The sequence below is a fragment of the Paenibacillus sp. Y568 genome, assembly GCF_059445545.1.
The window spans coordinates 115,344-173,014 of the sequence record NZ_JCAIUM010000011.1 but is presented as its reverse complement, the minus strand read 5'-3'; the positions used below and the strand labels follow the sequence as shown (position 1 = coordinate 173,014).

At 41.2% G+C, this 57,671-nt stretch carries 45 protein-coding genes (2 of these 45 cut by a window edge); 37 read left to right on the top strand and 8 right to left on the bottom strand.

Annotated features, from left to right (window positions below; all coding sequences use genetic code 11):
- The 5 genes from AC1D7X_RS16755 to AC1D7X_RS16735 all read left to right on the top strand — a co-directional run.
- On the top strand, window positions 1-946 hold the 3' portion of the coding sequence (locus AC1D7X_RS16755; RefSeq protein WP_495456665.1) for an NADP-dependent oxidoreductase. 77 nt of this gene lie to the left of the window's left edge; only the last 946 of its 1,023 coding nucleotides appear in the window; its start codon lies beyond the left edge, outside the window; it ends in the stop codon at window positions 944-946.
- Between the two features lie 26 nt (window positions 947-972).
- Complete coding sequence (locus AC1D7X_RS16750; protein ID WP_495475690.1) at window positions 973-2,277, top strand: aldehyde dehydrogenase; 1,305 nt, start codon at window positions 973-975, stop codon at window positions 2,275-2,277.
- A 231-nt stretch (window positions 2,278-2,508) separates the two neighbouring features.
- Window positions 2,509-2,991, top strand: a complete 483-nt coding sequence (locus AC1D7X_RS16745; protein WP_495456667.1) for an Rrf2 family transcriptional regulator — start codon at window positions 2,509-2,511, stop codon at window positions 2,989-2,991.
- Window positions 2,992-3,018: 27 nt separating this feature from the next.
- Window positions 3,019-4,011, top strand: coding sequence for an LLM class flavin-dependent oxidoreductase (locus tag AC1D7X_RS16740; protein ID WP_495456668.1), 993 nt, complete (start codon window positions 3,019-3,021; stop codon window positions 4,009-4,011).
- A gap of 40 nt (window positions 4,012-4,051) precedes the next feature.
- Window positions 4,052-4,294: a DUF896 domain-containing protein gene (locus AC1D7X_RS16735; protein ID WP_495456887.1), complete on the top strand. Its 243-nt coding sequence runs from the start codon at window positions 4,052-4,054 to the stop codon at window positions 4,292-4,294.
- Window positions 4,295-4,487: 193 nt separating this feature from the next.
- Here AC1D7X_RS16735 and AC1D7X_RS16730 read toward each other — a convergent pair whose 3' ends face one another.
- Window positions 4,488-6,104 (bottom strand): DHA2 family efflux MFS transporter permease subunit, encoded by a 1,617-nt coding sequence (locus tag AC1D7X_RS16730; protein ID WP_495456669.1) that lies wholly within the window; start codon window positions 6,102-6,104, stop codon window positions 4,488-4,490.
- 28 nt (window positions 6,105-6,132) lie between these two features.
- Window positions 6,133-6,561 carry a MarR family winged helix-turn-helix transcriptional regulator gene (locus AC1D7X_RS16725; protein ID WP_495456670.1) on the bottom strand — a complete coding sequence of 143 codons (429 nt, stop codon included), beginning with the start codon at window positions 6,559-6,561 and terminating at the stop codon, window positions 6,133-6,135.
- 221 nt (window positions 6,562-6,782) lie between these two features.
- Between AC1D7X_RS16725 and AC1D7X_RS16720 the strand changes: the two genes are divergently transcribed.
- From AC1D7X_RS16720 to AC1D7X_RS16710, 3 genes are read left to right on the top strand one after another with little or no spacing between them, the layout of a single operon-like run.
- Window positions 6,783-7,223, top strand: coding sequence for a MarR family winged helix-turn-helix transcriptional regulator (locus tag AC1D7X_RS16720; RefSeq protein WP_495456671.1), 441 nt, complete (start codon window positions 6,783-6,785; stop codon window positions 7,221-7,223).
- Between the two features lie 53 nt (window positions 7,224-7,276).
- Window positions 7,277-8,218: a ring-cleaving dioxygenase gene (locus AC1D7X_RS16715; RefSeq protein WP_495475689.1), complete on the top strand. Its 942-nt coding sequence runs from the start codon at window positions 7,277-7,279 to the stop codon at window positions 8,216-8,218.
- A gap of 24 nt (window positions 8,219-8,242) precedes the next feature.
- Window positions 8,243-9,301 carry an LLM class flavin-dependent oxidoreductase gene (locus AC1D7X_RS16710; protein ID WP_495475688.1) on the top strand — a complete coding sequence of 353 codons (1,059 nt, stop codon included), beginning with the start codon at window positions 8,243-8,245 and terminating at the stop codon, window positions 9,299-9,301.
- Between the two features lie 276 nt (window positions 9,302-9,577).
- On the opposite strand, the gene AC1D7X_RS16705 is transcribed toward AC1D7X_RS16710, so the two are convergent.
- A complete protein-coding gene (locus tag AC1D7X_RS16705; protein ID WP_495475687.1) occupies window positions 9,578-10,117 on the bottom strand; it encodes an NADPH-dependent FMN reductase in 540 nt (179 codons plus the stop codon).
- Between the two features lie 227 nt (window positions 10,118-10,344).
- Here AC1D7X_RS16705 and AC1D7X_RS16700 point away from each other — a divergent pair, with 227 nt between their 5' ends.
- Window positions 10,345-11,406 carry an AAA family ATPase gene (locus tag AC1D7X_RS16700; RefSeq protein WP_495475686.1) on the top strand — a complete coding sequence of 354 codons (1,062 nt, stop codon included), beginning with the start codon at window positions 10,345-10,347 and terminating at the stop codon, window positions 11,404-11,406.
- A gap of 2 nt (window positions 11,407-11,408) precedes the next feature.
- Complete coding sequence (locus tag AC1D7X_RS16695; RefSeq protein WP_495475685.1) at window positions 11,409-13,217, top strand: DUF2201 family putative metallopeptidase; 1,809 nt, start codon at window positions 11,409-11,411, stop codon at window positions 13,215-13,217.
- A gap of 49 nt (window positions 13,218-13,266) precedes the next feature.
- Here AC1D7X_RS16695 and AC1D7X_RS16690 read toward each other — a convergent pair whose 3' ends face one another.
- Window positions 13,267-13,920: a transmembrane-type terpene cyclase gene (locus AC1D7X_RS16690; RefSeq protein ID WP_495456677.1), complete on the bottom strand. Its 654-nt coding sequence runs from the start codon at window positions 13,918-13,920 to the stop codon at window positions 13,267-13,269.
- A gap of 158 nt (window positions 13,921-14,078) precedes the next feature.
- Here AC1D7X_RS16690 and AC1D7X_RS16685 point away from each other — a divergent pair, with 158 nt between their 5' ends.
- The 15 genes from AC1D7X_RS16685 to AC1D7X_RS16615 all read left to right on the top strand — a co-directional run bounded on the left by AC1D7X_RS16685 (window position 14,079) and on the right by AC1D7X_RS16615 (window position 33,108).
- Complete coding sequence (locus AC1D7X_RS16685) at window positions 14,079-15,635, top strand: ABC-F family ATP-binding cassette domain-containing protein (RefSeq protein ID WP_495456678.1); 1,557 nt, start codon at window positions 14,079-14,081, stop codon at window positions 15,633-15,635.
- Between the two features lie 109 nt (window positions 15,636-15,744).
- Window positions 15,745-15,888, top strand: coding sequence for a lmo0937 family membrane protein (locus AC1D7X_RS16680; protein ID WP_495475684.1), 144 nt, complete (start codon window positions 15,745-15,747; stop codon window positions 15,886-15,888).
- Between the two features lie 147 nt (window positions 15,889-16,035).
- On the top strand, window positions 16,036-16,215 hold the full coding sequence (locus tag AC1D7X_RS16675; RefSeq protein ID WP_495456679.1) for a hypothetical protein: 180 nt from the start codon (window positions 16,036-16,038) through the stop codon (window positions 16,213-16,215).
- A 367-nt stretch (window positions 16,216-16,582) separates the two neighbouring features.
- Window positions 16,583-17,320 carry a hypothetical protein gene (locus tag AC1D7X_RS16670; RefSeq protein WP_495475683.1) on the top strand — a complete coding sequence of 246 codons (738 nt, stop codon included), beginning with the start codon at window positions 16,583-16,585 and terminating at the stop codon, window positions 17,318-17,320.
- Between the two features lie 10 nt (window positions 17,321-17,330).
- Window positions 17,331-19,019 carry a vWA domain-containing protein gene (locus AC1D7X_RS16665; RefSeq protein ID WP_495456681.1) on the top strand — a complete coding sequence of 563 codons (1,689 nt, stop codon included), beginning with the start codon at window positions 17,331-17,333 and terminating at the stop codon, window positions 19,017-19,019.
- A 21-nt stretch (window positions 19,020-19,040) separates the two neighbouring features.
- On the top strand, window positions 19,041-20,180 hold the full coding sequence (locus tag AC1D7X_RS16660; protein ID WP_495456682.1) for a toxic anion resistance protein: 1,140 nt from the start codon (window positions 19,041-19,043) through the stop codon (window positions 20,178-20,180).
- A gap of 610 nt (window positions 20,181-20,790) precedes the next feature.
- Complete coding sequence (metE, locus tag AC1D7X_RS16655; protein WP_495475721.1) at window positions 20,791-23,079, top strand: 5-methyltetrahydropteroyltriglutamate--homocysteine S-methyltransferase; 2,289 nt, start codon at window positions 20,791-20,793, stop codon at window positions 23,077-23,079.
- Window positions 23,080-23,325: 246 nt separating this feature from the next.
- A complete protein-coding gene (locus AC1D7X_RS16650) occupies window positions 23,326-24,924 on the top strand; it encodes a peptide ABC transporter substrate-binding protein (RefSeq protein WP_495475682.1) in 1,599 nt (532 codons plus the stop codon).
- 240 nt (window positions 24,925-25,164) lie between these two features.
- Window positions 25,165-25,938 (top strand): stalk domain-containing protein, encoded by a 774-nt coding sequence (locus AC1D7X_RS16645; RefSeq protein WP_495456684.1) that lies wholly within the window; start codon window positions 25,165-25,167, stop codon window positions 25,936-25,938.
- A 3-nt stretch (window positions 25,939-25,941) separates the two neighbouring features.
- A complete protein-coding gene (locus AC1D7X_RS16640; RefSeq protein WP_495475681.1) occupies window positions 25,942-26,643 on the top strand; it encodes an N-acetylmuramoyl-L-alanine amidase family protein in 702 nt (233 codons plus the stop codon).
- 21 nt (window positions 26,644-26,664) lie between these two features.
- Window positions 26,665-27,150 carry a stalk domain-containing protein gene (locus AC1D7X_RS16635; RefSeq protein WP_495475680.1) on the top strand — a complete coding sequence of 162 codons (486 nt, stop codon included), beginning with the start codon at window positions 26,665-26,667 and terminating at the stop codon, window positions 27,148-27,150.
- A gap of 169 nt (window positions 27,151-27,319) precedes the next feature.
- A complete protein-coding gene (locus AC1D7X_RS16630; RefSeq protein ID WP_495456688.1) occupies window positions 27,320-27,874 on the top strand; it encodes a CueP family metal-binding protein in 555 nt (184 codons plus the stop codon).
- A 220-nt stretch (window positions 27,875-28,094) separates the two neighbouring features.
- A complete protein-coding gene (locus AC1D7X_RS16625) occupies window positions 28,095-30,884 on the top strand; it encodes a glycoside hydrolase family 3 C-terminal domain-containing protein (protein WP_495475679.1) in 2,790 nt (929 codons plus the stop codon).
- A gap of 238 nt (window positions 30,885-31,122) precedes the next feature.
- Window positions 31,123-31,617, top strand: a complete 495-nt coding sequence (locus tag AC1D7X_RS16620) for a sigma-70 family RNA polymerase sigma factor (RefSeq protein WP_495475678.1) — start codon at window positions 31,123-31,125, stop codon at window positions 31,615-31,617.
- A 21-nt stretch (window positions 31,618-31,638) separates the two neighbouring features.
- Window positions 31,639-33,108 (top strand): hypothetical protein, encoded by a 1,470-nt coding sequence (locus AC1D7X_RS16615; RefSeq protein ID WP_495475677.1) that lies wholly within the window; start codon window positions 31,639-31,641, stop codon window positions 33,106-33,108.
- Between the two features lie 113 nt (window positions 33,109-33,221).
- On the opposite strand, the gene AC1D7X_RS16610 is transcribed toward AC1D7X_RS16615, so the two are convergent.
- Window positions 33,222-33,845 (bottom strand): polysaccharide deacetylase family protein, encoded by a 624-nt coding sequence (locus tag AC1D7X_RS16610; RefSeq protein WP_495475676.1) that lies wholly within the window; start codon window positions 33,843-33,845, stop codon window positions 33,222-33,224.
- Between the two features lie 244 nt (window positions 33,846-34,089).
- Here AC1D7X_RS16610 and AC1D7X_RS16605 point away from each other — a divergent pair, with 244 nt between their 5' ends.
- Entirely contained in the window at window positions 34,090-35,427 is a 1,338-nt protein-coding gene (locus tag AC1D7X_RS16605) for a DUF2254 domain-containing protein (RefSeq protein ID WP_495475720.1), read from the top strand.
- 100 nt (window positions 35,428-35,527) lie between these two features.
- On the opposite strand, the gene AC1D7X_RS16600 is transcribed toward AC1D7X_RS16605, so the two are convergent.
- On the bottom strand, window positions 35,528-36,403 hold the full coding sequence (locus tag AC1D7X_RS16600; RefSeq protein WP_495475675.1) for a LysR family transcriptional regulator: 876 nt from the start codon (window positions 36,401-36,403) through the stop codon (window positions 35,528-35,530).
- A gap of 122 nt (window positions 36,404-36,525) precedes the next feature.
- Between AC1D7X_RS16600 and zwf the strand changes: the two genes are divergently transcribed.
- The 8 genes from zwf (at window position 36,526) to abc-f (ending at window position 47,919) form a co-directional block, all read left to right on the top strand.
- Window positions 36,526-38,052, top strand: a complete 1,527-nt coding sequence (gene zwf, locus AC1D7X_RS16595) for a glucose-6-phosphate dehydrogenase (protein ID WP_495475674.1) — start codon at window positions 36,526-36,528, stop codon at window positions 38,050-38,052.
- A 29-nt stretch (window positions 38,053-38,081) separates the two neighbouring features.
- Window positions 38,082-38,750, top strand: a complete 669-nt coding sequence (gene fsa / locus AC1D7X_RS16590; protein ID WP_495456695.1) for a fructose-6-phosphate aldolase — start codon at window positions 38,082-38,084, stop codon at window positions 38,748-38,750.
- Window positions 38,751-38,842: 92 nt separating this feature from the next.
- On the top strand, window positions 38,843-40,261 hold the full coding sequence (gnd, locus tag AC1D7X_RS16585; protein ID WP_495475673.1) for an NADP-dependent phosphogluconate dehydrogenase: 1,419 nt from the start codon (window positions 38,843-38,845) through the stop codon (window positions 40,259-40,261).
- 184 nt (window positions 40,262-40,445) lie between these two features.
- Entirely contained in the window at window positions 40,446-41,978 is a 1,533-nt protein-coding gene (locus AC1D7X_RS16580) for a malate:quinone oxidoreductase (protein ID WP_495456697.1), read from the top strand.
- A gap of 182 nt (window positions 41,979-42,160) precedes the next feature.
- Complete coding sequence (locus AC1D7X_RS16575) at window positions 42,161-42,472, top strand: ArsR/SmtB family transcription factor (RefSeq protein WP_495475672.1); 312 nt, start codon at window positions 42,161-42,163, stop codon at window positions 42,470-42,472.
- Window positions 42,473-42,576: 104 nt separating this feature from the next.
- A complete protein-coding gene (locus tag AC1D7X_RS16570; protein WP_495475671.1) occupies window positions 42,577-43,920 on the top strand; it encodes an MATE family efflux transporter in 1,344 nt (447 codons plus the stop codon).
- A 16-nt stretch (window positions 43,921-43,936) separates the two neighbouring features.
- Window positions 43,937-46,285 (top strand): bifunctional glutamate--cysteine ligase GshA/glutathione synthetase GshB, encoded by a 2,349-nt coding sequence (gene gshAB / locus AC1D7X_RS16565; RefSeq protein WP_495475670.1) that lies wholly within the window; start codon window positions 43,937-43,939, stop codon window positions 46,283-46,285.
- A 278-nt stretch (window positions 46,286-46,563) separates the two neighbouring features.
- Window positions 46,564-47,919 (top strand): ribosomal protection-like ABC-F family protein, encoded by a 1,356-nt coding sequence (gene abc-f / locus AC1D7X_RS16560; protein WP_495475669.1) that lies wholly within the window; start codon window positions 46,564-46,566, stop codon window positions 47,917-47,919.
- Window positions 47,920-48,062: 143 nt separating this feature from the next.
- Here the strand turns inward: abc-f and AC1D7X_RS16555 are convergent, their stop codons facing one another.
- Window positions 48,063-48,866 carry a cytochrome P450 gene (locus AC1D7X_RS16555; RefSeq protein ID WP_495475668.1) on the bottom strand — a complete coding sequence of 268 codons (804 nt, stop codon included), beginning with the start codon at window positions 48,864-48,866 and terminating at the stop codon, window positions 48,063-48,065.
- Window positions 48,854-49,321 carry a hypothetical protein gene (locus tag AC1D7X_RS16550; RefSeq protein WP_495475667.1) on the bottom strand — a complete coding sequence of 156 codons (468 nt, stop codon included), beginning with the start codon at window positions 49,319-49,321 and terminating at the stop codon, window positions 48,854-48,856. The genes AC1D7X_RS16555 and AC1D7X_RS16550 overlap by 13 nt, the downstream gene beginning before the upstream one ends.
- 418 nt (window positions 49,322-49,739) lie before the next feature.
- On the opposite strand from AC1D7X_RS16550, the gene AC1D7X_RS16545 reads away from it, so the two are divergent.
- The 3 genes from AC1D7X_RS16545 to AC1D7X_RS16535 form a co-directional block, all read left to right on the top strand.
- Window positions 49,740-53,192, top strand: coding sequence for a beta strand repeat-containing protein (locus AC1D7X_RS16545; protein WP_495475666.1), 3,453 nt, complete (start codon window positions 49,740-49,742; stop codon window positions 53,190-53,192).
- A gap of 413 nt (window positions 53,193-53,605) precedes the next feature.
- Window positions 53,606-56,413 (top strand): DUF8487 domain-containing protein, encoded by a 2,808-nt coding sequence (locus tag AC1D7X_RS16540; protein ID WP_495475665.1) that lies wholly within the window; start codon window positions 53,606-53,608, stop codon window positions 56,411-56,413.
- 266 nt (window positions 56,414-56,679) lie between these two features.
- A protein-coding gene (locus AC1D7X_RS16535) for an NAD(P)/FAD-dependent oxidoreductase (RefSeq protein ID WP_495475719.1) crosses the window boundary here: on the top strand, window positions 56,680-57,671 show its 5' portion. 133 nt of this gene lie beyond the right edge of the window; 992 of the gene's 1,125 nt are visible here — the first part of the coding sequence; it begins with the start codon at window positions 56,680-56,682; its stop codon lies beyond the right edge, outside the window.

The following is a 57,671-nucleotide window of genomic DNA, read 5'->3' as shown; positions in this document are numbered from 1 at the left end:
ATTCAAAGAAGTACCTGTGATGGATGCACAAGAGGGACAAGTCGTGGTAAGTACGTTGTACTTATCGGTTGACCCCTACATGCGTGGAAGAATGAGTGATGCTAAATCATATATTGCGCCATTTAACCTTAATGAAGTTATTGGTGGAGGAATTGTAGGAGAAGTAGTAGAGTCGAAGTCGGAGTTGTTCCAAGTGGGGGACAAAGTGATCGGCATGCTAGGTTGGCAGCTATATAATACCGTAGACGCTAAGACTGTACGCAAAATTGATGAGTCTATTGCTCCTGTATCAGCATACTTAAGTGTTCTAGGATTGACAGGTCTTACCGCTTACTTCGGTCTACTAGATATCGGTAATCCTAAAGAAGGAGAAACAGTTGTCGTATCGGGGGCTGCTGGTGCTGTTGGCATGTTGGTTGGACAGATTGCCAAGATCAAAGGAGCTCATGTTGTTGGTATCGCAGGTACCGATGAGAAATGCGATTATTTGAAGAATGAACTTGGTTTTGATGCAGCGCTTAATTATAAATCAGACAATCTAGAACAGAATTTGGAGAAGGCTTGCCCGAACGGGGTTGACGTTTATTTTGATAATGTAGGTGGACCGATATCCGATGCTGTAATGAATTTACTTAATGATCATGCACGTATTCCACTATGTGGTGCTATTTCTTCATACAACAGCACGGACAGGAACTTAGGTCCACGCATTCAATCCAAATTGATTAAGACACGTTCACTAATTCAAGGTTTCGTACTCAGCGACTATGCAGATCGTCAATCGGAAGGACTTGAGGAACTTGGTAAATGGCTGTCCGAAGGTAAACTGAAGTATGAAGAGACTATTGTGGACGGCTTCGATAATGTAGTAGAGGCATTCTTACAATTATTCCAAGGTGCTAATCTGGGTAAAATGCTTGTTAAAGTGAGCGATTCTGAGTCATAAGATAATCCATAAAGGAGAGAATGGGCATGGAGAACTACGAGAATTTAGTTAAACAGCAGCGCACATTCTTCCGAACTGGAAAGACGAAGGATATACAGTTTCGGGTGGATTCGCTAAATACATTACAGAATGCTATTAATCAACATGAAGAAGAGTTGCTTGCTGCATTACGAAAGGATTTGAATAAATCCGAAGCAGAAGGGTACTCCACGGAAATTAAGCTCGTACTTGAAGAAATTAGATTTTCTCTAGAAAATTTGGCGTCTTGGGTACAACCTAAGATTGTAGATACGCCTGCTTTTATTGCGGGTGCTTCTAGCGTCATCTATCCTGAACCGTACGGTGTTGCGCTGATTATTGCACCTTGGAATTATCCGTTCCAGTTGGCGATTGCACCCTTAATTGGAGCAATGGTAGCAGGTAATTGCGCGGTGTTGAAGCCATCTGAATTCACGCCTACTACATCTAAAGTGCTTGCTAAACTCGTCAAAGAGAACTTCCCAGAACATTATATTGCCGTAATTGAAGGGGAAGTCGAGACCAGTACTGCGCTCTTAAAAGAAAAGTTCGACTATATTTTCTTTACAGGTAGTACAGCGGTAGGTAAAGTGGTGATGGAAGCGGCGGCTAAGCATTTGACTCCTCTAACGTTAGAACTTGGTGGCAAAAGCCCGTGTATCGTACACAGTGATGCAGACCTTAAGTCTGCTGCTAAGAGAATCGCTAGAGGGAAGTTCCTAAATGCGGGACAGACCTGTGTGGCACCAGATTATATTTTGATTCAGCGTAAGGTAAAGGATCAGTTTCTGAGCGAATTAAAAGATGCTATTCACGCCTTATATGGTGAAGATATTTCTCAGAACCCAGACTTTCCTAAAGTGGTCAATGAGAAGCAATTCAATCGCTTAAGTTCTTTCTTGAACGATGGAACATTATATTTCGGCGGTAGAAGTGATGCTTCTCGACTGTTTATTGAACCAACCGTGCTTGATCAGATCACATGGGCGGATCCTGTAATGAAGGATGAGATATTTGGGCCCATCCTTCCGATCATTCTGTATGACGAATTAATAGATATTATCGATGAGATTACGCAACGTCCGAAACCACTTGCACTGTATATATTTTCTGAAAGCACCGAAATACAGGACCAGATGCTCAATAGTATTTCATTCGGTGGGGGATGTATTAATGAAATATTGGCACATCTAACATCACCTTATCTACCTTTTGGAGGTGTGGGTGAGAGTGGTATGGGTTCTTACCATGGTCAAGGTAGCTTCGATACATTCTCGCATCACAAAAGTGTCTTAAAACGTAAAGCGGAATAACCACCACAGGTGATCTCCGCTCTAAGTATAAAAAGAAGCCCTATCATCTATATGATGGGGCTTCTTCTGTTATATTTCGTATTCTTACGAGAGTGTGATCTAGTATGAGTTTACTTTTAGCTAAAACTAATATATTATGTTCTAACGTAGATAATGATTATCCACGTTAGAGTGCCATGAGTAATCATCAAACGATTCACAGTATTGCTAATGCTAATAGAGGTGATTCTAATGCATATGAAAACAGGCGTAGAGCAATCGGTGTATGCCATTATTTTACTAAATATGCTACCAGACAGAGCCGTTTTACCCGGGGATGCGATAAGTCAACAATTAGGAACTTCAGCAACCTATTCTCAGAAGTTGTTAAGACGATTAGTGTGTGCCGACTTAATTACGTCTGTTTCTGGAATAAAGGGTGGGTTTAAGTTGAAAAAGAAACCTGAAGATATTCAGGTCTACGATATTTACCTTGCTATAGAAGGTCAACAAACGTTGTATTCATCTAATGGTATTCTTGATGACATGCTTGCCTTGGAGAAGGATGAGAGTTGTTGCTTGTTAACGGAGTTAATGGAAGAAGCCGAAGAATCCTGGAAATCTGTTCTGAAGCGCGAGACCATAGCTTCATTAGCCGTGGAAATGAATACGGAACGTTTTCAAACGAAGATGAAATCTTTACAAGGTTGGATTAGAGAAACAATGGTGTTGTAAAAAAGACAGAGAAGGGAAGTTAGAACGATGAAATTAAGCGTTTTGGATCAAGCTCCCGTTACCTTTGGAAATACAGCAGAGAGTGCTTTGAAAAAGGCTGAGGAACTAGCGATTTATGCAGATCAACTGGGTTACACTCGGATGTGGATGGCAGAACACCATAGCGCAAATTCATTTGCTAGTTCTGCGCCTGAAGTAACAGCAGCTCATTTGGCAGCCAAAACCCACAACATGCGAATCGGTACTGGGGGAGTAATGATGATGCATTATTCCCCATTGAAACTTGCTGAAGTGTTTAAAACACTTAGTGCTTTTTCACCAGGTCGAATTGACTTCGGCGTAGGTCGTGCTCCAGGAGGAGATACCCAAGCGATGTACGCATTAGCTGAAGGACGTCAACTCATGTTGAATAACATGTATACTAAATTTGATACCGCGTTGAAATTGATCAATGATGAAGTACCACAAGATGACTTGTACAATAAAACAAGTGCGATACCATCACACATTGTTTTGCCGGAAGCTTGGCTTCTGGGTTCAAGTGGAAACAGTGCGCTGAAAGCAGCTGAGATGGGCGTTGGGTATTCTTTTGCACAGTTCTTCAACGGAGCTATGTCCAATGAAATTCTAGATACCTATAGAAGTAACTTTAAAGCGTCGGCATTCATGGATAAACCTGAGATTACAGTTACTTACATGGTGACTACAGCCGAGACGAAAGAAGAAGCGGAGTTCGAAGCATTGCCGCAGGATATTTTCCGTCTAATGATGATGAAGGGCCAGTTTAGACAAGTATTAACGCCCGAAGAAGCACAGAATATTCCACTTACCGAAATGGATCGTATGATGATTAAAGAAAATCGCAAAATACATCTAGTAGGTGCTGTTAAAGATATAGCGACGATGCTTCAAGAGGAACAGGAGCAATATGGTTTTGATGAAGCGATGATCTGTAGTATTCCACATTCACAAGAGAAACGTTTGGAAGTTTATCGCTTATTGGCACGGGAATTATTTTAATATACACACTAAAATTTATAAAGAATGAGGGATTACGATGATGATTACAAGCATACAGCGTATAAATGAATTAGCGAGAAAGCAAAAGGCAGAAGGATTGACCTTAGCTGAAAAAGTGGAGCAACAATCATTGCGTGAAGATTATTTGCGTGAAATTCGAGGACAGGTTCTGAATACCTTCTCTGGATTAACAGTTATCGATCCACTTGGAAATGATGTCACACCAGATAAGATTCGTGTAGAGAAAGAAAAGACACTAGATAAGAACGAACCCAGTGAATAACTTCTGAATCATAACCTAGCAATTTAATGAACCAATACCTAAAGGGACGGCAGTTGTGGACTAGAAATAATGTCCAGAACTGCTGTTCCTTTAGGTTAATTCTGCTGTTGATAATGACTATATATGTAGGCAAAGAGGGACCCGAACAGATATCCTGTTCGGGTCCCTTTTTCTCAACAATTTTTTCGTTGTTTTAAGCTTTATCTACTGCAAGCTCTTTATCTAATTCAGGTTCCTTCGGAGTAGTATCGTTTGATGTTCTAAGCGGAAGCTCCTTCAGGAAGAAGACAAGAACAAACGCAACACAAAGCACGATCGTTCCTGTTAAGAACACGGATGACAACGTCTGACCCAATGCGTCACGAATACCGTCAATCATCTGTATGAATACAGGTTGAACATCAGCAGGAAGATTAGCTTGAGTCTGTTCAAGCATTGGTTTGTTCATCAGTGCTTGAGGATTAGCGAAAGTAAGCATTTGCTCTGTCAATTTCGGATCGATCTTACTGAAATCTGGTGCCGAGGAAGATTGCAAAGCAACCTTCAAGTTATGCGTTAGTTTATTCGACATAACCGTACCCATAACCGCGATACCGATCGTACCACCAAGATTACGGAATAACTGAGAAGAGGCTGTCGCTACACCTAACTCTTTGTGGGTAACTGCATTTTGTGTAGCCAATGAGAACACAGGCATACCAAGACCCAATCCAAGACCAAAAACAGCCATACTTAGAACTGCCATCGGTACATTATTCATGAATACCATAATAGTCATACCCACGATCATAATTGGAATTCCAATTAAGGCATAAATCTTATATTTTCCTCTTTTAGCCATCTTCTGTCCAGTAATGGCACTAGCCACAACCATGACGATTGACATCGGCATCGTTACATATCCAGCATAAGTTGCGGAAATACCTAGTACACCCTGTACGAAGAAGGAAAGATAGATCATAGCACCCATCATACCAAAGTTCATAATAAATCCAATAATATTGGAGATCGTGACTACGCTATTTTTAAATAGATGTAGTGGCAAAATAGGGTTGCTCGCTTTCGTTTCAACAAATAGGAAGATCAGAGCTGAAACTACAGTTCCTGCAAACAGACTAAGGATTTCCGGAGATCCCCATGGATATGTTGTGCCTGCCCAAGTGAAAGCAAGAAGCAGTGGCACGATCGTTGTTGTCATAAATAGTGATCCTAGATAATCAATACTTGAGGATTCCCCACGTCTCCCCCCCTTAGGGAACAAGGTGAGAATCATCACGAAGGCTACGACACCAAGCGGAAGGAAGATCCAGAACAACCAATGCCAATCTAGATTGTCGATCAAATATCCTCCAAGAGAGGGTCCAAGAACACTGGAAAAACCGAACACGGCCATCATGAGACCCATCCATTTACCACGTTCACGAGGAGGGAATAAGTCTCCTACGGCAGTAAATGCAGTGGACTGGATAATACCAGCACCAATACCTTGAATACCACGGTAAATAATGAATTGATATACGTCTGTAGAGGTACCTGTTAGAAAGGCACCAATCATAAATAGTAAAATACCTGCTAACAAAAAGGGTTTGCGTCCGAACATATCGGATAGCTTACCAACAAGGACTGTTGCAATTGTTGATGTCAGTAAGTAAATGTTGATAGTCCAAGTATAATAATCCATACCATCTAGAATTGAAATAATACGAGGCATAGCTGTACTTGTAATGGTCTGATTAATCGCTGAGAATAACATAGCAGCCATAATAGCAATCATAATACTAAGTTTTCGTTTACTTGATAAATGTTCCATGTAGTTCTTCTCCACCACTATTCTATGATTATCGTTTGTCTATTTCTTTAATTAACACGCCAAATATTCTTCTCAAATGCTCACGATCTTCTTCGGGTAATAATTTGAAGTAAGACCCTATAACTTCTTGTTGGCTTTCCTTCAACTTACTGATCATTTCTTCTCCTTTCTTAGTTATCGTAATATTAACAACTCTTCGGTCACATTCTGCGCGCTCTTTATTAACGTAACCTTCGGCAAACAAATGATCTGTTATGCCTGTGATGGCAGCAGACGTAAAGTTGAGAGAATCGGCTAACTGGGATACCTTTTGTGGACCATCCTTGGATAACGACAATAGTGTCTTGAAGTGTGTCATGCTTAATTCGTGTCCTTGTCTGTTCCAGTCCTTGGTAATTCCTTTTAAAAAAGTTTTGAACATCGATGAGATTTCATATAAATCTTCATTTTTATCCAAAATTAAACCTCCTATATAAATTAGGCGGGAATCTGTAAGATCCTTAAATTTATAGTTAATTACTTAATAATTAACTACTAAACTAATAAGCCGAGAGTTAATGTATCATTTATTTTTATTTTCGTCAATAAAAAGGTGGAAAAATATTGTATTGTACACTTGCTATTTTATCACTTGAGTAGTAAAGTGATATTAAGGTTAACGATGGGAGGGTAAACGATATGCAAAATAACACGCTGGGTTCGTTGATCTGGTTACGTTTACTGCGGTTTACAAATCAAAGTAATCATATGTCGAATGATTTTTTAAAGCGTTTCGATTTAACGGTGGCTCAATTCGATGTACTTGTGCAAATACGTATATATCAGCCACTTACACAAATGGAATTAGCTGAAAGAGCAACAGTGACACAAGGTGGTATTTCACGTATGCTCGTCCGCCTTGAGAAAGATGGTTATATTGTTCGTAAGCAAGATTGGAAAACCAAAACAATCTGTCTTACAGCGAAAGCTGAAGATATCTTAGAGAAGGCTATGCCAGAACAACTTGCATTTCAGTCGTCGTTTTTTGACGATGTATTAAATGAAGAAGAACGAAAAACACTATATTCATTCATGACACGTATCCATAAACATAGCCAAAATAAAGATATACCTAAGTAATTTTTTTTGCATTATCAGTTGATTAGTCAAGTTATAAAAGAGGAGGAACTACCATGTATACCATTTCTGGACATCACCACATTTCGATGATTACGAAAGAGGCACAAATAAATAATTATTTCTATCAGCATGTATTAGGACTACGCCGTGTGAAAAAAACTGTCAATCAGGATGACCCTAGCATGTATCACTTATTCTACGGAGATTTAACAGGTAGTCCGGGAACAGAGTTATCGTTCTTTGAGATACCGAATGTAGGTAGAACCGTTCGTGGTACAAACGCTATCACACAAATAGGCTTGCTTGTGCCATCTTTTGCAAGTTTGGAATTCTGGAAACACCGTTTTGAATTGTTCAATGTGACTCATGGCGAAATTACAACTTATGCTGGCCGAGATGCTTTGCATTTTGAAGATGCAGAAGGCTTACGGATGATTTTGTTAAATAATGAAGGCAAAGAGATTCCTGAGAACTGGTCAACATGGGAGAATTCCACTATTGAGCAACAGCATCGCATTCTGGGAATGGGTACTACCGAAATAACGGTGCGTCACTTAGATCGCTTAGCGCAAACATTAACGAACTTGCTAGGGTATGTCGAAGTATCTCGAACAGATCATGAAGGGATTTATCAGTCCGTTGCAGGGCAGTCATTTGGTGAGATCTTCATTAAACAGCTAGATGGACCTAGTGAAAAGCCTGGAAAGGGAAGTATTCATCATTTGGCTATCCGTGGTAAGAACGAAGACGAGTTACGCTATTGGGAAAAGGTCATTAAGGAACGAGGATTCCATTCCTCTGGCGTCGTGGATCGGTTTTACTTCCAAAGCTTATATTTCCGCGAATCCAATGGCATTCTCTTTGAACTTGCAACAGACGGTCCGGGCTTCACAACCGATTCAACAATTGAGTCACTTGGTGTCGAATTAGATTTACCCCCATTCTTAGAAGAACGTCGTGCTGAGATAGAAGCAAATTTAGTCCCAATTGATTAAGTCACGATAAGGGAGAGAATACAAATGGAGAAATATCGCATAGATACAAATAAAGGACTGGAATTCGGTCTATATTCCATTGGAGATCATCTATCTAATCCACATACAGGTTCAATGATAAGTGCTGAACAACGTATTCATGAATTAATAGAGGCAAGTAAGTTAGCAGATGAGGCAGGACTCGATGTGTTCGCTGTTGGCGAAAGTCATCAGACGCATTTTACAACACAAGCACATACGGTCATTCTAGGAGCCATTGCTCAAGCAACGACAAACATCAAAATTGCGAGTTCAGCAACGGTGCTAAGCACATCGGACCCTGTTCGTGTATATGAGGATTTCGCCACAATTGATCTGATCTCACGCGGTAGAGCTGAAATTGTCGCAGGACGTGGTTCTCGAGTTGGAGCCTACAGTTTGCTAGGATATGATGTTAATGATTATGAAGAATTATTTGAGGAAAAATTAGAACTATTAATAAAGTTAAATAACGAGCAGAGGGTAACGTGGGAAGGTCAATTCCGTGCACCGTTGAACAATGCTTCCATTCTCCCACAACCTCAGAATGGCCATATGCCGATTTGGCGTGCAGTAGGTGGACCGCCTGCTAGTGCGATTAAAGCTGGCTCTGCGGGTATACCGATGATGCTGACTACACTAGGAGGGCCTGCTATCCATTTCAAAGCATCTGTTGATGCGTATCGTGAGACTGCAGTAGAATGCGGATATGATCCAGCAACGTTACCCATTGCAACAACAAGCTTATTCTACACAGTAGCCACTTCACAAGATGCTATCCGCGAGTACTATCCTCATATAGATAAGGGCATGCAGGCATTACGAGGTGGTGGGTATCCTAGACAACAATTCGAACAAGCCACAGATTATCGTGATGCGTTAATGATCGGTAGTCCGCAACAGATTATCGAGAAAATGCTCTATCAGCATGAATTATATGGACAACAACGCTTTATCGCACAAATCGATTTCGGTGGGGTGCCATTCGATAAGATTGCAAAGAATATAGAGTTGATTGCTACAGAAATTATGCCTGCGATTAAGAAACATACGGCTAAGAAATAAGCTATGGGATAAAGGTAGCGAATAAGAGTAGGCTTCGATTGGATGCAATCCTAGGCAGAGTTTTTAACCCAAATGGTATCTAGTTCCTGTTTCTCAGGTTCTAGATACCACGTTTGGGTTTTTTACTATATATGGAGACCAACAGCGATTGGAGAAACGGACCGTTCATGGAGCTTACTCTCAGAACACAGTAACCTTATCCTACAAAAAAACAAAAAGGGTGCCCCTAGCCATTTTCATGACTTATGGGACAACCCCTAGAAGTTTATATTCCTATTAACGCAACGTTTTCAATGCACCGCTCCATGCAATCACTTGATCAAGCATTCCGTTAACATTGGTTAGGTGAAGATCTGCTGGTTTGAATACAGCTCCGTTCTCGAAATCAGTGAATAGTGATAATGCTGGGTGTACACGAACGTCCGCTACGGACAATTCTCCCAAGATTCCACGAAGATGTTCAGCAGCACGAGCGCCACCTACAGAACCATAACTTACGATACCTGCAGCTTTATCGTTCCATGCTTCACGCGCATAATCTAGTGCATTTTTCAATGATGCTGAAATACTGTGATTGTATTCTTGAACGATAAATACGAAGCCATCCAGGCTAGCAAGCTTAGTATTCCAAGCTGTCGCTTGTTCTGTCGCATCAGCTTCGCCTAGAAGTGGAAGTTTGAAGTCTGCGATATCTACGATTTCATAATTGGCATCCCCACGTTGATCAGCGACGCTTTTTACCCATTCACCTACTTGTGGGCTTAGACGACCTTGACGAGTACTTCCTAAAATAATTCCGATATTTAATGTAGACATAATTTGTTCCTCCTCATTATTTGTATAAGTTTCTCGAGTGCTTTAGATATTAATTAATATTATTACAGTATATATATTATGTCAAGATACTTTAATTAAGTAAGTTAATTAATCAGATTAAATGAATACAGTCCCTAATCATTCATTTTTTGATATAATTTGTATGTCATAAATTATGCGTAAATGGTGCGTAAATGATGGATTCCATATAAAAAAGGAGCATTTATTTGAACTTAGCAACTCCTGTTACTCAAACACAACTTATGCAAGTCTTACTCAACGTCTCCGTTGTTCGTCCTGTTTTTATCTGGGGAGCGCCTGGGATCGGGAAATCTTCTTTGGTTGAAGCTTTTGCTGATCAGATTGGGCTACCCTGTGTATCTCTTTTAGGATCTCAGTTGGCACCAGAAGATATTATCGGCGTTCCTCAAATCGTGAATGGGAAAAGTCAATTTTGCCCTCCGAAAATGATTGCCCGTGATGAACCCTATTGTTTGTTCTTAGACGAACTTAACGCTTGCTCTCAAGAAGTTCAAAAAGCGTTCTATAGCCTGATCCATGAACGACGCATCGGGGATTATGAGCTTCCAGAAGGTTCCATTGTCATTGGCGCGGGGAATCGTGCACAGGATAGTGCCATAGTAAAGCCTATGTCCTCTGCACTTATTAACCGAATGTTTCATGTACAGTTAAATGTGTCTTTCCATAATTGGATTACTTGGGCATACGAGAATGCTATTCACCCGATGGTTATTGAATATCTAGAGTTAAGACCTGATCATTTGTGGAGTGCACCTCCCAAAACAGAAGAACCTTTCTCAACTCCACGTTCTTGGCATATGCTTAGTGATGCACTGCATGAATTCGGAGAAGATATAAATGCAGACACTGTAGGTATTTTAGCAAGTGGTTCTCTGACACCTTCTCACGCGACGCAATTTAAAGCATTTTATAAGAATCTAAGTGGCAAATATGAACTGAATCAAATTATAGAAGGAAAAGCATCATTCCCATCTTCACCCGAAGATCGAGATTTGCTATATTTTCTTGCTCAATCTTTTCGTGCTCAGATTATTAAAGAGCTACCTGCAGCTAAAGACAATATTCGTGACAGTCATCGTCAATTCGCACATACCGCGAAAAAGTTGATCAAAGATATATCCTTAATTAGTTTTGAAATTGCGCAACTGGTAGTGGCAAAGCAGGATCAAAGCGAGAACATTCCAGATTGGCTTATGGTAGAAATTGTCCGTGACTTACCACGTCTAGCTCTAAAGGATAGAGGATAAGTATGGCTAAAGGGAAGAAATCTACTCCGGATAATCCAGCATTACGAAATTTTAATGCGGCATGTTCCTTTATTTCTACACATCCCATATTCGCTCCGCTGTTAGTTCGTGCTTCAATTGTTCACCGGGATCATAGCTGGAATTATGAAGACGGGTGGGCAAACGTAACCAAAGATGGGTACATCTATACGCATCCTACACGACGCGGCGAAGTTAGTGAATGGGTATATGTTCTAGCACACTGTCTTTTACATTTAGGCCTAGGGCATTTCAAGGTTAAAGAAAATGCATTAGCATGGAATGTCGCTTGTGATGTGTACATAGCAAAGTTTTTAAGTGATTTGAAGCTGGGAACTTTACCAACGGGTATGGAGTCCCATATTGATTACGTTGTGAAGGATGAAGAACAGCTTTATGATCAATTTGTATTAAAAGGTATACCAAGTTCATCAAAGTATTCAGGAACGGCTGGCGTGTCCAGAATGGATATGAATTTTCGTGAGACGAACACTTACTATAATTGGGGGAAGCCACCTGATTGGGAATCCTATTTCGCCATTGGCTTATCTAATGCAGTAACAAGCGCAGTTAGTATTGCTGGTGGATATGCCCATTCACTTAGTGATCCAACGCTATCTTTGACGGGACCACAACGCGCCAAACGATGGTTCATGGATCGTTACCCGCTGCTAGGTGCACTTGCAGTAGGGTTTGAGATTATAGAAGAGACGAATATCTGTCATCGATTAGATATATCTATAGCAGCTATTGACGTGATCGATCGAATCATTTATATCAATCCGGCTGCAGGTCTTAACGAGGAAGAATGTATATTTGTTATGGCCCATGAGCTCTTACACGCAGGTCTACAACATCATGAGCGATGTCTTGGACGAGATCATTACCTATGGAATGTGGCGTGTGACTACGTGATTAATTTATGGTTGGTAGAAATGAGAGTGGGCGAATACCCTCGTATTGGACTTCTGTTAGATCCTGAGCTTAAAGGAATATCTGCTGAGACTATATATGACCGTATGGTCGGAGATATACGTACATATAAGAAACTAGCGACTCTTAGAGGAAATGGACTTGGAGATATGTTAGACAAAGGTTCAGCTAGCTTCTGGGATGTACGTGAAGGACAATCTTTAGATGACTTTTGTAAGAATGCTATGCAACAAGGCCTAATGTACCATGAAGAACAAAGTCGTGGCTTATTGCCGTCGGGAATGGTTGAAGAGATTCGAGCGCTTGGTCAACCACCTATTAAATGGGATGTGGAGCTTGCACGTTGGTTCGATCAATATTTCTCTCCATTGGAGAAAACACGGTCTTATTCACGTATAAGCAGACGGCAATCGTCCACACCAGACATTCCAAGACCACAGTGGGTTCATAATGGCTCCGCAGAGGATGGTCGTACATTCGGAGTTATCCTAGATACTTCTGGATCCATGGATAAAAAGTTACTTGCAAAAGCACTTGGAGCGATTGCCAGTTATGCTCAAGCTCGGGATGTCCCTTTTGCACGGATTATCTTTTGTGATGCTGTTGCTTACGATGCTGGTTATATGCCACCTGAGGCGATTGCAGATCGAGTACAAGTGAAAGGCAGGGGCGGAACCGTGTTACAACCTGCAGTTGATTTGCTTCAACATGCCGAGGACTTCCCTAAAAAAGGACCCCTTCTAATTATTACAGATGGTGAATGCGATAAACTGACCATTAAGCGTGATCATGCTTATATTTTGCCAAAGGGTCGTGAATTACCTTTTCCCCCGAGAGGACCTGTATTTAGAATTAATTAATATCCTATACAGTTATTGATGTTAATTAATATATTTCATAAAGAAATTCTCACATGTGGATCGTCGATTTATGAATGACTTTGATAGATTGGTAATAGATCAACAGTACGTACACCAGATCCATTATTAAAATCAGAATATACATTAGCGTTAATAATACGGATTGTGGGAATAGGGAATAGCAGAGGATGGATGCACATAAAGTTCCGATCAATTTACAGTAAGCGATCGATAAGGACTGACCTTGCAGTTCGTTCGTCATGAGCATTTTAATAAATAAAATAGACATCATCAGGTTGATCCCAAAGGCTGAGTAAAGCGCCATGGTGTCATCAAATTCGATTGACATAGCGTACTGTAGCAGAAAAGCGATGATAATTAAGGAGAAGACAGACCCATAGAGTGTTCGTTTGGAATATGGCCTTTTTACATTTTTTGAATAATAGAGATACTGGAGTAGAATGATGCAGTCTAATAGAAACCATATTAAGGTTACGATTTGTTGAAGTGGATGAAATGGGATTATAAACGTTAATAGAAACTCCCAAGCAATATTAGCACAAATAGCGGCTATAGGCATTCCACAGGTCTGATCCTTAAACCCTTTATAAATAATGAGGATATAGGTAAGAATCCAAAATACAGATATCCCAATCATAAGTAGAAATGCTACTTTTTGCGGTAATAAATGTTCCATTATCATGGTAACCACATCCTTTAGAATTAATCAGTCATTCTACGATTGAAACCAGCTTGTCTATATATATGAATGATGTTGAGGAATATTCGGCTCTCCATTGAGTTTTGAGTTAATCCTGCTTATAATATAACGAGAAAATATAGGGAAAAGGTGTCTAATTCATGAGTATATTAAACGTTGAAAATTTAAGTCATGGCTTTGGAGATCGTGCGATCTTCAAGGATGTTTCATTTCGCCTGCTTAAAGGGGAGCACATTGGATTAATCGGCGCGAACGGCGAAGGTAAATCTACTTTTATGAACATTGTTACAGATAAGTTGCAACCAGATGAAGGTAAAGTTGAGTGGTCTAAACGTGTACGCGTAGGTTACCTTGATCAACATGCTGTTCTAACAAAAGGTTTAACTATTCAAGATGTATTACGTAGTGCTTTCCAATACTTGTTCGATCTTGAGCAGGAAATGAACGATATGTATGGCAGAATGGGCGATGTTTCACCAGAAGAGTTGGAGAAGATGCTTGAGGAAGTCGGTACCATTCAAGATACGCTAACGAACCAAGATTTCTACATGATCGATGCGAAGGTACAAGAGACAGCACGTGGTTTAGGAATCACTGACATTGGGCTTGAGCGTGATGTGAATGACCTGAGTGGCGGGCAACGTACGAAAATTCTACTTGCGAAGCTATTGCTAGAGAAACCAGATATTCTTCTCCTCGATGAGCCTACGAACTATCTGGATGAACAGCATATTGAATGGTTGAGACGTTATCTTCAAGAGTATGAGAATGCATTTATTCTAATCTCCCATGATATTCCGTTCCTTAACAGTGTTATCAACCTAATCTATCATATGGAAAATCAAAAGCTAACTCGTTATGTTGGTGATTATGATCAATTCCAACAGGTCTACGAAATGAGAAAACAGCAGCTTGAATCTGCTTATAATCGTCAACAACAAGAGATTTCGGAGTTAAAAGACTTCGTTGCTCGTAATAAAGCCAGTGTAGCAACTCGCAATATGGCCATGTCCAGACAAAAGAAACTCGACAAGATGGACGTCATCGAACTTTCGAAAGACAAGCCGAAACCACAGTTTAACTTCAAGGAAGGTAAAACAGCGGGGAAGGTTATTTTTGAAGCGAAAGGCCTTGTTATTGGATATGATAGTCCGTTGTCGCGTCCATTGGATCTTGTGATGGAACGTGGGCAAAAGATAGCTCTAGTAGGTGCGAATGGGATTGGGAAGACGACTTTGTTACGTAGCATTCTTGGAGAAATCCCTGCTCTGTCTGGTTCTATCGAGCTTGGTTACAACCAAGAGGTTGGTTACTTTGAGCAAGAGATGAAGGAAGGCAACTATAACACATGTATTGAGGAAATATGGGAGACGTTCCCGTCCCTCTCACAATATGAAGTTCGTGCTGCACTTGCGAAATGCGGGTTAACGACGAAACATATTGAGAGTAAGATCGCTGTCTTGAGCGGTGGAGAAAAAGCTAAAGTGCGTCTATGCAAGCTTATTAATCGTGAGTCGAATATCCTCGTGTTAGATGAACCGACGAACCACTTAGATGTGGATGCGAAGGAAGAACTGAAGCGTGCGTTAAAATCTTACAAAGGAAGCATTATACTCATCTCTCATGAACCTGAATTTTATCGCGACATTGCAACAGATATTTGGAATTGCGAGTCCTGGACGACGAAAGTTTTTTAATAGAGGACTTATAACTCTGTCGATTATATAGTGAAGGTAGAAGATCTTGCATTAAATTTATTAAAAGGGGGAAACTTATACAGTAAATATCTTGAATGAGGATGTGTTTATGATGTGGGCTGTATTTATTATCCTGTTGATCCTTTGGATACTAGGTTTTTCTTTTCACATTGCCGGAGGTTTAGTACATATTCTTTTGGTGATTGCTGTAATTATTCTGATATTCAATCTCGTGCGCGGACGAAGAGGTTAACTGAATGATTAAGGTTTCCTCCAGAAATTAGGGATATCCCTTAAGTCAAAAATGGGTAAGATGTTCTGAAATACGCCCCGCGAACAGACCGTTATCGCTTTTACGAAATCGTTCCGTCCTCTGCGCTACAACATCAACGAGCGTGGAATGGCTGTCGTTGAGTTCTTCAACTATCAACCTAACGAAGAAGACAAAATGAAACGTAACACGGGTGCTCGTGCAATTGTTAAGTATGATGCGAGTACGCAAAAGGACTTAATTAGTAAATATACACCTGCAGAAGGTGCCACAATATTGGAAATCGTTAAAATTATCCCATTGGGCTAATTTAGATCTAGGTATTCTGCTGGAAACTGGGAAATCATATACAAGAGAGTTGCCGATGTAAGATATCGGTAGCTCTCTTTTTAATTCTTGTGTTATCACAAGACTATAAATAAGTGAACTTGGAGGGGATATTTTTAATGGATCATACTCATTATTTCTTGGGTAATCGCAGGATAACGTTGTTTTCGACATGATATAAGATTCTAGATGAGTTGTTTTTGATGCTAAACAACCCACAGATGAGCATACACTACTAGTATGTATCCAGATAACAAGGAGAAATCACAACATACCCTGATAAGATATATATTTTCCCGGCTATAAAAGATCAGGATTTTTCCTAATGGAGGTAGAGGAGGTCCAAGTGTTGATTAATACAAAATACATAAAGCTCTTAGGATTGATATTGGGTGTAGCCGTTCTAAATATTCTAGTACTATCTCCAGGGTTGTTAGGGGTAAAGATAGGTGGTAGTGCACTCTCAACAGCCTTTGGAGTAACGATACTGTTCGCAAGTGCGCTTGTGTTATTTTACGGGAGTTATGTCCTGTTATTTAAATTTTCTGTCGTTATCCCTATTAAAGAAATTAAAATCCATGATGACTACGTAGAGGCTTTATTTCACTATAAACGCATAAAAGGGTTAGGTAATGACATTACGCTTGGTTTAGAGCAGTTGGACCGAATGAAAAAGAAGAAGGATACCCTAATAAATGTCCTAAATCAGCGATTTGAACCGACAGAGCTAAGTTACAAGAAGTTCGCTTCCGTCACGATCGAGGTAGAAAAACTATTCTATCTTAATATCAGGAGTATGTTGAACAGACTGACTATTTTTGATGAGGTGGAGTTCGAAAAAGCAATGAATCATAAGTCGTCAATGTTATCTCAGAAGCTTCAACAAGAAAAGATTAACATAGTTAACGATCACATATCCTTTATGAAAAGTTCTCTAAGTAGTAACGAGGAAATTTTGTTGAAATTAGATAAAATGCTGTTAGAGATATCCCGCTTGGATTGTTTTGAGCTAGGAGATATTGAAAACATGCCCTGCATGCAGGAAATAGACTTGTTAATTAAGCAAATTAAATATTATAAACAGTGAGGTGCATCGCATGACAAAGACGAGTAAATTTCTCCTGCTGTCAGGAATCCTTGTGATCTTCGTTTTCGCCATCGTATATTTCGGAGTGAATCTAACCTCGAATTTGGGGAAATCCAAGACACAGGTTACTTCGGAAGATGCAGGAAAACAATTAAGTAAGCTATACTCCGAAATCGCGGTAACGACGGAAGCGCCAGTAAAAGGCCAGATCGATCTTAATCCTGCTGATGTTGGTGAATCATTACCGGATATCTCTAAGTTTCCTATAACTGTAGACAATGTAACAGATCATTATGTTGAAATATTCTCTTCTACTGAGAAGTCAGGTACGGGTGTCGATGGCTGGTTAACTGAGGTTGCTACCGAGTTCAACAAAGCGAATATCTCCGTAAATGGTCAAGTTGCATCTGTTAAGATTCGGAATATCGCTTCGGGTACAGCTACAGATTATATTAAATCAGGTAAATATGTTCCTACGGCCTTTACTCCTTCTAACGAATTATGGGGTGAAATGGTCAAGGCAAGTGGGATTAAGACTGAAGTTGTATCTAAGCGCATTGTAGGGAATGTCCCTGGTATTGTGATTGCAAAAGCCAAATATGATGCACTAATCGATAAATACGGGTCAGTGAATGTCAAAACAATTACCGAAGCGATAGCCAATAACGAATTCTCAATGGGATATACAGATCCATTCGCTAGCTCTACGGGATTGAACTTTCTTGTCACAGCCCTCAATACTTTCGATAATGCTGATATGTTAGGCGAAAAGGCCGTTCAGGGATTTGAAAAGTTTCAAGCCAATGTGCCTTTCATCGCATCAACTACGATACAAATGCGGGATGCAGCGAAGTCTGGGATGCTGGATGGGTTTGTCTTAGAGTACCAAACTTTTGTGAATGCCACAGATCTAAAGGATAGTTATGTTTTCACCCCTTTCGGAGTAAGACATGATAGTCCGTTGTACGCCTTAGGTGATGTTCCTCAAGAGAAGTTAGATATTATCCATAAGTTTGCTGAGTTTGTCGAGCAAGACCAATATCAGAAGCTGGCGAAAGAAAAAGGGTTCAATAATCTCGATGATTACAAATCAGAAGTGGGAGAAGTTGAGGGTAGTCTCCTATCTGCAGCGCAGAAGTTATGGAAGGAAAAGAAGAATGGAAGTAAGCCGATTGCGGCTGTGTTCGTAACCGATGTGTCCGGTAGTATGGCTGGTGAACCCATCAATCGACTGAAAGAATCCCTATTGAAGGGTCAGAAATATCTCGGAAAAGATAACAGTATCGGCCTTGTCTCCTATTCAAGTGGTGTAACCATTCATCTCCCTATTGGAAAGTATGACACCAACCAACAGTCCATGTTTGTGGGTTCAGTGAATAGCCTTCAGGCTAATGGGGGTACAGCTACTTTTGATGGGATCGTTGTGGCTTTGAAAATGCTTCAAGAGGAGTTAGTTCTTAACCCTAATAGTAAGCCAATCATCTTTGTCTTAAGTGATGGTGAGACGAATGAGGGTTACTCGCTCAAGGACATCAAGGGTCTCATTGAGACATACAAAGTTCCTATATATACGATCGGATATAATGCCAATATTAAGGCGCTTCAAAGTATTTCGAGTATTAATGAAGCCGCAAGTATCAATGCAGATACTGATGACGTGGTCTATAAGATTGGAAATTTGTTTAATGTTCAAATGTAACTTATACCAGGGAGGGTTACGATGTCATTTACAATGGAAATACCCAGTCAAGAAGAGATCAAGGTAGCTATCGAAGAAGAGGTTAAACCCGTTCCTGAAGAAGTCGCTAAGCTGAAAGAGATAGCTGATGCGAACGTAGCCACGATCATGACACTCGATTTCGAATCGCTTGAGAAACGAAAAGAAATACTACAATCGATTGATACGTTCGGTATACATTCCATGAAATCATCCTCAGATAAAAATGCGTTGCTACAAGTCTCTGTTGGGAACCTATCCAAAACGGGAGATGAAGGTGGTCAAGTTGCGAAGGGGCTAACTGAACTGCATACGCAATTAAAGGATTTAGACCCGAGTGGGATCGACTTTGCAAAGAGGGGATTCCTTGGCAAGCTGTTCAATCCCTTACGTGCGTACTTTCTAAAATACCAAAAAGCCGATGTTGTGATCGCTGATATTGTCATCTCCTTAGATAAGGGCAAGTCTACCCTGAAGAACGATAACACTACACTAGAGATTGAGCAACAGACACTCCGCGATCTGACCAAAAAACTTCAAAAGGAAATACAGCTTGGACTACTAATGGATGAATCCATAGAGTCGCAGATTGAGGCGGCCAAACTACGTAATGAAGATCCTGATAAAATCCGTTTCATTACCGAAGAAGTGCTGTTTCCACTTCGACAAAGAGTTATGGATTTACAACAGATGTTAGTAGTCAACCAACAAGGAATTATGGCCATCGAGGTCGTCATTCGTAACAACAAAGAACTGATCCGTGGGGTTGATCGAGCAAAGAATGTTACCATCTCGGCGTTAAAGATTTCAGTAACTGTTGCAAGTGCACTCTATAATCAAAAAATAGTCTTGAAAAAGATTGAGCTCCTTAATCAAACCACGAACGAACTGATTGCTGGCACCTCCAAAATGTTGAAAGATCAAGGCGTTGCCATCCAGAAGCAATCACTTGAAGCGAGCATCTCCGTGGATACCATGAAACAAGCGTTTACGGATGTGTTATTTGCCCTGGATTCGATCAGTACTTACAAGCAGGAAGCCCTCCCAAGAATGCGTGACACGATCAATCAGTTCCGTGACTTAGCTAATGTGGGTGAGAAACAGATCCAGCGTCTGGAGAAGGGGCATAAGTTGGGTTTGTAAAATAAATAGAAATGGCGATGGAGGAGACCGGTGGAAAATCCACCACATTGGTGTAGGAGACTATGGGAAAAGACTACACATCTTAATTTGATTTGTGTTATCACTAGGACTTCATCGAGTCTTAAATCATTTAACGGGAATTCCTCCAGTTGAATGAAGAGGAAAGCCCATTCCATCCTGTCTAACTGGAATTTTTCACCTTAACTCAATCGATTTGGCACAATTGTTCTAGAAATGAACCCTTTAGATGGAGAAATTCCTGTTATTCATTATTCGTATTCACCAAGTACACCTTGAATCGGTTCAAGCTCATCTTCCATTTCTTCAACATCGTTTTATGTACTAATTTCAAGGACAAATTCAGAGAAGCTGCCGAATTTATTCGAGCAGCTTTTTTTCTGCGATGTGGTTATTGAATTTGTAATAGAAATGCTTTGTTATCCTAGTATGAAGCGGCATATTTAGATAAGCTCATAAGTGCGATGTTCGCTTAACAGAACCGCTATAGCCTTAAGCTATAACTAGATATAGTTTAATACAGTTACACTATATCTATGAATACGTGATATCTTTCTTGTAACAATTTGAAATTGTATAGGAGTGTTACATGATGATAAAAAGTAGTGTACTTGGATACCCACGTATTGGTGCAGATCGCGAATGGAAGAAAGCGCTAGAAGCGTTCTGGTCTGGTAAAATCGAAGAATCAGAATTTCACAATCAGCTACAGGAAATCCGGTTGAACCATTTGCGGAAGCAACAGGAGAAGGGTATCGACCTTATAGCTGTAAATGATTTCAGTTATTACGATCATGTGCTTGATACAGCCACAATGTTCGGAATTATTCCGAAACGATTCCCCTATGAAGGTGGCGAAGTACCATTGTCTCTATATTATGGTATTGCTCGTGGAACGAAGGATGCAACAGCAAGTGAAATGACCAAGTGGTTTAACACCAATTATCATTACATAGTGCCTGAATTAGATGGTGCAACACCGGTCATCACTGAAAATAAACCCCTTATTGCCTATCGAGAGGCTAAGGATAAGCTCGGAATTGAAGGGAAGCCAGTTCTCATAGGACCCTTAACTTTTCTGAAACTATCAAAGGGATATGATGTTTCAGAGACAGATGCCTGGTTAGAGCGTTTACTACCGCTTTATGTTCAGATACTTCAAGAGCTTGCGAATGAAGGGGTAGAATGGGTACAAATAGATGAACCGATTCTTGTTACTAAATTAAATGTAGATGATCTGCAACGATTACAGACGATCTATGAGACGATTGCATCGTCGGTACCTAACTTAAACATTATGCTACAAACCTATTTTGAATCGATAGAGAATTACAGTGATATCGTCCAGCTACCCGTCAAAGGAATCGGGCTTGATTTCGTACATGGGTTCTCGGGCAATATTTCTTCAATAAAAGCATTTGGTTTTCCAGCGAAGAAAGTATTAGGTGCAGGGGTCATCGATGGCCGTGGTATCTGGAAGGCGTCACTCCAAGAAAAGCTGGCAATTCTAGAAGAGTTAGGTGAACTCGTAGGGTCCGATCAGCTCATCGTGCAATCATCGTGCAGTTTGCTTCATGTTCCTGTTACGGTGAACAATGAAGCGAGACTTTTACCTGAACTAAAGGATGCTCTCGCATTTGCTGATGAGAAGCTTGATGAGCTTGTCCTACTGGCAAGAGCAGTCTCTTCAAGTGGGGTCATAATTAAAAATGAGTTGGAACAATGCGAGAGTGTTATTCAGGCGCTCAAGCTATCAGCTGAGCGCAATCGTAACGATATTCAGCATGCCGTTGCTATTATTAGTGCGAAGGCTCCTGAACGTAATCTGCCTTTTGCTGAGCGTCATCAGGTTCAACAGAAGAAATGGCAATTGCCAATTTTCCCTACAACAACAATCGGTAGTTTTCCACAATCCGTAGAGGTTCGTAAAGCACGTCAGTTGTGGCGTAAAGGTGAGTGGAACAATGAGCAATATGCTAACTTCATCCGTGAGCAGATCGATATTTGGATCAAGTTGCAGGAAGATATCGGACTGGATGTTCTTGTACATGGTGAATTTGAAAGAACGGATATGGTTGAATTCTTTGGTGAGAAGCTTGCGGGCTTTGCATTCACACAGTACGGATGGGTGCAATCTTACGGTTCTCGCTGCGTGAAACCACCCATTATATTTGGGGATATCGCGTTTGAGGAAACTATGACAGTCGAAGAGACACAGTATGCGCAGTCGAAGACTGAACGTCCTGTTAAAGGGATGCTGACTGGACCGATTACGATTATGAACTGGTCCTTCGTTCGCGAAGACATTACTCGTGAACAAATTGCTTACCAACTGGCTTATGCGCTTAGACAAGAGGTAGAAGCGCTAGAGAATGCTGGCATTGGCATGATTCAGGTTGATGAGCCTGCTGTTCGTGAAGGTCTGCCACTTAAGGAAAAGGATCAAGCAGAGTATCTAGCATGGGCCGTCAAATCCTTCCTAATGACTACATGTACAGTTCAAGATACGACTCAAATTCACACGCATATGTGTTATTGTGAGTTCCATGATATGATTGATTCCATTGAAGCGATGGACGCTGATGTGATTTCGATCGAGACATCTCGTAGTCATGGTGAACTGATTCATAGCTTTGAATTGAACACGTACCAATTGGGTATCGGTTTAGGTGTTTATGATATTCATAGTCCACGTGTGCCGAGAGTAGAGGAAATGACGAGTATGATCGAACGTGCCCTTCGTGTGCTAGATCCGGAGCTTTTTTGGATCAACCCGGACTGCGGACTTAAAACGCGGGGAGTCGAAGAAACCATCGATTCTTTGCGCAACATGGTTGAAGCGACGCAGATAGCACGTGCAAAGTACGCCCTGAAGGTCTAGTCATTTGTCCAAATGATAAGGTAACGAGAAACGATACTGAAATAACAAACATGGTAGAGCAGGCGCTAGGGCGTCTGCTCATTTTTGTGTGCCTAGCGGAACCGATAGTGCTAGTAATATAACCATAATTTTCCTTTCGTTTTTAAAACATATTCGCTAATATTAGACAAATAAAAGAAGGGTGAGAATAAAACAAGCCTGATGTCGAAAATTTAAAATAAAATCACAAGGTTAGGGGAAACATTGATGAAAAGGTTGTTACTTGTAGTCTTAGCGTTTGGTATGCTTATGAGCTTTACTGTCACACAAGGAAACATTGCATCTGCTGTACAGGCTAAACAAGTATTACGAATTGGTTTAACGGAAATTCCACAAGACCTTGATCCTGCTTCATCTACTGAGAAAAGCACGGATACGATCAATAGAGGCTTGTTTGAAGGGCTGGTTAGATTGAATGAATTAGGACAAGCGGTCCCAGGTATCGCCAAGTCGTGGAAAGTATCCAGTGACGGCAAAACGTACACATTTACACTTCGTTCTAGTGCAAAATGGAGTAATCAGCAGCAGGTAAAGGCGTCGGATTTTGAATACGCATGGAAACGAGCGCTAGCACCTGAAGCTGATAACTCTTACGCTTTTAAAATGTTCATGATTGCTAACGCAGAGGATTACAATAAGGGGACGATAAGAGACGCCTCGAAAATGGGGGTGAAGGCATTAAATAACTACACCCTCCAGGTGACATTAACCGAAAAAACCCCATATTTCACTCAGCTCCTTGCTGAAAGTATATATCTACCGGTGAATGAGGAAATGGTGAGATCAAACAAAAAATGGGCTTCTGATAAGAAGAGTATGGTGACTAATGGTCCCTTCAAGCTTAAACAATGGAATGATAATGGCATTACCTTAGTCAAAAATCCGAATTATTATGCTGCGCAAGAAATTAAATTTTCAGAGGTTCAATTTCTTCGACCTAAAGGAAAAACATTAACAACAACTGCTGCCTATATCAATGGGGAAGTAGATTGGGTCGGAGGAGGAGGGGAAGATATGATGGATTATAAAGCATTAGATAAAACATTTTATCGTGATTATTCTGAAGCCCCCATTGCCTCTATCTATTACTACCAATTGAACCTAAATAAAGCCCCTTTCGATAATCTTAAGATCCGTAAGGCGCTAGCTATGGCAGTTGACCGCGAAGCCATCCGTTATGGCAATCCAGCATATGGGTTTGTTCCCCATAATGTCCGTGGATCTAAGCAGACTTTTCGTACAGAAATAACTGATTCGGCTTATTTCAAAGAGGATGTAGAGGTAGCTAAGAAACTGTTGGAAGAAGGTTTGAAGGAAGAGGGCTTAACTACGCTTCCAAGCTTTTCGATCATTGTGAATGATGGGGATGCACATGAAACCACTGCACGATTAGTCATTCGCAGCTGGAATAAAAACTTAGGAATCAAAGCGAGTGTTGAGATCCAAGATTGGGACGAGCTCTTAGATAACCGTTACAATCAGAATTATACAATGGCAAGAGGTGGTTGGTCGGCAGATTATAACGATCCTGCGTCATTTTTGGAATATTTCACATCCTGGAGTGTAGATAATGACACGGGCTGGAGCGATAAGGTATATGACAGTTATATCAAACAAGCACGTGGAACAACTGAACCACAGACTAGGAATCAACTTTATGCAAAAGCTGAAAAAAAACTCATTGATCAAATGGTCATTATTCCACTCTATTATTATGTCACTGACCTTTTACATAAACCAAATGTCAAAAATGTCTATGTGGATTATGATAGTTCGATAGCTTTTACAAGAGGATATATAGAATAATTAAAGTTACTGGGAGCAGTAAGAGAAACAAACATTAATGTAAAAAAAGGACGGTATCTGTGGTCATTAGACTATGGACATCGTCTTTTTGAGTTTTCAATATGTAAGATCATACTATCACTACATTGTAAAATTTGTAATTAATGCAGGGTTTAACCACATGAAAGTAGAATATTGTTAGTATCTGTAAATCCAGTCTGAGTAAAAGAGGCTTGGATGAGAAAAGTACAACTGAGGTGAATGATGAAGAAATTTAGCTTTGTAATCCTGTTGAGTCTGTTCTGTATAATTTGTTTTTCGAGTGAAGGAAATGCTGCAGCCATACAGTCGAAGATCATTCTTGATGGCAATGAAATAAGCATGCCTGCTAATGTACAGATTCAAGTCGTGAATGAGAATGTTATGATCCCGATTCGTGTCGTTGTTGAGAATCTGAAGTTCAAAGTAGATTGGGATCCAAAGTCACAAGGCGTCAAGATTCAACAAGATAACAAGATCATATCGTTAACGGTCAATCGCCAAGAAGCGACGGTTGATAGCAAACCGGTCATATTAAATGCTTCACCTCAAGTTCAGAATGAAACGGTGGTAGTTCCCATTCGTTTTGTAAGTGAACAAATGGGACTTGGGGTGAGTTGGGATAACATGGATAAAACAGTTTACCTGACAAGTGGTAATAGGGAGTCTATTCAAGATGGACAACCCGTTAGTGGAAGACCAACAACAGAAAATGCAACTGAATCAGTGGAAGTTCCCGTTGTCGACGGTGGCGAAGGGATTGCGTCTTCTCCAAAGCATGTTAGTGGTATAAATTTTGTGAATAATCAACTCATTGTATCTATGGATGGCGAAGTGACACCACGGATATCTACAATGAAGAATCCTGATCGTATTGTGGTGGATCTACCGAACACGGCATTCGCTGATTCTTTTGGTTCAATGAACACACTAGATTCAGGATGGAGAGGTACATTAGAAGGTATCGATTATCCTAATGTAGCGGAAGTAAGATAATCATTGTTTACACATGATCCTTATCAGGTCCGAGTTGTCATTGCTCTGAATAACCCAAACGCATTCCAACTCATTCACGAAGTGAGTTCTAATATGTTTATTATCGATTTAAACGTTGCCGAAGAGAGTGGTGTTACTGTTCCATCGATTGACGATACTGGACGTAAAGTGGTCGTTATCGATCCAGGTCATGGTGGAAGCGATCCAGGGACATTGAGTATCACGAATAAACATGAGAAGGATTTTAACTTATCGTTATCACTGAAAGTTCAAGCACTTTTACTTAAAGAGCCCAATATTGAGGTAGTTATGACCCGTGAGAGTGACATATATCCTACCCGTACTGAACGAGTACAGTTGGCTAATCAATTAAATGCTGATGTATTTGTCTCTATTCATGGCAACAGTGTTCAATCTTCTCCACAATCGAATGGTACAGAAACTTATTATTACCAACGAAGTAGCAGCAAAGATCTAGCAAATGTCATTCACAAACATTTAGTTAATGCTATAGGTTTGAGAGACCGTGGAGTTAAAAATGAAAGTCTACAAGTAATTAGAGAGACTACAATGCCTGCTGTACTGTTAGAAGTAGGATTCTTAAGTAATCGTTCGGATGAAAAAGCAATGTTATCAGATGATGTGCAGAATAAAGCGGCTCAAGCTATTGTTAATGGGATTAAAGAATATGTAGGTGTTGAGTAAAGAGATAGGTGAGGCGATAGGATGTTTAAGAAAGTTATATTGTTTGTGTCTTTATTAGCGATGGCACCGATTTCTACGGCAAGTACTTTCGCTGCTGATGTACCACTACAGGTGATTGTTAATGAGAAGGGTTATTCTACGTCCCAATTTATCATCAAGGACAATCACGTTTACGCTAGTATCGAGACTATCTCCAGTATGATGGGTGCTTTGAATGGTTGGGTGTTTAAGGATTCTAAATCCGTAAGCTTTATTACACATTTCTCTAACGAAGGTAAATCGGATGAATTGTATACTTGGTATAAAAACTCAAACAAAGTGGAAATAGGTTTGAAGCTAGCTGAAGAAGAGAAAACTCAGAATCTCACAATGCGTACTTCTACTATCATTTCAAAAGAGGACGAGATTCTTCTTCCACTTCGTGAATCTATTAGAGCATTAGGTAAAACTATACACTGGGATAGTAGGACAAATAAGATCACAATTACAGGAAAAATAACTTATTAACTTAATGATACAATTGGCGGCTCTTATAAGATGCACAGTGATTTACACTTTGTAATCTTCACCGTTTTGTCCTACCTCCCTGTGTGCCAGCTTGGTTATATTAGGTATACTAAGGAAGATAGACATTAATAGATGAACAAGTTAAATGAGATAAGGAGATGAGTACAAGTTGAAAAGGAATATCTTTGTGGCAACTGGATTCATAGTTGTCGTTATATTGGGTGTGTATCTTTTTGCGGGAAATACCGACAAAAATGTGCCTAACGAAGTTGACTCCTTAAGCATTAAGCAATTAGTGAATGAATACAGTACTGGCATCTTAGAAGCAAATTCTGCTTCAATCACATCTAAGGAACTTATCGTGACCGATCGCAACAAGAAATCGTTAACTTATGCCTTACCCGAAGACGAGTTTTTTGTTTCCATCGCACCATACGTCAATAATACACACCCATGCGCAACCCACAGCTTGAGTGGCTGCCAAGGGGAAATGGTAGAAGAGGAATTTAGTCTTTTCATCGACGATTCGGAGGGCAATGTAGTATTGAACCAAACCGTGAAATCCCAATCCAATGGATTTATAGATCTGTGGCTACCTCGTGATAAAAAATATCGCATAACCGTCGAACACGATGGGAAAACGGCGAATTCCGAGATTTCTACCTTCGAGAACGATGACACGTGTATTACAACCCTGCAATTAATGGAGAATGAAGACGCCTAGTTATGCTTTGATTAAAGCTGTTGCCACATAGGGTATTTCTGTTTATAGTAAAATCAGATTTGATTTTTCCTATGCACAAAATATAGTAATCTTTCAACTCTTGTTCTCAGAGAAATTGAATACTATAATTAGACGCAACCATGTATGAATGAACTAAAGTACATAGCTTTGAAATAAAGTATCGACAATCGATTAGAAATAACTAACAGGAGTGAGCAAATTGAGTACACAGCTACAGGGAAAACCATTAGAAGGTTTTGCTGAATTTAGTAGAAAAGTAGCCGCAGAAGGTGCGGTGTTATTAAAGAACGAAGGAAATGTTCTTCCATTTCAACATTCCGAAAACGTTTCAATTTTTGGTAGAACTCAAGTTAATTACTATCGTAGCGGTACAGGTTCAGGCGGTAGTGTCCATGTTTCTCATACAACAAATCTGTTAGATAGTCTTCGAAGTAAAGAGAATCTGACAGTTAATGAAGAACTAGCGGCTGCCTATGAAAAGTGGATTGAGAGCAATCCATTTGATAATGGTGGGGGAGGTTGGGCGGCAGAGCCTTGGCACCAGAAGGAAATGCCTTTAACCGATCAGTTAGTAGCAGAAGCTAGAGCTCATTCGACCAAGGCAATCATTGTCATCGGACGCACAGCGGGAGAAGACCAGGATAATGCTGATGAACAAGGAAGCTACCAATTAACAGTAGAAGAAGAAGCGATGATCCAACAGGTAACTGCACATTTTGAACAAACCGTCGTTGTACTCAATGTATCGAATATTATTGATATGAGCTGGATGAACGATGAGCGTTATGTACACCCGATTGCATGCGTGATTTACTCATGGCAAGGTGGGATGGAAGGTGGAAATGCGATTGCTGATGTACTAGCTGGAGAGGTAACACCAAGCGGTAAATTAACGGATACCATCGCCTATTCCATCGAGGATTACCCATCTACTCGCAACTACGGAGATGAATTCAAGAACGTTTATCAAGAAGATATCTATGTTGGATATCGTTATTTTGAGACGTTTTGTCCGGATAAGGTGCAGTTTGAATTCGGTTATGGCTTATCTTATACCCAATTTAAAATAGAGTCTGAAGAAGCTAAACTTACTTCTAACGAAGGACAACAATACGTTGAAATTAACGTAACCGTAACCAATACGGGCTCAACCTTTGCGGGAAAAGAGATTGTACAGGTCTATTATGAAGCACCACAAGGAAAGTTAGGACAACCTGCCAAAGCGCTTGCGGTATTCGGGAAGACCCAAGTCCTTCAACCTGGTGAATCAGAGCGTATTACGATCAGCTTCCCTATTCATTCTATGGCTTCTTATGATGATGCTGGCGTGACAGGTTATTCTTCCGCATACGTGCTGGAAGCGGGTACTTATCGCTTTTATGTTGGAACAAGTGTCAAAAACGTAGAAGGAATTAGCATGGAAGGTCAACAAGGTTACATTGTGGAGACTCCTCAACTGGTAGAACAGCTACAAGAAGCAATGGCGCCGACGGAAGGCTTCACGAGAATGAAACCCGGCAACATTAAGGAAGATGGTTCGTATGAACTAACTTTTGTTGAGGGTCCGGAGCGTAAAATTTCGATGGCAGAACGGATCGAGAAGAACCTTCCTACGACGATTAAACAAACCGGTAATCAAGGATATAAATTAAGAGATGTCTATGACGGAAACGTTGGCATGGAAGCTTTTATTGCTCAGCTCAGTGATGAGGATCTAGCTACAATCGTCAGAGGAGAAGGCATGAGTAGTCCGCTCGTGACATCGGGTACGGCTTCGGCTTTTGGTGGCATAAGTGATAGCTTATTCAATTACGGAATTCCAGTTGCGTGTACCGCAGATGGCCCTTCTGGAATACGTATGGATAGTGGGCAGAAAGCGACCCAAGTTTCCATCGGAACCTTGCTTGCAGCAACTTGGAATACGGAACTGGTCGAAGAGCTATATGTCATGGAAGGCCAAGAATTAGTAAGTTACAACGTAGATGCTCTACTGGGACCGGGTTTAAATATCCGACGCAGTCCGCTAAATGGCCGCAACTTTGAGTACTTTTCAGAGGATCCGCTGATTTCTGGGATCTTTGCTGCTGCGTGTACGCGCGGTATTATGAAGGGTGGATCAAACGCCACACTGAAGCATTTCGCTTGCAATAACCAGGAGAAGTATCGTAGTAAGGTAGATGCAGTCGTATCTGAACGTGCCATTCGTGAGATCTATCTAAAAGGCTTTGAAATCGCGGTGAAAGAAGGCGGCGCGAATTCAATTATGACTTCCTATAATCCGATTAATGGACATTGGGCAGCTTCCAACTATGATATGAATACTACAATTCTACGTGGTGAGTGGGGCTTTAAAGGTATCGTGATGACGGACTGGTGGGCTGTCATGAATGATGTTGCCAATGGCGGAGCAGCAGATCGGAAGAATACGAACTGGATGGTTCGTGCTCAGAACGATCTCTATATGGTTGTTACTAACTATGGAGCAGAAATCAATGCTTATGAAGATAACACCTTAGATTCTCTTGAAAATGGCACGCTAACCCGTGGAGAATTACAGCGCTCTGCTATGAATATTTGTGAATTCATCATGAATGCACCGGTATTCTCTAGAAAACAAGAAATTGTTGAGACAGTAGAACCATTCAAAGCCAATGCATCTCTTGTAACTGATCAAGTTCAATCCCTATCGGATAACGAGCAGGTTAAACCTGTCGTAACGGGATCAAGCTACATGAAGGTAGATCGAGCAGGACAATACCGAATCATCGTTAACATCATGTCTCCGGAACCTGAGTTGGCTCAAAGTGCATGTAATGTGTTACTGAATGATCAATTGATGACGACGATTCAAACCAATGGGACAGAAGGTAAATGGATCAGACAGAAACTTGTGAAAATTGAACTAGAAGCTGGTCTTTATGAGTTGAAATTGGAATTCATCAAACCGGGATTGCAGATCGACTGGATTGAATTTAAACTAGTAGATTAATATTCAAACCCATAAATGGGGTACGGGTATAGAGTAAAAATAAGCAGAGTTAAAATTAAACAAGACATACAAAAAGTAGTAGCACAGACCAAAACCATGGTTTGTGTTACTATTTTTTTATAAAAAATCAATCGTTTTTCCTATCAACTACGTCTTATTTACATGAACATTATTTATAGGATCCATCCCAATACCAGCACTAATAAATAGAGAGAGGGGGGGTATGGTGGGACATACAATGAGTCAAGTCACATCAGAAGATTATGCGCTAATGGATGAAGAAGCTTTTTTTAAACGCTTGTACGTAGAACATCGGAAAATGTATGCCATTGCTTTCAGTTATCTGAGGACAGAAGCAGATGCGCTCGAAATAGTGCAAGAAGCGTCATGTCGGGCATGGATGAAGCGCAAAAAACTTAAGGACGAGCAGGCCTTTACGTCTTGGATAATCCGCATTACCATCAACTGTTGCATGGATGAACTAAGGCGCAAAAAACGCGTGTTTCCAGCAGAGACTCTGGTCGAGGGTGTAACAAAGGAGATGTCTAGCAACGATCGGATTGATTTGGAACAAGCAATGGTTCGAATGAAGCCCAAATATCGACACGCTGTGATCCTAAAATACTATCAGGACATGACAACTGTCGAAATCGCAAAAGTGCTAGAAAAACCAGAGGGGACGATTAAAACTTGGTTACGAGAAGGACTAAAGCAGCTTCGTAATTATCTGTAGAGATACGGGAGGCAAATGAAAATGAATGAAAATGAAGAACGTATCCTTCGTCAGAATGCTGATGAAGTAAACAAGCATGTTGATAATTTACCGGAAATGAAAATTTATAATGCGATGCGAGGTGGAATTATGCGTGGAAAAAAACGCGAGAAGAAACATATCTATTCCTTAGGTATAGGTGCAGTTGTAACCGTAGCGGCAGCGGTGCTTATTACGTTCACATTCTATAAAGAAGTCCCGGTGACGGCACAAGGACAAGCAGTGGATCAGAGTTCCGTTACTAAAGATTGGAATGATTCTGACTTTTTTAAAGCTATATCCATGGATGATCATTCATTCGAAAGCATACTGGATCGCAACCTCATTAAGCCTGTATATCAAAGCGTGGAGAAGGGTTCATTTAAAGTAGGAGTGATGGGTGCCGTCACGGATGGCCGAAAAGTATTTATCCTTTATAGTGTTCAAAATAAGCTGGATAAACCAGCTCATGTTGCAAATGCCTTACTTGAATTTGGCGACATTAAAGCACCATCTATAGGAACGAATTTGACGAATAGTGTCAACCAAATATCCCCTGGCGCAACCAACTATTTCGTATATTCAGCAAAATTACTGCCTTCGGTTTCATACCCGAAAGATGTAAAGTTTAACGTAGCATTGGCAGAGCAATCAGATAATAATAGGAAGAACCATACCAATCTTGATGCATCCTTCGAGCTCGACACTGGCATGTTCAAAGACCAGCAACATAAGTTATCTGCTGAGCGTACCTTGACAGTGGATGGACAAGAAATTAAGATAACGCAAGTCCTGTATACCCCGCTGGGTACCTATGTGGATTTGGAATATGAAAAAGATAACGAAAAACAAATTTTTCAATTAATCAATCCTGTTCTGATCGCTACAAAAGGGGGGAAGACCGAGAAATTATATTATCCCCACCTAACTACATCGTATAATTCTGAAATATATTCGGATGATTCTAAGGCCACACTAGTATACAAGAACATGGAGTATAACCAACCAGACTCCATCTCATTGAAATCATTCGGTATCTCGGCTGTCGATAAGAATCAGATGAAAATTGTTGTCGATCTGAATAAGAAGCAGATTATTAGTGCACCTGGAAATGATCTTGAGCTTGTCGAGCCTTCCCCTGAGAATAATGCAGAAGAGGGTGAAATTCTATTGAGACAAAAGATTGAGATGCAGAATCAAGATTCTCAATTGTTAAATCCGTATCCTTTGTTCGCCGATACTTTCACTGATGCGCAAGGACAAGTGCATGAAAATAATAGAGTCAATAAAACCACTTCGGGGGGCAACTTCGGTGGCCACACAATCTCAAAGTACGGTACCATTGTAAACGAGATTAGTTATCGATTTGGAGAGAATGCTAAGGATTATCCTCAGCCACTTACAATAACGGTTAAACGGTATATGAATCCGATTATGGACACACAGGCTGTAGAGTTATATACGAAGAATTAGGTAGTGACATGTTAAATATGAATTTGCTATAACAAAAGAAAAACGATGGAGTTAGCTGTTGGCAGCTGATCCATCGTTTTTTGTGTTTTGAAATATTCAAAATGTAGATGACTTTAGTTTCTTCCAGCAGCCATTAGCTCTCGAATAGTCACCAACCGATAGCCTTTCGCTGTAAACTCATGGGCTAGTGTTCGAACAGCTTGTACAGTCTGCGAGCGATCTCCATACCCATCATGGAAGATCAAGATACTACCACTTACTAGATAATCCCTTGACTTGTCTATAATATGCTCCACGCCAGGATTATCCCAATCCCGAGCTTCAAGATTAAGAGCACCGATTGTGTCATACCCTGCTTCGCAAGCAAGCCTTAATATATCCTCGTTCTCATCAAAATAAGGTGGTCGAAAGCTACTAACTTTCTGCAACGTTATACTGCGAATGATCTCATCCGTCTTGTGTATTTCTTCAGAAGCTTCATGGATAGGCAAGCCGGGTAATGATGGATGAGAGTATGTATGGTTCCCAATCTCATGTCCTCGATTATGGACTGCTTCGGCAATCGAGCGATTTCGCTCAATTTCTTCTCCAATCATGAAGAATGTTGCTTTTCCAGATACCTCTTGCAATATATCTAACAGTTCGATCGTATACGTGGGATGAGGCCCATCATCAAATGTAAAAGCAATGAGTTTCTCGGTTGTCTCCACCTTGTGAATGATTGTAGCTACATGCATCAACGAATCTCTCCTTATGCTTGGTATGGTCAAGATAATAGTATCATTAATACCCTGAATTGTATGCTCCATTTGAGGAGAAATCATCCTATTTTGGTTACGTTTAAATTATTCCGTTAATGGCAATCTTATAGAGATCACGAATCATCATTTTACCAAATAACACTAATAATAACTATTGGAAAGGACCATAACATTGTCTAACAAGTATTTTCTAGATAAGTATTTAAAAAAATATATTAGGATGTCAGAAAGAGAGTTGACCTATCAGGTTAAATCTAATCTATGGGTGACGCCTGTTCTTTACGTATTCTATTCATTTCTAATATTAAGCGCCGCTTTTTGGGGTGATTTAAACTACATGCTAGGAGATAGATTCAGATCGTATTTTGCCGTAGATTATGAATTAACTCTTTCTCTAGTAAGCACCCTTACTGCAGCAATCTTGTCACTTACCATATTCACATTTAACTTAGTATTGGTTGTTTTTACAACCTTCTCTGGTCAGTTTTCTCCTCGAATGCTTAAGAACTTTATTGCAAGCAAAGCAACACAACGTGTGTTAGGTATTTTTACGGGGAGTTTTATCTACGTTCTCGTATCTTTCCTTTTCCTTAATAAAAGAATCACGGAATACTATTTTGCAGTTCCTATTATTGCAACCTTATTAGCCATTTTGTCGATGGGTGCTTTTATATTCTTTATTAATCATGCCGTAGCTTGGTTACAAGTAAATCAAATGACAGATGACATGAAAAAGGAAGCCTTGAGCATTGTGAAAAGCACCATGGAAAATGAACTGGATCATTACAAAGTGAAAGATTTCATTGATACAGATGCACATATGAGAGAAGGAAAGGGGCAGCAAATTAAAGCAGGTACATCAGGCTATATTCAAATTGTCGACTTTATCGCGATGATCTACGAAGCCCAAAAGGATGACATTGTTCTCAAATTTGAATATACCGTAGGGAACTACGTATATGAAAGTACACCCATTCTAACCTATTGGATGAAAGATGAGTCAACCATCGATGAAGACAAGTATCTTGCATTCTTCAATATTAGAAAGAAACAAACAGAAGTCCAAGATATTGAATTCAGCATGAATAAGCTTGTTGAGGTTGCCATAAGATCGCTTGGGAATAATGATCCTAAAACAGTATCAACTGCACTCTATCAGGTAGGGGAAGTACTTGTCTCGATTGCACAAATAACGGACTTCTCACATTATTTAGTAGATGATGAGAAGAATCTTCGTATTATTTTGCTAAAAAAAGACTTTGACCACTATTTATACAATGGATTGGGGCATATTAGGCACTATGCAAATGGAAGTGTCATCGTTTTAACGGATATTTTAAATGTACTTGATCTAATGGCTAAATCCCTTGATCCAAGCTTTTATCAAAAGGTATGGGAGTTTGCAGTACACATAGCACATGGGTTTGAGAATCTCTTTCTTTTTGATCAAGATAAGCAACAATTTTATCATGTGCTATATAGCTTAGCCATTACCACTGATAATTTAACAGATTATGATCATCTTTTGGAGAAATATAGTAATAAGAAAATACTATAATAGTTGTATCCTCTGATGACAATAAGAAAGCATCCTAACCAGATTGTAATGGTTAGGATGCCTTTTTGTTATTATGACATGTAAAATTCCACGAATGACGTTAGTTCAAGAGTTCAATAAACTTGCTTGCTGCAATAGACAGTGGCAAATTATGCATAAACATGAATCCCACTTGAGATGGTGGCATTTTAATATCTAATTGAATTTCAAAGAGCGAACCATCTTCCAATTCTTTAGAGATGAATTCTTTCGTTACGTAAGAGATCCCAAGTCCTTTTCGCGCAAGTTCAATAAGAAGATCCACGCTTCCTACCTCAATCTCAGGTTTGATCTGATACCCATAACTTTCAAATAATTCCGTGATGGCCATCCGTACCCTACTATTACGTGAAAAAAGGATGATGGGATACTGAAGTAGCTCCTCTAATGAGAGTACTTGATCCTTCAGTTCTGCAAACCTTTCTCCTGCAACAAAACAATCCTGCAACTGAATTCCTCTCATCACTTCTATCTGAGGATCAACAATAGGCATACGAGCGACACCTAAGTCAATTTTACCTTCTTTCAAGAAGGCGATGGTTTCGGGTGTGGTCCCATGATTCAGATGCAACTTGATCCCTGGATACTTCTGGTGATAACGCTCTAGGAAAGGAAGGATATAGTGCTTAAATAAGGAATCACTACCCCCGATCCGTAGCTCTCCACTGTCCAGATTTTTAAGTGCCGCCATCTTTTCTTCTCCCAACGAGATAAGGATCTGAGACTGCTCGATATAGGAATAGAGGGTGGTTCCTTCTGGCGTTAAGGAAACACCTTTGGAATTGCGGTAAAACAAGGTGATGCCTAGGTTATCTTCCAACTGCTTGATGGCGTGACTGACACTTGGCTGAGTGATAAACAACAATTTGGCGGCCTTAGACAAACTTCCTGTCTTCGCGGACCAGTAGAACACTTTGTATAGCTCATAATTTATCATAGACAGTATCTATAGCTCCTGTTAAATATATTAATTACATGTATGGCTCATATTCGTATTATAGTAGATTACAGGAATAGAAACCAGAGCTTACTAATAAGCCTGCTGGAAGGAGTAGAACTATGGATGCTACCACGTTTGTATTGTTTGGAGCGACAGGAGATTTAGCCAAAAGAAAAATTTATCCGGCCTTGTTTAATTTGTTCATCGATCAGAAGCTACCTCAATCCTTTTCCGTGATTGGTCTTGGAAGAAGAGAACTATCTGATAAAGCTTTTCAAACAAATGTAGAACAATCTTTACATGAGTTCTCTCGAAGCAAAGCGAAAGACCCCATGACATTAAAAAACTTCTTGTGTGCATTCAGCTATAGCGTTCTCGATGTAGGCCATAAAGAAGATTATTATACATTAAAAAAGTTAATTGAACGTAAGGAAGAAGAACTCCACGCTGAGCCTAACCGAATGTTCTATTTGTCCGTAGGACCTGAGTTTTTCGAACCGATCGCTGCGAATATCCATGAAATTGGACTAGGTTCTGCAGATGGTTGGAAGCGTCTCGTCATTGAGAAACCGTTCGGAAATGATTTACAGTCTGCTCGTGATCTGAATAGAAACCTGGAACAGGCGTTCACTGAAGACGAAATTTATCGCATCGATCATTATCTTGGTAAGCCGATGATACAGAAGCTAGTGGATCTACAGCAGAGTAATCCAGTTCTCAAGGCATTATTGGACAATCGAAATATAGCTAACGTTCAAATAACAGCAAACGAAACCGTAGGTGTTGAAGAGCGAGCAGGTTATTACGATCATGTGGGTGCTGTAAGAGACATGTTCCAGAACCATATGCTACAAGTTCTCATGATGCTTACGATCCATTTTACAAACAATAATACGTCAGAGGATGTCCGCTTCAAAAAGAAGATGGTGATGGAATCCTTGAAGAGACTGACAAAAGAAGATGTTCATTCGCAAGTTGTTCGTGGGCAGTACGGAGCAGGAAGAATTCATGGGGAATCGGTGGTTGGTTATACAGCCGAGCCCAACATTCCCTTAACCTCAAGAAATGATACCTTTATCGCAGCGAAGCTAGAAATCGATAATTATTTCTGGCGTGGTGTTCCTTTTTACATCCGTACTGGCAAAAGAATGCGTGATAAGTCAACGCGAATCGTAATTGAATTCAAGGAATCATTGAAGCAGTCAGGGACAACAGATGATAACAAAGCACCTAATCTGCTCGTTTTTGAAATCAGCCCCAATGAAGGTATTGCACTTCAATTAAATACAAGAGATCCACTTAATAAAGGGCAATTCAAGCCCATGCAAATTGATTTCCATGAGAAGAGAGACCATATTCCTGAAGCTTATGAGAATTTAATTGCACATGCTCTGAATGGAGATTCAACGTTCTTCGCACATTGGGATGAAGTCGAATTGTCATGGGAATGGGTGCAGCCGATCTTAGATGCATACGAAGAGAACTTAGTGCCACTTCACCACTATGAGGCTGGTACCTACGGTCCCGTACAATCCGATGAGTTGTTAGCGAAGGATGGATATCAATGGTGGTTCAATGAACCAGCTGAACCAGAAATGGATTCCTTACCGAAGGAAATTCAACTACCTATTACACAAAGTATCTAAAATACAACTAAAAAATTGGAGGAATTACGATGAAATTTTTTATCGATACAGCGAATCTAGAAGATATCAAAAAGGCTTATAAAATTGGTGTCTTATCTGGTGTTACAACGAACCCGTCCTTGGTTGCCAAAGAAGGCGTGAAATTCGAAGATCGCATTGCTGAGATTTTACGCGAAGTGCCTGAGGTTGAATCCGTTTCAGCCGAAGTAACACCTGATGCAGAAACAGCTGAAGACATGATCGCGCAAGCGAACGAACTGATCAAGATTAACAACAATGATTCAAACATTACCATTAAGCTTCCGATGACGATTGCAGGGCTAGAAGCATGCCGTTACTTAACGAAGAAAGGTGTCAAAACGAACGTAACGCTGATCTTCACGGTGAACCAAGCCCTTCTGGCTGCGCGCGCTGGTGCAACATATGTATCTCCGTTCCTTGGACGTCTGGATGATATTTCAGAAGATGGTGTCCTACTTGTCTCGAAAATCGCTGAATTGTTCCAAATCCATAACCTGAATGCACAGATCATCGCGGCATCTGTTCGTCATCCGGATCATGTGACACGTGTAGCCATGGCTGGTGCGCATATCGCAACCATTCCTTACTCCGTCATCGAACAAATCTCTAAACATCCACTAACAGATCAAGGTCTTGAGAAATTTGCTGCGGATTGGAGCAAAACAACACAACGTTAAGTTTCATTTTAATATTCACTTAATTATTCACGGGTGTATGAGCGTTTAAGTGTTTTATATGTGTGTGCCAAATAACAGGGAGGTAAGGATGCATGAAGAAACAACAAATTGGTGTGGTAGGACTAGCCGTTATGGGTAAAAACCTAGCTATGAATATTGAAAGTAAAGGGTTCTCTGTTGCAGTGTATAACCGTTCTTCTGAGAAAACAAAAGAACTACTAGAAGAAGCACAAGGGAAAGATTTCGTTGGTACGTACAACATCGAGGAATTCGTCCAATCGTTGGAAAAACCACGTAAAATACTTATTATGGTCAAGGCCGGTCAACCAACGGATGATACCATTAATCAACTCGTTCCTTTTCTCGATCAAGGAGATATTCTGATTGACGGCGGGAATGCCTATTTCCCTGATACACAACGTAGAAATAAAGATCTTCAGGCACAAGGTTTCCGCTTTATCGGCGCTGGTGTTTCTGGAGGCGAAGAGGGAGCATTAAAGGGTCCAGCCATTATGCCAGGTGGGCAAAAGGATGCGTATGAACTGGTAGAACCGATCCTAACCGCGATCTCAGCTAAAGTGAATGGGGATCCATGCTCGACGTATATTGGTGGAGACGGTGCTGGTCATTATGTCAAAATGGTACATAACGGCATTGAATATGGTGATATGCAACTTATTGGCGAAGCGTATCATTTACTCAAAGATGTATTGAACTTGAGCACAAGTGAGTTACATGACATATTTACAGAATGGAACAACGGTGAGCTAGATAGCTATTTGATAGAGATCACGGCTGATATTTTCAAAAAAGTAGACCCTGATACAGGCAAACCGATGGTGGATGTGATTCTCGATTCAGCAGGGCAAAAAGGAACGGGAAAATGGACTAGCCAGAGTGCATTGGATCTAGGTGTTCCATTATCTATCATTACGGAATCTGTCTTTGCACGATTTATGTCCGCTATGAAAGAAGAACGCTTAGCCGCATCTAAGCAACTTAAAGGACCTGCGATCACTAGCTACGACGGTGATCCTAAAGAATTCATTGAAGCTGTTCGCAAAGCTTTATATACAAGTAAAATCGCTTCTTATGCCCAAGGATTTGCGCAAATGAGAGCTGCATCTGATGAGTACCATTGGGATTTGAACTTTGGAAGCATTGCGATGATATTCCGTGGAGGATGTATCATTCGTGCACAATTCCTACAGAATATTAAGGATGCCTATGACAAGAATCCGGCTCTGAACAACTTGTTCTTGGATGACTACTTCAGTCAGATCGTTGATAATTATCAAGAAGCTTGGAGACAAGTGGTCGCGCTTGCCATAACTAGAGGTATTCCAGTGCCTGCTTTTGCGTCTGCATTAGCTTATTATGACAGCTATCGATCTGAGAGACTGCCAGCTAATCTACTGCAAGCCCAAAGGGATTATTTCGGTGCCCATACGTTCCAACGTCTTGATCAAGAGGGAAGCTTTCATTTGCAATGGATGGAGAAGAACGATTAATACGCTAGATTAGTAAAAACTCCACAGTACCCTTGTGTAACGTAGGGCTGTGGTGTTTTTTTTTGGTATATTCGCATTATCCTAAATTTATGATATGGTTATAATTGAAATATAAAGGGTGAGTTCCTAAGTGGCGCCTTGTTTTGTATAACATCTTAGTAGGAGTACCTTGCAAATACAGGAGATGAGGAAGGTTATAATGAGCAACCAACATAACAAAATTGACGTTATCTTAATTGGTGCTGGAATCATGAGTGCTACTTTGGGATCATTATTGAAAGAGTTAGCACCCGATTGGGAAATTAAAGTGTTTGAGAAACTTGCAGATGCAGGAGTAGAAAGCTCTAACGAATGGAACAATGCGGGTACGGGTCATGCAGCACTGTGCGAGCTGAACTATACACCCGAGGAGTCTGACGGATCTATAGATATTAGTAAAGCAATCATCATTAATGAACATTTCCAGATTACAAGACAGTTCTGGTCTTATCTCGTTAACAACAATAGGATTCGTAATCCGCGGGACTTTATCATGCCAATACCCCACATGAGTTTAGTGCAAGAGGAAAAGAATGTAGCATTTTTGAAAAAACGTTATGAAGCACTATCCAACAATCCTCTGTTTCAAGGGATGGAATTTTCCGATGACCCTGAAAAACTGAAGGAATGGATCCCACTGATCATGGAAGGTCGTACATCGAATGAACCGATCGCTGCAACAAAAATTGATTTTGGTACGGATGTTAACTTTGGCGCTTTAACGCGCATGCTGTTTGACCACTTAAAGACTCGAAACGTCGAGATCAACTACAAGCATAGCGTTAAGGATATGAAACGTACCAGCGACGGCTTGTGGAAAGTGAAAGTGCACGATATTGATAACGGTAAATTCGAAACCCATACGGCACAATTTGTTTTTATCGGCGGTGGAGGCGGAAGTCTTCCTTTGCTACAAAAGACGGGCATTCCTGAGTCAAAACATGTCGGTGGGTTCCCGGTAAGTGGGTTATTTATGGTCTGTAACAATCCGGAAGTTGTAGCTCAGCATCATGCAAAAGTATACGGTAAAGCTAAGGTCGGTGCACCTCCAATGTCTGTTCCGCATCTGGATACAAGATATATTGATAACAAAAAAACGTTACTATTTGGACCGTTTGCCGGATTCTCACCAAAGTTCTTGAAAGCGGGTTCATATTTTGATCTGTTAGGTTCCGTTAAACTCAATAATGTCTTCACTATGTTAGCAGCAGGTGTCAAGGAGATGTCATTGACTAAATACCTCATTCAACAAGTACTATTATCAAATGAAAAACGCCTAGAAGAATTACGAGAGTTTATTCCGAATGCGAAAAGAGAAGATTGGGATATCGTCGTAGCAGGCCAACGTGTGCAAGTGATTAAAGATACGGATACGGGCGGGAAAGGAACACTACAATTTGGTACGGAAGTTGTTAGTGCCGCTGATGGTTCGATAGCTGCCTTACTCGGTGCCTCTCCGGGAGCATCTACTGCTGTTCACGTGATGCTTGAGATATTAGAAAAATGCTTCCCACAACATATTAAAGCGTGGGAACCGAAAATAAAAGAGATGATTCCTTCCTATGGTATGTCACTAGTGGATAATCCAGATCTTTTCCAAGAAATTCATACGTCAACAGCACAGACACTTGGTCTAAGCGAAAAAGTGTCGGTCGGTAGTAGAGCAGTACACAAATAAGGTTATACGGAGAACGAGTCACTTATATTATAAGAGACTCGTTTTTCTCTGTTCTGACTCTGTAAGTCTGTGGTGAAATATATGAAGACAGGAAGGTCCAATTGCTGGTTGACAACAAACAATCGAATTGCTAAGATAAACGCATCAATAAATTTTGATATGATAAAGAAGAAGGTGAACCTATGAATAATACAATCATTGATGATGAACCATTACTTACATATGAGCAAAAGTTTAAAGCGCTATCTGATAAAAATCGTTTGAAAATTATATACGAATTAAACCAGAAAGGTAAGGTCTGTGTATGTGAATTAACCGATTTACTTGGTCTACCTCAATCCAAACTTTCCTATCATTTAAAAATGTTATTGGATGTAAATTTGATTCTCATGGAACGAATTGGGAAATGGAATTACTATGAGTTAAATGAAACTGAAATCAAAGGGCTACTGTCAGAACAACTTTGTTGTATTTTTTATCCTAGACCTAAATGAGTTTTTTTAGTTAACATATCAAAAAAAATTGATGGGATGTAAATAGAGTGTTGACCCGGCCCTAGTAGTCGGTTTTTAAATATGATCAAGAAGGAGTTAGTAGCATGCGAGGCACGAACGATTTAACACAAGGTCCTATTATGCCAACTTTAATGAAATTGACTCTTCCCATTATTGCAACCAATTTCATATCAACCACGTATGGGCTCGTCGATATGATCTGGGTTGGAAGACTAGGAAGCGGCCCTGTTGCAGCGATAGGCACAGCAAGTTTTTTTATTAATTTAGCTATTGCTTTATCGACCATGATCACCATTGGAACAGGGATTAAGATTTCACATTGCATGGGAGCGGGACAGAAGGATCATGCTGGAACATATATCAAGAATGGATTTATGATGTCGGTTTTGTTAGGAGTTCTCTATACGATCTTCATCATGCTGACCAAACATCAGCTCATCGGGTTCTTTGATCTTGGAAGTGTTGAAGTTGAGCGTATGGCGAAGGAATTTTTAATGATTTCGACTTTAGGAACTGTATTTTCAATCATGAATACCTTATTTGCCTCCATACTAAACGCTATGGGGAATAGTAAGTTGCCTTTTCACATCTTTTCGATCGGACTTGTTGTTAATATCATCCTCGATCCGATTCTCATTTTTGGAGTGGGTAAATTTGATGGTTGGGGTGTCGCAGGAGCAGCTATTGCAACGTTAATCGCCAATCTATTAGTGACATGTTTATTTGTCTTCCAATCAAGAAATTCGGAGTTAATCTCTCGACCGACCCCCTGGGACAGCCGTCAGATGAAAGAAGTCATTCAAATGGGGATTCCAATCACGATCCAACGAGTCACATTTACGATCATTTCCATTATTATTGCGAGGATCATTGTTCGCTTTGGAGCTGAAGCTATTGCGGTTCAGAAGATCGGAATTCAAATTGAATCCATCTCTTACATGACCATCGGTGGACTTCAAGGAGCGATTGCTGCCTTCTTTGGTCAAAACTATGGTGCTCGTCGATTAGATCGATTGAATCTAGGTTATCATAAAGCGTTGGTGCTAACTTCTATTTTCGGTATTATCATATCGTTTATATTCATCATATTCCCACAGCAACTCTTTTCACTGTTCTTATCTGATGAGGTGAGCTTAAAGCTAGGTACCGATTATATGCGGATCATTGGCTTCTCCCAATTGTTCATGTGTCTGGAATTGATGACTGTGGGGGCTTTTAATGGTATTGGGAAGACACATATTCCACCGATATTCAGTATTGTTTTTACGGCACTACGGATTCCATTGGCGTTAATATTATCCGAACCTTTTGGTTTAAATGGTGTGTGGATGTCGATTGCTCTAAGCAGTGTGTTCAAGGGTGTGATTCTGGTCTTATGGTTTAGAAGATCTTTGCACAGAATGAATGAATCACAAGTTAACATATAAAGGACGGTAATGAACAATGGCATTGTTAAATCGTAAGCTCATTTCGCATCTCATCGACAATAAGTTAGAAATAGATCTAATGCGAGGTCAATTTGGTCTGGAAAAAGAAAATGTTAGAGTCGATCAAGACGGTAATCTCGCGCTAACACCACACCCGAAAGCTTTTGGCCATAAAACGGAGAACCCATATATCAAGACGGATTTCTCAGAGAGTCAAATTGAAATGATTACACCACCCTTTGATTCCATTCATGAGACATATCGTTTCATGGAGGCGTTGCAAGACATTGTTTCTCTAGAGTTGAACGGAGAATATTTGTGGCCAAGCAGCAATCCCCCCATGTTACCTAAGGAAACAGAAATACCGATTGCTAAGATGAATAATCCGGTAGAGGACAAATATAGACATCAATTAGCAGATAAATATGGTCGGAAAAGACAAATGCTGAGTGGAATTCATTATAACTTTTCCTTTGATGAGAGATTTCTCAGAAGATTCTATGAAACGTGGGATCATCACGAAGACTATAAAGATTTCAAAGATGCCATCTATTTAAAAATAGCCCGTAACCTATTGAGGTATCGATGGCTTCTCATCTATTTGACAGGTGCAAGTCCTGTCTTTGATAAAACATATATCTCACAATGCGTCGCACGAGGAGAATCAGATGACGAGAACAGCTATTATTTTCAAAATATGAATTCACTTCGTAATAGCGAATGCGGTTATCGGAATGAAAAACCTCTCCATGTGTCTTTTAATTCGATAGAGGAATATGTCCACGATTTGAACGGGTTGATTCAATCTGAAGAATTACTAAGTGTAAAAGAATTTTATAGTCCCGTAAGACTGAAAACCGCAAAAGGTGAATCTCCCCTTCAGGAATTAATGCAAGATGGGATAGCCTATTTGGAGTTTCGTTTTATTGATTTGAACCCTCTCTACAACATAGGTGTTAGTAAAGAAACGCTGGAGTTCATTCATTTGTTTACCATTCTTGTGCTACTCAAGAATGATGAACCCTTCAGTAAAGATGATCAAAAGATGGCTGACATGAATCATGATCAACTCATCATGGAAGGGATACAGGGTACTTTACATGACCATGAGAATGGTTCGATGACAATGGCGGAGATGGCATTAACTTGTATCCAAGAAATGCAACAAATGGTACAGCTCTTAATGCCTAACGACGATAAATTCTCACAGATCTTGTATACAGCAAGACAGAAGGTTCTTCATCCTGAGAAGAGTTTCGCTTCTATTGTGAAATCTGAAATTCAACAAACATCCTATGTAACCTATCATTTGGATAAAGCGAAGCATTATGCTCAGGAAAGCTTAGCCAATGGGTACCGGTTCGCTGGATATGAGGATCTTGAGCTATCCACACAGTTGCTATTGAAGGCGGCGGTTAAACGTGGCATTCATTTTCAATTCGTAGATCGAGATGAAAACTTCGTAGTCCTATCCAAAGGTGATCATAAAGAGTACGTGAAACAAGCGACAAAGACATCATTGGATTCCTACAGTACGGTATTAATTATGGAGAATAAAATCGTTACGAAAGAAGTTCTCAAGTTACAAGGAATTCGTGTTCCAACGGGAGAGGTATTTCGAAATCTTAGAGAAGCTATGGACGCATATGAAACTTATCGTGACCAATCGATTGTGATCAAGCCGAAATCAACCAATTTCGGATTAGGAATTACCATCTTTAATGGTCCTTTTTCAGAAGAAGATTATCAAAAAGCATTACACATGGCATTTGAACATGATCAGACGGTTCTCCTAGAGGAATTCATTACTGGAAAAGAATATCGGTTTCTTGTGATGGGGGATGAGGTTGTCGGGATATTGCATCGCGTTCCTGCTAATGTAATCGGAAACGGTACGCTCACGATTGAGCAACTCGTTCATGCTAAGAACAAGGATCCGCTTAGAGGTCAGGGATACAAGACACCCTTAGAGAAAATTCAGATCGGTGAAGCAGAAGAGATGTTTATGAAAAATCACTCTAACAGTTGGAACGATATACCTTCATCTGGTCAGATCATCTATTTACGCGAGAACTCGAATATCAGTACCGGTGGAGACAGTATTGATTACACGGATGATATACCTGAAAGCTATAAGAAGCTTGCCATTCAGTCCGCGAAAGCAGCAGGAGCCACGATATGTGGTGTGGATATGATGATTGACGATGTCAGAGAAGAAGCAAACGATACCAATTACTGCGTGATTGAAATTAACTTTAATCCTGCAATTCATATTCACTGTTATCCCTATAAAGGTAACAATCGAAAAGCGGATGAAAAGATTCTTGATCTGTTGTTTGACGAAACAAACATGTTGAAAAAATAAAAAGGGTATGGTACTATACTTTCAAATTAATGATTGGGGTTGAAAAGTAGAATGTAGAATTTCTTGCTGACAATGTAAATGAATAAAACACGGATTGCGTTATTTCGCACGTTTTATTTTTTATATGCAAGAAAGTTACTTCTTCTTTTCACTCAAACGATATATTCTACTAACGCCATCTCCATCTCTATTGGGGAGGGATCGTTTATGTATTTTATTTGAGCTACAGAAAGGTAACTTTCTTGTAGCTCTTATTTTTGTATACAGGAGGATATTGTATGTCATTAATTAATGTTACTAACTTAACCTTTGCCTATGATGGCAGTTACGACAATATATTTGAGAATGTCAGTTTTCAAATTGATACTGATTGGAAACTAGGGTTCACAGGAAGAAACGGTAGGGGAAAGACTACTTTTCTCAACTTATTGCTGGGTAAACTTGAATACAGCGGGAATATATCTGCACACGTTCAGTTTGAATATTTCCCTTTTCATGTTAAGAACAAGGAGAGTCATACTCTAGATGTCATCAACGACATTTTTCCGGATTACATTCACTGGAAACTGATGCGGGAACTTACATTGTTAAAGGTGTCTGAGGATGTTTTATATCGACCTTTTGATTCATTGTCTAATGGTGAGCAAACCAAAGTGTTATTGGCTGCATTATTTATTAAAGAAAATCGCTTTCTGTTGATTGATGAACCAACTAATCATCTTGATTTGACAGCTAGAAAACTAGTCAGTGATTACCTCAATACTAAAAGTGGATATATTCTGGTATCTCACGATAGATCATTTCTGGATAACTGTATAGACCACACCCTTTCAATTAATAAGACCAACATCGAAATACAAAAAGGTAATTTCTCAAGTTGGTGGGAAAATAAAACGAGACAAGATCACTTTGAGTTAGCTGAGAACGAGAAATTAATGAATGATATTAAACGTTTGTCAGGTTCTGCTAAAAAGACGAGCAATTGGTCTCACGAAGTGGAAAAAACGAAAAACGGAACAAGAAATTCCGGGTCTAAGGTAGATAAAGGATATATAGGTCACAAAGCTGCTAAAATGATGAAACGCTCTAAAGTCATTGAGCAAAGACAGCAATCGGCTATTCATGAGAAGTCCAAGCTCCTGAAGAATATCGAAAACGCTGAGAGCCTAGAAATTACGCAACTTGCATGGCATAAAAAACTACTTACTGAACTAGAGAATGTTTCGATTGTTTACGGCGATAAGATGGTGTGCGAAAATATCAGTTTTACGATAGAGCAGGGCGATCGCATTGCGCTCTCGGGTAATAATGGCTCTGGCAAATCGAGTATCATCAAACTTATTTGTGGTGAGGATTTAAACTATACAGGTCTCTTCAGGAAAGATAATCAGTTAAAAATATCTTACGTTTCACAAGACACATCTCATCTCCAAGGTAATTTAGCAGACTATGCGGCAGACACCGGGATTGATGAGAGCTTATTTAAATCGATTCTAAGAAAACTGGATTTCTCCAGAGTTCAATTCGAGAAGGATATGACGGATTTTAGCGGAGGGCAAAAGAAGAAGGTTCTTTTTGTAGAGCATGATAAGGAATTTTGTGATCGTGTAGCTACACAAATCATCACACTTTAGCGAGTAACTAAACGCTTAGGTGAATTACACAAGAATCCAGTATACACCGCGAATTCAATAATCGCGTATATACTGGATTCTTTCAATTTATAGGTTCAATTTTATTAAATTAAGAGGTAATGTTGATCAATCCGGGTCAATGCTTAGAATGCGACAGGCAACGAGTCTAACCCTTGAGAACTTAATGTGAAGTTCCATTGGACGTCTTCACGAGGGATGTTAAGTCGCAAGTTAGGCAAGCGATTCAGCAAGGTGGTGAACGCAATGTCGGCTTCCACACGAGCTAAGGGTGCACCAAGACACATGTGAATCCCATGCCCAAAGGCAAGATGACGATTGATTTTCCGAGTGACATCTAATTCCTCAGATTGTGAGAACTGGTTCTCGTCACGGTTCGCTGACTTTAAGACGGGAATGACGATTTCGCCTTTTTTGATCAATTGACCACCTAATTCAATATCTGTGGTAGCAAACCGTGGTCCTGCAATTGTAGACGGTCCATTGAAACGAAGAAGTTCTTCGATGGCCGAAGGAACCAAGCTAAGGTCGGATTTAAGCTTGTCCAATTGTTCGGGATGATCCAATAACATCATACTTCCCGTGGCGATCAGATTCGAGGTCGTTTCGTGACCAGCGAAGATCAATAGCGTAATCATCGAGACCAGTTCATCTATACTAAGACGGTCGCCTTCTTCTTCAATAGCGATCAACTGGCTGATCAAGTCATCGGCAGGATCCTTACGTTTGTTTTCCACTAGCTGTGCGGTGTATTCACCAAAGGCATGAAGGCTCTCCTCGACTTCCGGTTCTTTTCTTCCAAGACCCAATCCGTGAGCAAGTGTCCCTGACCAAATGTGGATCTGAGAACGGTCAGCTTGTGGTACTCCTAGCATTTCACAAATAACGTTGATGGGTAATGGGTAAGCATAGTCTTTTACAAGGTCCATCTGGCCTTGATCTTGTACCTGATCGAGTAATTCATCGGCAATTTCCTGTATACGTGACGTGGGCGCAAGCTCTCCATATATCGTGGAGTAAATGCTTTAGATACGAGAACACGTAACCGGCGATGATCAGGTTCATCAACAAAGAGCATCGATTTCCCAGTGAAGAACGTAGGAGGTGCGGTTGGATCATCACCAGCTAAGCCCTCTCTGTAGTCATTGCTACCTCCGATAGAGGAAGGGTCGACTGTAAACTGAACATGGTCCTTAAGTACTTGCATAGATTCTTCCATACGTGTAACCATCCAAGCTTGGACATTCGGACCACCCATTGGAAAAGGAATTGGGCTAACTGCGTTCATTGCCCGCATTTTGGCGAATACCGCAAACGGATTTTCATTGCTTTCACCGCTAAATAGATTGAGTGCCTCCGGAACAATTTGATCGGGTGATTTCATGTGATCATACTTTCTAGCAAATGTGTTAGTAGGAAATAGCCTCGTCTCAAGAAAAATAGGGTAATGTGAGAATGAAAATTAAGGTGTTCAGTAATTCAACATATTTTAATAATTGATGTCAAATTATACTATAATTTTTAAGTCTCATGGTATTTTTGACACATTCAATTGAATTCTCAAGTTTTTAGGTGATACAAATACCAGCCCCTATCAAAGGTCACTTTGATAGGGGCTGGATGTATGTATACACCGATGTGATCATACAAAATGTCCACACGATTATATGGCTTATACATATTATGTGAATCAGGATGTTCAATATTTGTGACCAGTTTCTTTAATTTTTGAAAATTTCCATTGGTGCTCGAGAGAGTGGAATAGTATCACTACATTATTTTGACAAAGGGGGATCGGATATATGACGGTTTTATCAACAGGCCCTATCGAGAATAGTATTGTCAATGGTGTTAGGCCTACTCAGTTCATTGTAGTAAAAATAGATAATCGGGATATGGTGAATCCTTCTTCGGTCATGATTCAAGGTTATTATTTAAATGGGATAAGAACGATATATGTGCTTGAAGCTATAAGTGTGAATTCAAATGAAGTAATTACAAAAGAATATCTTGCTGATTTTAATTCATTTGAATTTGTTTTTACCACTGAGAGTGTTGTTGAAGATGAGACTCAAATTTCAGTATGGGGCAAAAATTCAATGGGTCAGCTAGTAACAGCGCATCGTATTATATCTTCCGAGTTGCTTGTAGCAAGAGGTGCAGGTGCTACTGGTGCTACTGGTGCTACCGGTGCAACAGGTATGAGGGGAGTTACAGGTGCGATGGGTGCTACTGGTCCACCTTGGGCTACGGGAGCAACTGGAGCAACCGGTGCAACTGGCGTAACTGGTGCTATCGGGGTTACTGGTGCAACTGGTGCAACTGGGGTAACTGGCGTGACAGGCGTTACGGGTGTAACTGGTGCAACTGGAGTTACGGGTGCTACTGGAGTTACAGGAGCAACAGGTCTTACGGGTGTAACGGGTGCAACTGGGGTAACAGGTGCAACTGGAGTTACCGGCGCTAGTGGTGCTACCGGAGCAACTGGAGTTACAGGCGCAACTGGTGTTACTGGAATTACCGGAGAAACTGGAGTTACGGGTATGACTGGTGCAATTGGAGAAACAGGTGCGACTGGAGCAACTGGAGTTACTGGAGTTACCGGAGAAACTGGTGCTACCGGAGCAACTGGGGTTACAGGTGCTACTGGAGTTACAGGTGCAACTGGGGCTACTGGTGTAACTGGTGCAACAGGTGGTTCTGGTGTTACTGGAGCAACTGGAGTTACTGGCGCAACTGGCGCAACTGGCGCAACTGGGGTTACCGGTGCGACTGGAGGTACGGGTGTAACGGGTGTAACTGGTGTGACTGGTGCTACCGGAGTTACAGGTGCAACTGGGCTTACTGGCGTGACTGGAGTTACGGGTGTTACCGGTGCGACTGGAGGTACGGGTGTTACCGGTGCGACTGGAGGTACGGGTGTAACTGGTGTAACTGGTGTGACTGGTGTGACTGGTGTTACCGGTGAAACAGGAGCAACTGGTGTTACCGGAGTTACTGGAGCTACCGGTGTAACTGGCGCAACTGGAGTTACGGGTGCAACCGGTGTGACTGGTGCGACTGGGGTAACTGGTGCAACTGGAGTTACGGGTGCAACTGGGGTAACAGGTGCAACTGGGGTTACCGGAGAAACTGGAGCTACAGGTGTTACTGGAGTTACCGGAGCAACAGGTCTTACGGGTTTAACGGGTGCAACTGGAGTTACCGGCGCTAGTGGTGCTACCGGAGAAATTGGAGCTACAGGTGTTACTGGAGTTACGGGTGCAACCGGTGTGACTGGTGCGACTGGAGTAACTGGTGCAACTGGAGTTACGGGTGCAACTGGTGTTACAGGTGTAACTGGTGCTACTGGTGCAACTGGCGCTACCGGTGTAACTGGCGCAACCGGTGCGACTGGGGTAACTGGTGCTACCGGAGTTACTGGTGCAACTGGTGTTACAGGTGTAACTGGGGTTACGGGTATGACTGGTGCTACCGGTGCTACGGGTGTAACTGGAGTTACAGGAGCTACTGGAGATACTGGAGTTACCGGTGTGACTGGTGCTACAGGTGTGACTGGAGTTACGGGTGCAACTGGGGTAACAGGTGCAACTGGGGTAACAGGTGCAACTGGGGTAACAGGTGCAACTGGTGCTACCGGAGAAACTGGAGCTACCGGAGAAACTGGAGCTACAGGTATTACTGGAGTTACCGGAGCAACAGGTCTTACGGGTTTAACGGGTGTAACTGGGGTAACAGGTGCAACTGGTGTTACTGGAATTACCGGAGAAACTGGAGTTACGGGTATGACTGGTGCTACCGGAGTTACGGGTGCGACTGGAGTTACCGGAGCTACGGGTGCTACCGGAGTTACTGGCGCAGCTGGGGTTACTGGTGAGACTGGAGCAACCGGAGTTACCGGTGCAATTGGAGCAACAGGTGAGACTGGAGCAACTGGAGTTACCGGTGCAATTGGAGCAACAGGTGAGACTGGAGCAACTGGAGTTACCGGTGCAATTGGAGCAACAGGTGAGACTGGAGCAACTGGAGTTACTGGAGTTACCGGAGAAACTGGTGCTAACGGAGCAACTGGGGTTACAGGTGCTACTGGAGTTACAGGTGCTACTGGAGTTACAGGTGCAACTGGGGCTACTGGTGTAACTGGTGCAACAGGTGGTTCTGGTGTTACTGGAGCAACTGGAGTTACAGGAGTTACTGGCGCAACTGGGGTTGCCGGTGCGACTGGAGGTACGGGTGTAACTGGTGTGACTGGTGCTACCGGAGTTACAGGTGCAACTGGGCTTACTGGCGTGACTGGAGTTACGGGTGTTACCGGTGCGACTGGAGGTACGGGTGTGACTGGTGTGACTGGTGTGACTGGTGCTACTGGTGCTACCGGAGTTACAGGTGCAACTGGGCTTACCGGCGTGACTGGTGTTACGGGTGTTACGGGTGTTACGGGTGCTACTGGAGTTACGGGTGTAACTGGGGTTACCGGTGTGACTGGTGCTACAGGTGTGACTGGAGCAATTGGTGCTACCGGAGTTACGGGTGCGACTGGTGCAACAGGAGTTACAGGAGTTACAGGAGTTACTGGAGTTACTGGTGCTACCGGTGCAATTGGAGCAACAGGTGCTACTGGAGTTACTGGTGCAACAGGAGTTACCGGAGTAACTGGGGTTACGGGTATGACTGGTGCTACCGGAGCTACGGGTGTAACTGGTGCTACAGGAGTAACTGGGGTTACTGGAGTAACTGGAGTTACGGGTGCAACTGGGGTTACAGGTGTTACTGGAGTTACAGGTGCAACTGGAGTTACGGGCGCAAGTGGAGTTACAGGAGCAACAGGTCTTACGGGTGTAACGGGTGCAACTGGTGCTACTGGCCCTTTCCAACAATTTCAGGGATCTGTGAATGCACCCAATACAACAGGGAGCTCAGCAATCCCGATAACTGCTACTGCGACAACATTAAAAACCATTACAATTACTTCAGTTCCGGCAGGAAGCCGCATTTGGCTAACTGGAATCGTTGGCTGGCAATCTACAGCAGGTACTACAGCACTCCAATTACAAATACTCCGCGGGGCTACTATTATCTTTAGCATTAATCAGCATTCAACCGGAAATAGCACGTTTACATCAACGAGCGTTAATCATGTGGATTTAACTCCTGGAACCGGCAATGTTACGTATTCGTTAACCGCACTAACTACTGTTGGTACAGCGACTGCTGTCGGAGGAATTACCTTTACAGGGGCTTTAATACAGCCTTAGGTGAAAGTGATAATATGGAAGATCCTAAACGTCTGTTATACGAGAACGGAAGAATGGACATAAGAAAAAATTCATATATTCATAAAAGCCCGACAAACAATTTCGTTTGTTGGGTTCTTATCTGTTTTTTGTTTATACGTATATATTAGTAAACTAAATTACAGCGATTCACTGAATCGTAATTAAGCCTATAATTCGCTATACTAGATTAAAAATGAAGTCCGTTAACAAAACAGAGTTAAGAGAAGAATAAAAAAACCTAACCGATATACGTCAAGTTAGTTATGATCAAATACAAATTTTAAGCCATTTTGAAAATCCGACAGAAAATAATTGTATGAAAATATTCCTAAAAGAAGATATCATAAACAAGTTAGGAATAGCTACAAACTCAGATTAGGAGTGATATTTTTTTGCAGACAAAGATCAGTCTAGAAGGCGAATGGAAGTTACAATTGGATAAGGAGAAACAGGGAAGGGTGCTGCCTTATTCGGATGTCATTACATTGCCAGGCACAACATCGTATGCCCGTAAGGGTGCGAAGAATGAGGAAATTTTAGTCGGAGCCCTGACGGATGAATATCATTTTGAAGGACAGGCCTGGTATTCAAAAGAAATCGTAATTCCGGACGAGCTCGTCGGAAAGTCATGTTTTCTATATTTGGAACGGACACGGCTAACAACGCTCTGGCTGGACGATCAGGAGATTGGTAGTCGGGATAGTCTGAATACCCCTCATATTTATGAATTGACCGGTCAGCTTCGAGCAGGCAAGCAGACGATCACAGTGCGGGTCAATAATACCGATTATCCTACCAAAGGTGGACATTTAACTTCGCCGGATACCCAGACCAACTGGAACGGAATTACTGGCCGCATCGAGCTGCAATTCTATGGGGAATCCTATTTCAGTGGGATCCGGCTCGATTCCGAAATGTCAACAAAGACGGTCACCATTACAGCATCTCTGAAAGGCACGGTTGAAGGCACAGCTTCTGTAACAGCAGCAAGTTTTAACGGCCTAACAACACACAACGTACCGGAGCAGAGATTTGCAATATCACCAGGCGAATTTTCTATCGTTTACGAATTAGGGATGGACGCATTGCTCTGGAGTGAAGCTACACCTCATCTATACAACATAAGTGTCAATTTGCAAGACAAAGATGGTGCAGTAATCGACCAACACGAACTGAACTTCGGATTAAGGGCATTCAAAACGGACGGAGACAAATTCACGATCAACGGAGAGAAGACTTTCCTTCGTGGTAAACATGACGGTCTCATTTTCCCATTGACTGGGTATGCGCCAACTGACGTAGAGGAATGGTTAAGAATTCTGGGGATTTCGATGTCTTACGGCATCAATCATTACCGTTTCCACACATGCTGCCCGCCTGAAGCCGCCTTTACCGCTGCGGATATGCTCGGTATTTACATGGAGCCGGAGTTGCCTTTCTGGGGTACCATGACGGAAGCAACAGACGAGGGTCATAATCAGGCGGAACAGGATTATCTGATCAGCGAGGGATATGCTATTCTCCAGGCGTTCGGCAATCATCCGTCCTTCGTGATGATGTCTCTAGGCAACGAGTTATGGGGTAGTAGAACCAAGATTGATTCTATTCTGAAAGACTATAAAACCTTCGACAGTAGACATCTGTACACACAGGGTTCCAACAACCATCAATTTGTACCTGAAATTCTGGAGAATGATGATTTCTTTAGCGGAGTTCGCTTTTCAAAAGACCGCTTATTCAGAGGTTCCTATGCTATGTGCGATGCTCCTTTAGGACATGTCCAGACAGATCTGCCCGGGACAATGAAGGACTATGATGATCAGTTCGTTCCACCGGCTCTAGTGAATAGTGAAACCGCTGCATTGGAGGTTGGAGGCACGATCCAGATTCAGTATGGAACCGAAGCTAAGACGGTTCAGCTGGGCGATACGTCTGAGGAATGGATTCCACGGATTCCAGTTGTTTCTCATGAGATCGGTCAATATGCGACCTACCCAGATTATAATGAAATCGAGAAATACACAGGTCCGCTTCAAGCTGAAAATTTCAAAATTTTCCATGAACGCCTGGAGAGTAAGGGGCTAGGTCATCTCGCTTCCAAATACTTTGAGTGCTCAGGGCAGCTAGCTGTGGCCTGCTATAAAGAGGAACTGGAAGCCGCATTCCGCACTCGGAGACTTGCTGGTTTCCAACTACTAGATCTTCAGGATTTCAGTGGTCAAGGAACAGCGCTAGTCGGTATTCTCGATGCCTTTATGGATTCAAAGGGAATGATTACGCCAGATGAATGGCGTACATTCTGTAGTGATGCTGTCCTGATGGCGAGATTTCCTAAGTACAATTACTTCTCTAAGGAACAGTTCAATGCCAACGTCGAGTTGTGCTGGTATCGAAGTGGGACACCTGATACCCTTACACTTCAATGGGAACTACGTGAAGATGCAACAATACTTGCGGAAGGCAGAACAACAGCAGTGGTACCAGAAGCGGCGAATTACATTGATATCTGTCAGATAGCCGTTGATCTTCCTGTCGTTGAGCAGATGAGAAAAGTTGTATTCTCGTTATGGATCGATGGCATGGATGTCCGCAAGACTTACGATATTTGGGTATATCCGGAGAAGAGTGGTAATGTTCTTGAAGGTATCCACGTATTCGAGGAGCTCTCCGATGAAGCAGTTGCACTATTGAATCAAGGTGAAAATGTGCTGCTTATGCCGAAACTGGAGTCTCTACATAACGCCGTCGAGGGCTTATATTGTACAGATTTCTGGTGCTACCCGATGTTCCGGTCCATATCCGAGAGCATGAATCGACCGGTCCCTGTTGGCACCATGGGTCTTCTGATTGACAACAGTCACCCTGTATTCCGTGATTTCCCTTGCGAAGAACATTCTACCTACCCATGGTGGAGTATCGTTCAGCACTCGAAGTCCATCATTTTGGATGGAACGGACCGGGAATGGAGCCCGATCGTACAGACGATAGATAATTTTGAACGCAATCATAAACTCGGTTTTCTATTTGAGTGTGCAGTAGGTTCTGGCAATCTGATGGTATGTGCTCTAGATGCGAGCAAAGCAGGAGCCACACCAGAAGGAAAGCAGTTCCTGTCTAGTCTAGCGAGTTATATGACATCCGAGGAATTCAAGCCACAGTACAAAGCAACCGCCGCAGAGGTTCTTCACTTGATCAAATAAACGACCGCTACCTGCATAACTCCGACAGGAGTAAATAATATTACAATAAGCCTTGTTCACTCGGCATGATGTCGTAGATGAGCAAGGCTTATTTTCTTTTGAAAAATGATTGAGAAGAACGATTAACTCCGGTTGGGGTGCTGTGCTTAAAGTGAAGAATGAAGTCAATTGGTATATGGATCAAGGAAGAGGGAAATCTCGTTAATCTGGTTTTTCTACGTTATCTCGTTATAATGAGAAGAGCGATTACAGAGAGGAAGGAACTCATCATGAAGGTCATTGTCATTGGAGCCGGAATTGCTGGGGCTTCAACCGCATATCAATTAGCTAAGAAAGGAGTGGATGTCCTCATCGTCGATCGGAAAGATGAAGGACAAGCTACAGATGCAGCTGCCGGTATTATTTGTCCCTGGCTATCACAGCGCCGTAATAAAGCATGGTATCGCCTTGCCAAAGAAGGGGCGCATTATTATCCATTGCTAATTGAAGAACTAGAAAGAGAAGGGGAAACCGAAACAGGTTATGCCAGGGTCGGGGCGCTCAGCATTCATATGGATCCAGAGAAAATTCACAAAATGGAAGAGAGAGCTTTCAAACGTAAAGAAGAAGCGTTTGAAATAGGAGAGATTACACGGCTTGATGAACATAGAACCCGTGAGCTGTTCCCACTGCTAGCCGAAGGATATTCTTCTGTTCATATTAGCGGGGCTGCGCGTGTCGATGGCCGGGCGCTGCGTGATGCTTTGCTACGATCTGCACAAAGGAACGGGGCCGAGCTTATATATGGAGATGCTAAACTTGATTATCAATCGAACCGTGTTACTGGAATAACGGTGGGGACAAATCGCTATCTAGCCGATATGGTTATTGTTTCTGCAGGAGCTTGGGCCGGAGCGCTGTTACAACCTATAGGTATTGATTTCAAGGTGAGTTATCAGAAAGCTCAAATTATGCACTTGCAGGTCCCCGACGCTAAACAAAATACTAGCAACTGGCCTGTCGTTATGCCGCCTTCCGATCAATATTTGATCGGTTTTGAACATCAGAAAATCGTGATCGGGGCAACTCATGAAAATGATATTGAGGGTTACGATATGAGGATCACACCGGGTGGAATGCACGAAATTTTAAGCAAATGCCTTACATTCGCGCCTAATCTGGCAGAGAGTACGTTCCATGAAATAAGAGTGGGATTTCGCCCTTTTACAGCCGATTTCCTTCCCGTCATAGGGGCCATTCCAGATTGGGATGGACTTCT

What these genes read in the sequence shown, in the direction of transcription:
- AC1D7X_RS16715 (WP_495475689.1), top strand. Translation starts at nt 7,277, where the DNA reads ATGTATACCATTTCTGGACATCACCACATTTCGATGATTACGAAAGAG.
- AC1D7X_RS16740 (WP_495456668.1), top strand. Translation starts at nt 3,019, where the DNA reads ATGAAATTAAGCGTTTTGGATCAAGCTCCCGTTACCTTTGGAAATACA.
- AC1D7X_RS16695 (WP_495475685.1), top strand. Translation starts at nt 11,409, where the DNA reads ATGGCTAAAGGGAAGAAATCTACTCCGGATAATCCAGCATTACGAAAT.
- metE (WP_495475721.1), top strand. Translation starts at nt 20,791, where the DNA reads ATGATAAAAAGTAGTGTACTTGGATACCCACGTATTGGTGCAGATCGC.
- abc-f (WP_495475669.1), top strand. Translation starts at nt 46,564, where the DNA reads ATGTCATTAATTAATGTTACTAACTTAACCTTTGCCTATGATGGCAGT.
- gshAB (WP_495475670.1), top strand. Translation starts at nt 43,937, where the DNA reads ATGGCATTGTTAAATCGTAAGCTCATTTCGCATCTCATCGACAATAAG.
- gnd (WP_495475673.1), top strand. Translation starts at nt 38,843, where the DNA reads ATGAAGAAACAACAAATTGGTGTGGTAGGACTAGCCGTTATGGGTAAA.
- AC1D7X_RS16690 (WP_495456677.1), bottom strand. Translation starts at nt 13,920, where the DNA reads ATGATAATGGAACATTTATTACCGCAAAAAGTAGCATTTCTACTTATG.
- AC1D7X_RS16660 (WP_495456682.1), top strand. Translation starts at nt 19,041, where the DNA reads ATGTCATTTACAATGGAAATACCCAGTCAAGAAGAGATCAAGGTAGCT.
- AC1D7X_RS16735 (WP_495456887.1), top strand. Translation starts at nt 4,052, where the DNA reads ATGATTACAAGCATACAGCGTATAAATGAATTAGCGAGAAAGCAAAAG.
- AC1D7X_RS16610 (WP_495475676.1), bottom strand. Translation starts at nt 33,845, where the DNA reads ATGCATGTAGCTACAATCATTCACAAGGTGGAGACAACCGAGAAACTC.
- AC1D7X_RS16665 (WP_495456681.1), top strand. Translation starts at nt 17,331, where the DNA reads ATGACAAAGACGAGTAAATTTCTCCTGCTGTCAGGAATCCTTGTGATC.
- AC1D7X_RS16675 (WP_495456679.1), top strand. Translation starts at nt 16,036, where the DNA reads ATGGCTGTCGTTGAGTTCTTCAACTATCAACCTAACGAAGAAGACAAA.
- AC1D7X_RS16575 (WP_495475672.1), top strand. Translation starts at nt 42,161, where the DNA reads ATGAATAATACAATCATTGATGATGAACCATTACTTACATATGAGCAA.
- AC1D7X_RS16730 (WP_495456669.1), bottom strand. Translation starts at nt 6,104, where the DNA reads ATGGAACATTTATCAAGTAAACGAAAACTTAGTATTATGATTGCTATT.
- AC1D7X_RS16745 (WP_495456667.1), top strand. Translation starts at nt 2,509, where the DNA reads ATGCATATGAAAACAGGCGTAGAGCAATCGGTGTATGCCATTATTTTA.
- AC1D7X_RS16620 (WP_495475678.1), top strand. Translation starts at nt 31,123, where the DNA reads ATGAGTCAAGTCACATCAGAAGATTATGCGCTAATGGATGAAGAAGCT.
- AC1D7X_RS16605 (WP_495475720.1), top strand. Translation starts at nt 34,090, where the DNA reads ATGTCAGAAAGAGAGTTGACCTATCAGGTTAAATCTAATCTATGGGTG.
- AC1D7X_RS16570 (WP_495475671.1), top strand. Translation starts at nt 42,577, where the DNA reads ATGCGAGGCACGAACGATTTAACACAAGGTCCTATTATGCCAACTTTA.
- fsa (WP_495456695.1), top strand. Translation starts at nt 38,082, where the DNA reads ATGAAATTTTTTATCGATACAGCGAATCTAGAAGATATCAAAAAGGCT.
- AC1D7X_RS16545 (WP_495475666.1), top strand. Translation starts at nt 49,740, where the DNA reads ATGACGGTTTTATCAACAGGCCCTATCGAGAATAGTATTGTCAATGGT.
- AC1D7X_RS16750 (WP_495475690.1), top strand. Translation starts at nt 973, where the DNA reads ATGGAGAACTACGAGAATTTAGTTAAACAGCAGCGCACATTCTTCCGA.
- AC1D7X_RS16550 (WP_495475667.1), bottom strand. Translation starts at nt 49,321, where the DNA reads ATGAAATCACCCGATCAAATTGTTCCGGAGGCACTCAATCTATTTAGC.
- AC1D7X_RS16710 (WP_495475688.1), top strand. Translation starts at nt 8,243, where the DNA reads ATGGAGAAATATCGCATAGATACAAATAAAGGACTGGAATTCGGTCTA.
- AC1D7X_RS16650 (WP_495475682.1), top strand. Translation starts at nt 23,326, where the DNA reads ATGAAAAGGTTGTTACTTGTAGTCTTAGCGTTTGGTATGCTTATGAGC.
- AC1D7X_RS16685 (WP_495456678.1), top strand. Translation starts at nt 14,079, where the DNA reads ATGAGTATATTAAACGTTGAAAATTTAAGTCATGGCTTTGGAGATCGT.
- AC1D7X_RS16600 (WP_495475675.1), bottom strand. Translation starts at nt 36,403, where the DNA reads ATGATAAATTATGAGCTATACAAAGTGTTCTACTGGTCCGCGAAGACA.
- AC1D7X_RS16555 (WP_495475668.1), bottom strand. Translation starts at nt 48,866, where the DNA reads ATGGACCTTGTAAAAGACTATGCTTACCCATTACCCATCAACGTTATT.
- AC1D7X_RS16705 (WP_495475687.1), bottom strand. Translation starts at nt 10,117, where the DNA reads ATGTCTACATTAAATATCGGAATTATTTTAGGAAGTACTCGTCAAGGT.
- AC1D7X_RS16720 (WP_495456671.1), top strand. Translation starts at nt 6,783, where the DNA reads ATGCAAAATAACACGCTGGGTTCGTTGATCTGGTTACGTTTACTGCGG.
- AC1D7X_RS16635 (WP_495475680.1), top strand. Translation starts at nt 26,665, where the DNA reads ATGTTTAAGAAAGTTATATTGTTTGTGTCTTTATTAGCGATGGCACCG.
- AC1D7X_RS16680 (WP_495475684.1), top strand. Translation starts at nt 15,745, where the DNA reads ATGATGTGGGCTGTATTTATTATCCTGTTGATCCTTTGGATACTAGGT.
- zwf (WP_495475674.1), top strand. Translation starts at nt 36,526, where the DNA reads ATGGATGCTACCACGTTTGTATTGTTTGGAGCGACAGGAGATTTAGCC.
- AC1D7X_RS16645 (WP_495456684.1), top strand. Translation starts at nt 25,165, where the DNA reads ATGATGAAGAAATTTAGCTTTGTAATCCTGTTGAGTCTGTTCTGTATA.
- AC1D7X_RS16615 (WP_495475677.1), top strand. Translation starts at nt 31,639, where the DNA reads ATGAATGAAAATGAAGAACGTATCCTTCGTCAGAATGCTGATGAAGTA.
- AC1D7X_RS16580 (WP_495456697.1), top strand. Translation starts at nt 40,446, where the DNA reads ATGAGGAAGGTTATAATGAGCAACCAACATAACAAAATTGACGTTATC.